56 protein-coding genes and 1 tRNA gene (2 of these 57 running past the window's edge) are annotated in these 56179 nt (G+C 69.1%); 38 read left to right on the top strand and 19 right to left on the bottom strand.

Annotation, left to right across the window (positions count from 1 at the left end; all coding sequences use genetic code 11):
• Both aceB and aceA read right to left on the bottom strand, forming a co-directional pair.
• On the bottom strand, positions 1-557 hold the start of the coding sequence (gene aceB, locus GV015_RS18515; protein WP_159879935.1) for a malate synthase A. Its footprint begins 1108 nt before the window's first position; only the first 557 of its 1665 coding nucleotides appear in the window; it begins with the start codon at positions 555-557; its stop codon lies off the left edge, out of view.
• Between the two features lie 85 nt (positions 558-642).
• The gene (aceA, locus tag GV015_RS18510) at positions 643-1989 is read right to left on the bottom strand and encodes an isocitrate lyase (RefSeq protein WP_159879933.1); all 1347 of its coding nucleotides are present in this window, start codon (positions 1987-1989) and stop codon (positions 643-645) included.
• A gap of 151 nt (positions 1990-2140) precedes the next feature.
• On the opposite strand from aceA, the gene GV015_RS18505 reads away from it, so the two are divergent.
• The gene (locus GV015_RS18505) at positions 2141-3634 is read left to right on the top strand and encodes a helix-turn-helix transcriptional regulator (protein WP_159879931.1); all 1494 of its coding nucleotides are present in this window, start codon (positions 2141-2143) and stop codon (positions 3632-3634) included.
• 60 nt (positions 3635-3694) lie between these two features.
• Here GV015_RS18505 and GV015_RS18500 read toward each other — a convergent pair whose 3' ends face one another.
• Positions 3695-4768, bottom strand: a complete 1074-nt coding sequence (locus GV015_RS18500; RefSeq protein WP_159879929.1) for an alkene reductase — start codon at positions 4766-4768, stop codon at positions 3695-3697.
• Positions 4769-5005: 237 nt separating this feature from the next.
• Between GV015_RS18500 and GV015_RS18495 the strand changes: the two genes are divergently transcribed.
• The gene (locus GV015_RS18495) at positions 5006-6274 is read left to right on the top strand and encodes a low temperature requirement protein A (RefSeq protein WP_159879927.1); all 1269 of its coding nucleotides are present in this window, start codon (positions 5006-5008) and stop codon (positions 6272-6274) included.
• Here GV015_RS18495 and GV015_RS18490 read toward each other — a convergent pair.
• Positions 6249-6809 carry a DUF805 domain-containing protein gene (locus tag GV015_RS18490; protein ID WP_079706699.1) on the bottom strand — a complete coding sequence of 187 codons (561 nt, stop codon included), beginning with the start codon at positions 6807-6809 and terminating at the stop codon, positions 6249-6251. The genes GV015_RS18495 and GV015_RS18490 overlap by 26 nt on opposite strands.
• Before the next feature lie 139 nt (positions 6810-6948).
• Here GV015_RS18490 and GV015_RS18485 point away from each other — a divergent pair, with 139 nt between their 5' ends.
• The 8 genes from GV015_RS18485 to GV015_RS18450 all read left to right on the top strand — a co-directional run bounded on the left by GV015_RS18485 (position 6949) and on the right by GV015_RS18450 (position 12613).
• Entirely contained in the window at positions 6949-7548 is a 600-nt protein-coding gene (locus GV015_RS18485) for a hypothetical protein (RefSeq protein WP_079706700.1), read from the top strand.
• An 81-nt stretch (positions 7549-7629) separates the two neighbouring features.
• Complete coding sequence (locus GV015_RS18480; RefSeq protein WP_159879925.1) at positions 7630-8985, top strand: signal peptidase I; 1356 nt, start codon at positions 7630-7632, stop codon at positions 8983-8985.
• A 173-nt stretch (positions 8986-9158) separates the two neighbouring features.
• Positions 9159-9231: transfer RNA gene (locus tag GV015_RS18475), tRNA-Trp, on the top strand.
• Positions 9232-9272: 41 nt separating this feature from the next.
• Positions 9273-9545, top strand: a complete 273-nt coding sequence (gene secE / locus GV015_RS18470) for a preprotein translocase subunit SecE (protein ID WP_079706702.1) — start codon at positions 9273-9275, stop codon at positions 9543-9545.
• Positions 9546-9684: 139 nt separating this feature from the next.
• On the top strand, positions 9685-10647 hold the full coding sequence (nusG, locus tag GV015_RS18465; protein WP_079706703.1) for a transcription termination/antitermination protein NusG: 963 nt from the start codon (positions 9685-9687) through the stop codon (positions 10645-10647).
• A gap of 93 nt (positions 10648-10740) precedes the next feature.
• On the top strand, positions 10741-11172 hold the full coding sequence (rplK, locus tag GV015_RS18460) for a 50S ribosomal protein L11 (RefSeq protein ID WP_056014074.1): 432 nt from the start codon (positions 10741-10743) through the stop codon (positions 11170-11172).
• A gap of 114 nt (positions 11173-11286) precedes the next feature.
• Positions 11287-11976 (top strand): 50S ribosomal protein L1, encoded by a 690-nt coding sequence (rplA, locus tag GV015_RS18455; RefSeq protein WP_079706704.1) that lies wholly within the window; start codon positions 11287-11289, stop codon positions 11974-11976.
• 79 nt (positions 11977-12055) lie between these two features.
• Positions 12056-12613 carry an N-acetyltransferase gene (locus tag GV015_RS18450; RefSeq protein WP_159879923.1) on the top strand — a complete coding sequence of 186 codons (558 nt, stop codon included), beginning with the start codon at positions 12056-12058 and terminating at the stop codon, positions 12611-12613.
• Positions 12614-12810: 197 nt separating this feature from the next.
• Here GV015_RS18450 and GV015_RS18445 read toward each other — a convergent pair whose 3' ends face one another.
• Positions 12811-13767 (bottom strand): NADP-dependent oxidoreductase, encoded by a 957-nt coding sequence (locus GV015_RS18445; protein ID WP_124770005.1) that lies wholly within the window; start codon positions 13765-13767, stop codon positions 12811-12813.
• Between the two features lie 301 nt (positions 13768-14068).
• On the opposite strand from GV015_RS18445, the gene GV015_RS18440 reads away from it, so the two are divergent.
• Both GV015_RS18440 and GV015_RS18435 read left to right on the top strand, forming a co-directional pair.
• Positions 14069-14698: a Pr6Pr family membrane protein gene (locus tag GV015_RS18440; RefSeq protein WP_159879921.1), complete on the top strand. Its 630-nt coding sequence runs from the start codon at positions 14069-14071 to the stop codon at positions 14696-14698.
• On the top strand, positions 14695-15468 hold the full coding sequence (locus GV015_RS18435) for a DUF998 domain-containing protein (RefSeq protein WP_159879919.1): 774 nt from the start codon (positions 14695-14697) through the stop codon (positions 15466-15468). Before GV015_RS18440 ends, GV015_RS18435 begins: the two co-directional genes overlap by 4 nt.
• On the opposite strand, the gene GV015_RS18430 is transcribed toward GV015_RS18435, so the two are convergent.
• Together GV015_RS18430 and GV015_RS18425 are read right to left on the bottom strand one after the other, a co-directional pair.
• Complete coding sequence (locus GV015_RS18430; protein ID WP_159879917.1) at positions 15435-16661, bottom strand: ROK family transcriptional regulator; 1227 nt, start codon at positions 16659-16661, stop codon at positions 15435-15437. The genes GV015_RS18435 and GV015_RS18430 overlap by 34 nt on opposite strands.
• A 42-nt stretch (positions 16662-16703) precedes the next feature.
• Positions 16704-17366: a YqaJ viral recombinase family protein gene (locus tag GV015_RS18425; protein ID WP_159879915.1), complete on the bottom strand. Its 663-nt coding sequence runs from the start codon at positions 17364-17366 to the stop codon at positions 16704-16706.
• Between the two features lie 154 nt (positions 17367-17520).
• Here GV015_RS18425 and GV015_RS18420 point away from each other — a divergent pair, with 154 nt between their 5' ends.
• The 4 genes from GV015_RS18420 to GV015_RS18405 are packed head-to-tail and all read left to right on the top strand — an operon-like array spanning position 17521 to position 21519.
• A complete protein-coding gene (locus tag GV015_RS18420) occupies positions 17521-18267 on the top strand; it encodes a sugar phosphate isomerase/epimerase (protein WP_079706711.1) in 747 nt (248 codons plus the stop codon).
• The gene (locus GV015_RS18415) at positions 18264-19373 is read left to right on the top strand and encodes a Gfo/Idh/MocA family protein (protein ID WP_159879913.1); all 1110 of its coding nucleotides are present in this window, start codon (positions 18264-18266) and stop codon (positions 19371-19373) included. The genes GV015_RS18420 and GV015_RS18415 overlap by 4 nt, the downstream gene beginning before the upstream one ends.
• Complete coding sequence (locus GV015_RS18410; RefSeq protein ID WP_159879911.1) at positions 19370-20488, top strand: Gfo/Idh/MocA family protein; 1119 nt, start codon at positions 19370-19372, stop codon at positions 20486-20488. Before GV015_RS18415 ends, GV015_RS18410 begins: the two co-directional genes overlap by 4 nt.
• Positions 20485-21519, top strand: a complete 1035-nt coding sequence (locus GV015_RS18405; RefSeq protein WP_191941759.1) for a sugar phosphate isomerase/epimerase — start codon at positions 20485-20487, stop codon at positions 21517-21519. The genes GV015_RS18410 and GV015_RS18405 overlap by 4 nt, the downstream gene beginning before the upstream one ends.
• 116 nt (positions 21520-21635) lie before the next feature.
• Here GV015_RS18405 and GV015_RS18400 read toward each other — a convergent pair whose 3' ends face one another.
• Positions 21636-21896 (bottom strand): thioredoxin, encoded by a 261-nt coding sequence (locus GV015_RS18400; protein ID WP_159879909.1) that lies wholly within the window; start codon positions 21894-21896, stop codon positions 21636-21638.
• A gap of 109 nt (positions 21897-22005) precedes the next feature.
• On the opposite strand from GV015_RS18400, the gene GV015_RS18395 reads away from it, so the two are divergent.
• Positions 22006-22845 carry an NAD(P)-dependent oxidoreductase gene (locus GV015_RS18395; RefSeq protein ID WP_159879907.1) on the top strand — a complete coding sequence of 280 codons (840 nt, stop codon included), beginning with the start codon at positions 22006-22008 and terminating at the stop codon, positions 22843-22845.
• A 75-nt stretch (positions 22846-22920) separates the two neighbouring features.
• On the opposite strand, the gene GV015_RS18390 is transcribed toward GV015_RS18395, so the two are convergent.
• From GV015_RS18390 to GV015_RS18375, 4 genes are all read right to left on the bottom strand, one after another.
• A complete protein-coding gene (locus GV015_RS18390) occupies positions 22921-23412 on the bottom strand; it encodes a MarR family winged helix-turn-helix transcriptional regulator (RefSeq protein ID WP_159879906.1) in 492 nt (163 codons plus the stop codon).
• 17 nt (positions 23413-23429) lie between these two features.
• Positions 23430-25187, bottom strand: coding sequence for an MDR family MFS transporter (locus tag GV015_RS18385; protein WP_159879904.1), 1758 nt, complete (start codon positions 25185-25187; stop codon positions 23430-23432).
• Positions 25188-25491: 304 nt separating this feature from the next.
• On the bottom strand, positions 25492-26172 hold the full coding sequence (locus tag GV015_RS18380; protein WP_137243891.1) for an ABC transporter ATP-binding protein: 681 nt from the start codon (positions 26170-26172) through the stop codon (positions 25492-25494).
• A 90-nt stretch (positions 26173-26262) separates the two neighbouring features.
• The gene (locus GV015_RS18375) at positions 26263-27786 is read right to left on the bottom strand and encodes an ABC transporter permease (RefSeq protein WP_159879902.1); all 1524 of its coding nucleotides are present in this window, start codon (positions 27784-27786) and stop codon (positions 26263-26265) included.
• 235 nt (positions 27787-28021) lie between these two features.
• Between GV015_RS18375 and GV015_RS18370 the strand changes: the two genes are divergently transcribed.
• From GV015_RS18370 to GV015_RS18355, 4 genes are all read left to right on the top strand, one after another.
• Positions 28022-28780 carry a response regulator transcription factor gene (locus GV015_RS18370; RefSeq protein ID WP_079003251.1) on the top strand — a complete coding sequence of 253 codons (759 nt, stop codon included), beginning with the start codon at positions 28022-28024 and terminating at the stop codon, positions 28778-28780.
• Positions 28777-30372 (top strand): cell wall metabolism sensor histidine kinase WalK, encoded by a 1596-nt coding sequence (locus tag GV015_RS18365; protein ID WP_159879900.1) that lies wholly within the window; start codon positions 28777-28779, stop codon positions 30370-30372. Before GV015_RS18370 ends, GV015_RS18365 begins: the two co-directional genes overlap by 4 nt.
• A gap of 27 nt (positions 30373-30399) precedes the next feature.
• Positions 30400-31020, top strand: coding sequence for a phosphoribosylanthranilate isomerase (locus tag GV015_RS18360; RefSeq protein ID WP_159879898.1), 621 nt, complete (start codon positions 30400-30402; stop codon positions 31018-31020).
• Between the two features lie 101 nt (positions 31021-31121).
• Positions 31122-31532 (top strand): DUF5684 domain-containing protein, encoded by a 411-nt coding sequence (locus tag GV015_RS18355; protein WP_079706722.1) that lies wholly within the window; start codon positions 31122-31124, stop codon positions 31530-31532.
• Positions 31533-31556: 24 nt separating this feature from the next.
• Here the strand turns inward: GV015_RS18355 and GV015_RS18350 are convergent, their stop codons facing one another.
• Entirely contained in the window at positions 31557-32714 is a 1158-nt protein-coding gene (locus GV015_RS18350; RefSeq protein WP_159879896.1) for an AAA family ATPase, read from the bottom strand.
• Positions 32715-33034: 320 nt separating this feature from the next.
• On the opposite strand from GV015_RS18350, the gene rplJ reads away from it, so the two are divergent.
• From rplJ to GV015_RS18325, 5 genes are all read left to right on the top strand, one after another.
• The gene (rplJ, locus tag GV015_RS18345; RefSeq protein ID WP_079706724.1) at positions 33035-33553 is read left to right on the top strand and encodes a 50S ribosomal protein L10; all 519 of its coding nucleotides are present in this window, start codon (positions 33035-33037) and stop codon (positions 33551-33553) included.
• Positions 33554-33631: 78 nt separating this feature from the next.
• Entirely contained in the window at positions 33632-34015 is a 384-nt protein-coding gene (gene rplL / locus GV015_RS18340; RefSeq protein ID WP_056014124.1) for a 50S ribosomal protein L7/L12, read from the top strand.
• A 329-nt stretch (positions 34016-34344) separates the two neighbouring features.
• Complete coding sequence (locus GV015_RS18335) at positions 34345-34488, top strand: hypothetical protein (protein ID WP_153303516.1); 144 nt, start codon at positions 34345-34347, stop codon at positions 34486-34488.
• 140 nt (positions 34489-34628) lie between these two features.
• Positions 34629-35090 carry a MarR family winged helix-turn-helix transcriptional regulator gene (locus GV015_RS18330; RefSeq protein ID WP_064294532.1) on the top strand — a complete coding sequence of 154 codons (462 nt, stop codon included), beginning with the start codon at positions 34629-34631 and terminating at the stop codon, positions 35088-35090.
• Positions 35087-36385 carry an MFS transporter gene (locus GV015_RS18325; RefSeq protein WP_159879894.1) on the top strand — a complete coding sequence of 433 codons (1299 nt, stop codon included), beginning with the start codon at positions 35087-35089 and terminating at the stop codon, positions 36383-36385. Before GV015_RS18330 ends, GV015_RS18325 begins: the two co-directional genes overlap by 4 nt.
• Positions 36386-36497: 112 nt before the next feature.
• Here the strand turns inward: GV015_RS18325 and GV015_RS18320 are convergent, their stop codons facing one another.
• Positions 36498-37547 carry a LacI family DNA-binding transcriptional regulator gene (locus GV015_RS18320; RefSeq protein WP_159879892.1) on the bottom strand — a complete coding sequence of 350 codons (1050 nt, stop codon included), beginning with the start codon at positions 37545-37547 and terminating at the stop codon, positions 36498-36500.
• A 298-nt stretch (positions 37548-37845) separates the two neighbouring features.
• On the opposite strand from GV015_RS18320, the gene GV015_RS18315 reads away from it, so the two are divergent.
• The 3 genes from GV015_RS18315 (at position 37846) to GV015_RS18305 (ending at position 41391) form a co-directional block, all read left to right on the top strand.
• Positions 37846-39159, top strand: coding sequence for an ABC transporter substrate-binding protein (locus GV015_RS18315; protein WP_159879891.1), 1314 nt, complete (start codon positions 37846-37848; stop codon positions 39157-39159).
• Positions 39160-39286: 127 nt separating this feature from the next.
• Positions 39287-40420, top strand: a complete 1134-nt coding sequence (locus tag GV015_RS18310; protein WP_079706729.1) for a carbohydrate ABC transporter permease — start codon at positions 39287-39289, stop codon at positions 40418-40420.
• Positions 40417-41391, top strand: a complete 975-nt coding sequence (locus tag GV015_RS18305; RefSeq protein ID WP_079706730.1) for a carbohydrate ABC transporter permease — start codon at positions 40417-40419, stop codon at positions 41389-41391. The genes GV015_RS18310 and GV015_RS18305 overlap by 4 nt, the downstream gene beginning before the upstream one ends.
• Before the next feature lie 341 nt (positions 41392-41732).
• On the opposite strand, the gene GV015_RS18300 is transcribed toward GV015_RS18305, so the two are convergent.
• Positions 41733-42629: a DUF559 domain-containing protein gene (locus tag GV015_RS18300; RefSeq protein ID WP_159879890.1), complete on the bottom strand. Its 897-nt coding sequence runs from the start codon at positions 42627-42629 to the stop codon at positions 41733-41735.
• Positions 42630-42879: 250 nt separating this feature from the next.
• On the opposite strand from GV015_RS18300, the gene GV015_RS18295 reads away from it, so the two are divergent.
• The 6 genes from GV015_RS18295 (at position 42880) to GV015_RS18270 (ending at position 50817) form a co-directional block, all read left to right on the top strand.
• The gene (locus tag GV015_RS18295) at positions 42880-44769 is read left to right on the top strand and encodes an ABC transporter ATP-binding protein (protein WP_159880401.1); all 1890 of its coding nucleotides are present in this window, start codon (positions 42880-42882) and stop codon (positions 44767-44769) included.
• A gap of 110 nt (positions 44770-44879) precedes the next feature.
• Positions 44880-47117 (top strand): adenylate/guanylate cyclase domain-containing protein, encoded by a 2238-nt coding sequence (locus tag GV015_RS18290; protein WP_201299410.1) that lies wholly within the window; start codon positions 44880-44882, stop codon positions 47115-47117.
• Positions 47114-48535 (top strand): mechanosensitive ion channel domain-containing protein, encoded by a 1422-nt coding sequence (locus GV015_RS18285; protein ID WP_159879889.1) that lies wholly within the window; start codon positions 47114-47116, stop codon positions 48533-48535. Before GV015_RS18290 ends, GV015_RS18285 begins: the two co-directional genes overlap by 4 nt.
• Positions 48536-48621: 86 nt before the next feature.
• A complete protein-coding gene (locus GV015_RS18280) occupies positions 48622-49236 on the top strand; it encodes a GntR family transcriptional regulator (protein WP_159879888.1) in 615 nt (204 codons plus the stop codon).
• Positions 49237-49358: 122 nt separating this feature from the next.
• Positions 49359-50150 (top strand): aquaporin, encoded by a 792-nt coding sequence (locus GV015_RS18275; protein WP_159879887.1) that lies wholly within the window; start codon positions 49359-49361, stop codon positions 50148-50150.
• A gap of 157 nt (positions 50151-50307) precedes the next feature.
• On the top strand, positions 50308-50817 hold the full coding sequence (locus tag GV015_RS18270) for a hypothetical protein (RefSeq protein ID WP_079706735.1): 510 nt from the start codon (positions 50308-50310) through the stop codon (positions 50815-50817).
• A 93-nt stretch (positions 50818-50910) separates the two neighbouring features.
• Here the strand turns inward: GV015_RS18270 and GV015_RS18265 are convergent, their stop codons facing one another.
• From GV015_RS18265 to GV015_RS18255, 3 genes are all read right to left on the bottom strand, one after another.
• Positions 50911-51120: an antitoxin gene (locus GV015_RS18265; RefSeq protein ID WP_079706736.1), complete on the bottom strand. Its 210-nt coding sequence runs from the start codon at positions 51118-51120 to the stop codon at positions 50911-50913.
• Positions 51121-51238: 118 nt separating this feature from the next.
• Entirely contained in the window at positions 51239-52027 is a 789-nt protein-coding gene (locus GV015_RS18260; RefSeq protein ID WP_236555538.1) for a DUF305 domain-containing protein, read from the bottom strand.
• Between the two features lie 4 nt (positions 52028-52031).
• On the bottom strand, positions 52032-52736 hold the full coding sequence (locus tag GV015_RS18255) for a DUF3105 domain-containing protein (protein WP_124767330.1): 705 nt from the start codon (positions 52734-52736) through the stop codon (positions 52032-52034).
• 166 nt (positions 52737-52902) lie between these two features.
• Between GV015_RS18255 and GV015_RS18250 the strand changes: the two genes are divergently transcribed.
• Entirely contained in the window at positions 52903-54156 is a 1254-nt protein-coding gene (locus GV015_RS18250; protein ID WP_159879886.1) for an Nramp family divalent metal transporter, read from the top strand.
• A 51-nt stretch (positions 54157-54207) separates the two neighbouring features.
• On the opposite strand, the gene GV015_RS18245 is transcribed toward GV015_RS18250, so the two are convergent.
• Positions 54208-54885: a metal-dependent transcriptional regulator gene (locus GV015_RS18245; protein WP_079706739.1), complete on the bottom strand. Its 678-nt coding sequence runs from the start codon at positions 54883-54885 to the stop codon at positions 54208-54210.
• A 174-nt stretch (positions 54886-55059) separates the two neighbouring features.
• Here GV015_RS18245 and GV015_RS18240 point away from each other — a divergent pair, with 174 nt between their 5' ends.
• The gene (locus GV015_RS18240) at positions 55060-55365 is read left to right on the top strand and encodes a hypothetical protein (protein ID WP_159879885.1); all 306 of its coding nucleotides are present in this window, start codon (positions 55060-55062) and stop codon (positions 55363-55365) included.
• Between the two features lie 195 nt (positions 55366-55560).
• Positions 55561-56179, top strand: partial view of a cystathionine beta-synthase gene (locus GV015_RS18235; RefSeq protein ID WP_064295706.1) — the beginning only. It continues 746 nt past the right edge of the window; only the first 619 of its 1365 coding nucleotides appear in the window; its start codon is at positions 55561-55563; its stop codon lies beyond the right edge, outside the window.

Genomic DNA, 56179 nt, shown 5'->3' with positions numbered 1-56179 from the left:
CAGCCGCGCGGTCGCATGACGATCGTCGGCGTCTCCGTCGCAGTGACGCGGTACACCTTCCCCGCCTTGTTCGTGAACGTCAGCTCACCGCGGACGGCGTCGCGCAGCGAGAGCTGACCACCGATGACGTTGGCCCACGTCGGGCTCGTCGCGTCCTCCTGGTCGGCGAGCCAGACGTTCGCACCGGAGTTGAGGGCGTTGATCGTCATCTTCGGATCGGTGGGGCCGGTGATCTCGACCCGGCGGTCCTCGAGACCGGGCCCGGCGCCGGCGACGCGCCAGGAGCGGTCCTCCCGGATCGCCGCGGTGTCGTCGCGGAACCGCGGGTCGCGGCCGTTCCCGATCTCGAAGCGTCGGCGCATGCGCTCGGCGAGGCGGTCGTGCCGCGCACCCGCGAACCGCTGGTGCAGTTCGGCGAGGAAGGCGAGGGCGTCGGGGGTGAGGATCTCCTCGTACCGGTCACCGAGACGACCGACGACCTCGATGGCGGGGCCGGTGCGCTGCGTGGGCACCGGCCCGGTGGTGGGTGTGGACGGGGAAGCGAGCAGGGTGTTCATGGGGTGACTCCGTTTCGGATGGTCGTGCGTCGGATGGGTCTTTCGAGCGGTCCCTGAGCTTGTCGAAGGGCGGGGCTGGTGTGGATCAGTGGAACTGTTGTTCCTCGGTCGATCCGGCGAGGGCGAGGGTGGCGCTGCCGGGGTTGAGGGCGGTCGCGACGAGGTCGAAGTAGCCGGTACCGACTTCCCGCTGGTGCTTGGTGGCGGTGTAGCCGCTGGCCTCTGCGGCGAACTCGGCTTCCTGGAGATCGACGTAGGCGCTCATCGCCCGCTCCTTGTAATCACTCGCCAGCGTGAACATCGAGTGGTTCAACGCGTGGAAGCCGGCGAGGGTGATGAACTGGAACGCGTATCCCATGGCGGCGAGCTCGCGCTGGAAGGACGCGATCTGCGCATCGTCGAGGTGCGACTTCCAGTTGAACGACGGCGAGCAGTTGTAGGCGAGCAGCTTGCCCGGGAACCGCTCGTGGACGGCCTCGGCGAACCGGCGGGCGAGGTCGAGGTCGGGTTGCGCCGACTCGACCCAGAGCAGGTCGGCGTACTCCGCGTAGGCGAGGCCGCGAGCGAGCACCGGACCGATGCCGTTCTCCACCTCGTAGAAGCCCTCCGGGGTCCGGTTCCCGTTCAGGAACGGCAGATCGCGCTCGTCGATGTCGCTCGTGAGGAGGGTGGCGGCCAGTGCATCGGTGCGCGCGATGACGATGGTCGGGACGCCGGCGACGTCCGCCGCCAGCCGGGCCGCATTGAGGGTCCGGATGTGCTGGCCCGTCGGCACCAGCACCTTGCCGCCCATGTGGCCGCACTTCTTCTCAGCCGCGAGCTGGTCCTCCCAGTGGACGCCCGCGGCGCCGGCCTGGATCATGCCGGCCATGAGTTCGTAGGCGTTGAGCGGTCCACCGAAGCCGGCTTCGGCGTCGGCGACGATCGGCGCGAGCCAGTCGATCGCCTCGCGTCCCGAGTCCTGCCCGACGGCTCGCTCGGCGAAGTCGATCTGCTCGGCCCGGAGCAGCGCGTTGTTGATCCGCCGGACGACCGCCGGAACCGAGTTCGCCGGGTAGAGGCTCTGATCGGGGTAGGTCTGCCCGGAGAGGTTCGCGTCGGCGGCGACCTGCCAGCCGGAGAGGTAGATCGCCTGCAGGCCAGCCCGGACCTGCTGCACGGCCTGGTTGCCGGTCAGCGCGCCGAGGGCAGGCACCCACTCCTCGGTGTGGAGGAGGTTCCACAGGCGCTCCGCCCCTCGGCGGGCGAGCGTCGGCTCCTCCCGGACACCGCCGCGCAGGCGGACGACGTCCTCAGCGGTGTAGTCGCGGCGGACCCCGTCCCAGCGCGGGTCGGTGTCCCACTCGCGCTGCAGTTCCTCGGCCGTCTGCGTCTGGTCGCCGGCGCGGAGGGGCGTGCGGTGGTCGGTCGGTCGGGTGGCTTCGTTGCTCACGATGACTCCTGTGGTGTCGAGGTCGGTGGGGCGGGTCGTGCTGTGGGAACGATCCTGCGCTCGCCGCAACCCCGACGGACGTCATCCGTGGACAGAAGAACGGCCGACCTTCTGTTTGCCGGAACAACCGGCGCGTGTGAGCATGATCACCATGACCAGCACCGCCGCTGCTCCACCCGTCTCCGCCACCTCTGGTGACGGACCTGCTCCGCACGCGGACGCCCTCGTCCTCGGTCGCCGGATCCGCGATGCCCGATCCCGTGCGGGCCTCACCCTCGACGAGCTCGCGCAGGCGATCGACCGCGCACCGTCGCAGGCGTCGGCGATCGAGAACGGGCATCGGGAGCCGAGCCTGTCGATGCTCCGCGTCATCGCCGCGGCCCTCGGCACCACCGTCGACGACCTCCTCCGTGACGAACCGCCGAGCGACCGGGCCGCGCTCGAGATCGCCGTCGAGCGTGCCCAGCGGGGGCCCGTCTTCTCCGCCCTCGGGATCGCGCCCATCCGCGTCTCGAAAGGGACAGCGGACGAGACGCTGCGCACCGTGCTGGCGCTGCACGACGAGGTCGCCCGCCTGCATCGGGAGCGAGCGGCGACACCCGAGGAGGCGCGCCGGGCCAACGCGGTCCTCCGGGCGGACATGCGCGCGGCCGACAACCACTTCCCCGAGCTCGAGGCCGTCGCGAAAGGACTGCTCGACGCCGTCGGCTACACCGGAGGGCCGGTCTCGCACCAGACGGTCGCGGAGATGGCACAGCACCTCGGGTTCTCGCTCCACTACGTCGGCGACCTGCCGCACTCGACGCGCTCGGTCACCGACCGGCGCAACGGTCGGATCTACCTGCCGACCGAACCCTCGATGTCCCGTGATTCGCGTTCCCCCATCCTCCAGGCGTTCGCCAGTCACCTGTGCGGGCACGAGGAGCCGGGAAACTACGCGGACTTTCTGCGGCAGCGCGTCGAGACCAACTACCTGACGGCGGCCATCCTGCTGCCCGAGCGTGACGCCGTGCGCGTCCTCGGTGAGGCGAAACAGCTCCGGCGCATCTCGATGGAGGACCTGCGCGACGCGTTCGCGGTGTCGTACGAGACCGCCGCGCACCGCTTCACCAACCTCGCGACGAGGCACCTCGGGCTCCCGGTGCACTTCATGAAGGTGCACGAGTCGGGGACGATCATCAAGGCGTACGAGAACGACGGGGTCACGTTCCCGTCCGACGTCCTCGGAGCAGTGGAGGGCTCGCTCGTCTGCCGCAACTGGACGGCCAGGACCGTCTTCGACGTCGAGGACCGCTTCAGCCCCTGGTATCAGTACACCGACATGGACACCGGCACCTTCTGGTGCACCTCGCGGATCGAGAAGGCCAAGGAGGGCGAGTACTCGGTCAGCGTCGGCGTCCCGTTCGCGCACGTGAAGTGGTTCCGCGGACGCGAGACGCCGCATCGGTCGACCTCGAACTGCCCCGACGAGCGATGCTGTCGTCGGGCGTCGCCGGCGCTCGCCGAACGGTGGGAGGGGAAGGCCTGGCCGGCGGCGCGGACGCCGACGAGTCTGCTGGCTGCGCTGCCGACCGGATCCTTCCCGGGGGTCGACTCCGTCGAGGTGTACGAGTTCCTCGAGTCGCACGCGCCGCGGGCGGACTGAGGTGAGGCACCTCGTCGCCCGACGTGGTGTCGAGCGACGAGGTGCCTCACCTCAGCGTGATCAGCTCGCGAGGCGCGGGTAGTCCGTGTAGCCCTCGGCGCCCGGGCCGTAGAAGGTGGCCGGGTTCGGGGTGTTCTCCTCGTGCTCGCCCGCCCAACGCTCGACGAGGTCGGGGTTCGCGATGGCGAGACGCCCGACGGCGACGGCGTCGGCATGCGCGTGCTCGACGAGGGCGATCGCCTCGTCGCGCGTCGTGACGGTGCCGAAGCCGCTGTTGACGATGAGCTTGCCGCCGAAGTGACCGCGCAGGTCCTGGACGAGCGCGCCGGCCGGGTCCTCGTGGAGGATGCTGACGTAGGCGAGGCCGAGCGGTGCCAGGGCGTCGAGCAGTGCCTCGTAGGTCGCGCGGACGTCGGCCTCGTCGGTCTCCGCCGTGTCACCGGCGCCGTTCATCGGGGAGATGCGGATGCCGACGCGCGCTGCACCGACCGCCTCGGCGACGGCGCTGACGACCTCGGCGACGTACGACGCGCGGGCCTCCGGGCTGCCTCCGGCGCGGTCGTCGCGCACGTTGGAGACGGGGGAGAGGAACTGGTGCAGCAGGTAGCCGTTCGCGGCGTGGAGCTCGACGCCGTCGAGCCCTGCCTCGATCGCGTTGCGAGCCGCCTGGACGAACTCCTCGCGGACCGTGTCGAGCTCCTCGGTGCTCAGCGCGTGCGGGACGGGGTACGGCTGGGCGCCCGCCGGCGTCCGGACCTCGCCGGCGATGGCGATCGCGCTCGGCGCGACGATGCGGTCGGTGCCCGTGATGTCGGTGTGCGAGACGCGGCCGCCGTTCATGAGCTGCATGACGATGAGCCCGCCCGCTCCGTGCACGGCCTTCGCGACGCGACGCCAACCCTCGACCTGCTCGGGGGTGACGATGCCGGGCTGGCCCGGGTAGGAGCGCGACTCGGCGCTCGGGTAGGTGCCCTCCGTGATGATGAGCCCGAGTCCTGCGCGCTGGCTGTAGTGCTCGGCGACGAGGTCGCCGGGGACGCCGTCGGCTCCTGACCGCATGCGGGTGAGCGGGGCCATGACGACGCGGTTGGCGAGTTCGAGGTCGCCGAGTCGAACGGGCGCGAAGAGATCCATACGGGTGATGCCTTTCGTGGGGGTGCGGCACGCGGAGGACGCGGCCTCCGGACGCAACCCGGCTGCGGCCGTCGATATTCCGGTGATGCTTCTGGACCTTGTGCATCTGGAATACTTCTTGCTAGGCTCACGGTGTGGTCGTCGGGCTCTGTCCCCGCAGCTCGCGACGAGCACGACCCGGTGTCGACGAATCCGAGGGGGAGGCGTCGGCACCGGGAACCCTGCCAGGATACGAAGATGCCCGCCCCCAGATTCGGCCTCGTCTCCGACCTCCGCCGTCCGGAGTCCGGTGAACGCGCCGAGCGCGTCACCTTCGTCGAGTTGTTCTTCGACCTCGTCTTCGTCTTCGCGCTCACCCAGCTGAGCAAGCTCATCGCCGACGACCAGAGCGTCACTGCCGCGCTCGAGTCGATCGTCCTCATCCTGGCGCTCTGGTGGTCCTGGGTGTCCACGAGCTGGGTGACGAACTGGCTCGACCCGGAACGGCTCGCGGTGCGACTCGCGCTCATCGGCTTCGGCCTGTTGGCGTTCGTCGCGGCGGTGTCGGTGTCGGCGTCGTTCACCGACCGCGCGCTGGCGTTCGCCGTCGCCTACGTCGTGCTCCAGCTCATCCGGACGCTGTTCATGGTCGTGGCGACCTGGCGGCACGACCGCGACGTGGCCCTGAGCTTCGCACGCGTCCTCGTCTGGACCGCGTTCGCCGCGGTCTTCTGGATCGCCGGGGCGCTGGTGCCGGCCGACTGGCAACTGGCGTTCTGGATCTGCGCCGTCGCCATCGAGTACGGCGGCGGGGCCCTCGGATTCCGGCTGCCGGGTGTGCGGACCTCGGAGGTCGAGAGCTGGGAGCTCTCCGGTGCGCACCTCTCGGAGCGGGCGTCGCTCTTCATCATCATCGCGATCGGCGAGTCACTGCTCGTCACCGGGTTCGCGTTCGTCGAGCTCGAGACGTCGGTCGCCGCCGTCGTCGGGATGCTGAGCGCCTTCGTCTCCGCGGTCGCGCTGTGGTGGTTGTACTTCCACCGCACGGAGACGGCGGGACGCCGAGCGGTCGAGGCCGCCGAGGAGGAGGCCGACCGCGCCGACGGTGACGAGGGTCGTCCCGGTCGACGGGGGCCGGGACGTCTCGGACGCATCGCGCGCGACGGATACAGCTACGCCCACGTCGTGATCGTCGCCGGGATCGTGCTCGTCTCGGTGGGGGACAAGGAGATCCTCGACCGACCGGCCGACGCCGTGGAACTCGCCGGGGGCGTCGTGATCCTCGGCGGACCGGCCCTCTACCTGCTCGGGCTGTCGCTGTTCCGGTTCGTCGTCGACCGCGCCGTTCCACTCGCGCCGGTCATCGGCCTCGCGATGCTCGCTGGCTGCGCGGTCGCCGCGTTCCTCGTGCCGCAGCTCGGGGAACTCGTCCTCGGGTGTCTCTGCACGCTGGTGCTCGTCCTCGCCGCGATCGCCGACACGGTCCTCCCGGACCGGCGGGTCACTGCGGAGCGTCGCCAGGCTTGATCTGGGCGCCCTCGCGGTGCGGCCCCGTGTCGTAGCGGGCACCGCCGCGGTCGCTCGGCTGCGCCGCGAGCCAGATGAAGAAGAACCAGCCGAAGATCGGGACCAGGTTGATGAGCTGCCACCAGCCGCTGTGGTCCGTGTCATGCATGCGACGGGCGTTCAGCGACAGCCCCGGGATGATCGTCGCGAGGCCCCAGATCCCGGACAGGATGCTCTGGACGCCCCAGGCGGGTCCTTCGGTGACCTGACCCTCCCAGAAACCGGCCGTCACCCCGGTCGCGACGTCGACACCACGTCCGATCACCAGGAGCGCGGTGACGATGACGGCGTGGACGACCACCCACCACCAGAACTCGCTCCGGCTGGCCCGCCCGGTGAAGATCGGATACCGCTTCCAGAAGCGGAGGAACGCCTGGATCGGGCCGGCGCCCGGGAGCGGGCTGTCATCCGCGAACCGGGCCGGGATCCGGCGATCGTCCTTGCGGTCCGTCTCCGCCGCGTTCGCGGTCACTGCGTGTTCGTCTGCGCTGCTCATCGGTCCCCTGGGTCGAGTCGTCGTGCATTCGTGCGTCCACCCTACCGACATCGCCAGCACATGTTGTATTTCAGAGCAACATATGGAATATTAGTTGTACAACACGTGCCGATTTCGGCCCCGACCCTGGAGAATCACCATGACCACCGCACTGTCCCCTCGATCCCGCCGCCTCGTCCGCTGGGCCGCGCTGCCCGTCGCCGTCCTGGCGAGCGGCGTCATCGTCTCGACCGCCTCCTACGCCGCCTTCACCTCGTCGACCGACAACGCCGGCAACGCCTGGAGCGCCGGAGCGATCGCGCTGAGCGATGACGACTCCGGCGCCGCCATGTTCGCCGCGGACGACCTGCAGCCCGGCTCGACCGGCGTGAACTGTATCGCCGTCACCTCGGACGGTTCGCTGTCGTCCGACATCCGTCTCTATGCGGACAACGCGGCGCAGACGCAGGACCTCGACCAGCACCTGCAGCTCGACATCGTCCAGGGCGCCGGCGGCGGCTACGGGTCCTGCGAGGACTTCGTCCCCGCGACCACGGGCGCGTCCGTCTACAGCGGCACCCTCGCCGGCCTCGCGAACACTGCGGTCGACCACGCGTCCGGACTCGGCTCGTGGGCCTCCGTCGGCGGCGGCGAGGAGCGCGTCTTCAAGGTCACGTACACGCTGTCCCCGGATGCGCCGAACACCGTCCAGGGCGGCACGGCGGCGGTCGACCTCGTCTGGGAGGGTCGCACCTCCTAGGCGATCCCGGTGCTCTCGTCCCGCTGACGGGAGCACCGCGGCCCGCCTGTCCCCGTCCACCTCGTCCCTCCGGGAGCTCTCATGGAACCGTCATCAGCCCGCCGGTGCATCGTGTCGTCCGGCATCGTGGTCGTCGCCCTCGGTGCGCGCGTCCTCGCGTTGCTCGCGCTGTGTCTCCTCGCCTGGGCGGCGGTGCCGAAGCTCATCGGGTGGGTTCCGACCACCGTGGCGTCAGGTTCCATGGAGCCGCGCATCATGACCGGCGACGTCGTCGTCTCGATGCCGATCGACGGCTCCGACGCCGCGGCAGGACAGGTGGTCCTCGTCGACGGACCGGGCGAGGACGACGCGCTGCTCCTGCACCGCGTCGTCGAGCGGGAGGCGGAGGGACTCCGCCTGAAGGGTGACGCGAACCGGCAACCGGATCGACAGCTCGTCCAGGACGACGCCGTTCGTGGCGTCGGCGTCCTCCGAGTCCCGTACATCGGTCTCCCCGTCGTCTGGGCGAACGAGGGTGCCTGGGGTCCCCTGGCACTCTCCGCGGCGTTCGCGGCGGCGATCCTCGGGGCGATCGCGGCCACGCGGCGGTACCTCGTCGAGGACCGCGAAGCCACCGCGCCGATCGGTCGGGTGCGTCGGGCCGCCCCGATCGGTGGTGCCGCCCTGGCTGGGGTCCTGGCCGTCGTGTCGGTACTGCCGACCGCTGGCGCGAACTGGCAGAGCTTCGCCGGCGCTTCCGACAACCGACTCGGCGCGGGGCCCTTCTCGTGCCTCGGGCAGCCGTTGGGCTCGCCCGAGTTCCGACTGGACTTCAGTGAGGCCGACGGGGCCGAGGTCGTGAACAGCGGAACCGGCAGTGGCACGGCACAGCTGGGCGGCACGGCGGAGCGCGTCGGCGGTAGCTGCGGCGACAGTCCGTTCGTCCGACTCGACGGCCAGGCCGGTCAGGTGGTCACCATGCCGCAGCTTCCGCAGCAGACCACCTTCACGCTGGAGACCTGGTTCCGGACCGCGGAGTCGCAGGGCAAGCTGATCGGCTTCGGGAACGCGCAGACCGTCCCGTCCAGCGCCCATGACCGCCACCTGTACATCGACCGGGACGGCCGCCTCGTCTTCGGGACGTGGAGCGGTTCGCCGCAGACGATCGTGACGCCGGACGCGGTCACGGACGGACGGTGGCACCACGTCATGGCGACCATGTCGACCACGGACGGCATGCGCCTCTACCTCGACGGCGCCCTGGTCGGAACGAATTCGAACACGGTGCTGCAGAGCTACCGTGGCTATTGGCGCATCGGCCACGACACGATCGCGTCCACCTGGCCTGGTGCGCCCTCCTCCGCTTGGTTCGCCGGAGATATCGACGGCGTCGGGATCCACTCGCGGGTGCTGTCGGCCGAGGAGGCTGCCGAGCACGCAGCGCTCGGGCGCCCGTGAGGCGTCCGTCCGCGCGCAGGTCGACGCTGGTTTTACAGCCGGGCGACCGTGCCGTACACTGGATGGAGGTAGTTGAAATCTGCCATGATTTTCTGCGCCTGTTTTCACCCGTGCGGTGAGGCAACGCTCAGGAGCTCAGGGTAGCTTCGACCCCTCCGGTGCGTCAGCACTGAAGGGCGGTGGCTCAATTGGTAGAGCAGCGGTCTCCAAAACCGCAGGTTGCAGGTTCAAGTCCTGTCCGCCCTGCGAGTCGGTGCGTATGCACCGGCACACGAAAGGTGTAACGAGTGGCCCCGAAGAGTACCGACACGCCCGGCGAGGACGTCGTCGTCAAGGCGAAGGCGGACCGAGCCGAACGGCGCGGCTTCTTCTCGGGCATCGTCCTGTTCCTGAAGCAGGTCTTCGCGGAACTCAAGAAGGTCGTCACGCCGACGCGGAAGGAACTCCTCAGCTACACGGCTGTGGTGCTCGTCTTCGTCTGCATCATGATGGCGCTCGTCTACGGCATTGACTTCGTCTTCGCCTGGGTCGTCACGCTGGTGTTCGGTACCGCGAGCTAGTTCCGCTCAGGTTCCGGTGCTCCGGTCCGGCACCCGGGTTCCACAATCACAGACGGCGACGCAGTCGTCACGCGCCAGGATCTGGCGCCGCGGTCGGGGATCACCCACGATCCGCACAACAGAAACGGAATGGAAATCAGTGTCTGAGCGAAACTCGAACGACGTCGACTGGGCAACCGCTGCCGAGCAGTCCTCGGAGGACGACGAGGCCCAGGAGGGCAACGTGCTCTCGGCCGACGAGCACTCCGTCGACCCCGCTGAGCACAACGCCGTCCACGTCGAGGAGACCGGCGACACCGAGGTCGACCTCGACGCCGTGCTCGACGCGATGGCCGAGGCCGTCGACCCCGAGGCCGACGCCGTCGTCGACGACGCCCTCGAACTCGACGAGGCAGCCGAGGTCGAAGCCGCAGCAGAGGCCATCGCCGAAGAAGAGGCAGACCCCACCGACGCCGACGCCGAGCCCGCCGAGGAGTCCGAAGAAGACCCTTACGACGCGTTCCGCAAGGAACTCCGCTTCCTGCCCGGCAAGTGGTACGTCATCCACTCCTACGCCGGTTTCGAGCGCAAGGTGAAGGCCAACATCGAGCAGCGCAAGTCGACGCTCGAGGTCGCGGACTACATCTACCAGGTCGAGGTCCCCATGGAAGACGTGGTCGAGATCAAGAACGGCCAGCGCAAGATGGTCACCCGCGTCCGCATCCCCGGCTACGTGCTCGTCCGCATGGACCTCAACGAGGACAGCTGGTCGGTCGTCCGCCACACGCCTGGCGTCACCGGCTTCGTCGGCAACGCGCACAACCCCACGCCGCTCCGCTTCGAAGAGTCCTTCAACATGTTGAAGTCGCTCGTCGAGGTCAAGGAGACCGCGCCCGTCAAGGGCTCCGGCACCAAGGGCAGCGCCACGCAGCAGCGTGTCATCCCCGCCGAGGTCGACTTCGAGATCGGCGAGACCATCACGATCAAGGAAGGCTCGTTCGCGGGCCTCCCCGGCTCCATCAGCGAGATCAAGCCCGAGAGCGGCAAGCTCACGGTGCTCGTCTCCCTCTTCGAGCGCGAGACGCCGGTCGAGCTCAGCTTCGACCAGGTCACCAAGCTCTAAGCCACACGGCTCCACAGTCCACCGCCGCCCGACGGGCGCGCGGGAGAGCGCACATCATCCGATGGCGTTCGAACCCCAGAAGAAGGAAGAAACATGGCACCGAAGAAGAAGGTCACGGGTCTCATCAAGCTGCAGATCCAGGCCGGCGCCGCAAACCCTGCTCCCCCCATCGGCCCCGCCCTTGGTCAGCACGGCGTCAACATCATGGAGTTCTGCAAGGCGTACAACGCGGCCACCGAGTCGCAGCGCGGCAACGTCATCCCCGTCGAGATCACCGTCTACGAGGACCGTTCGTTCACCTTCATCCTGAAGACCCCGCCCGCAGCGGAGCTCATCAAGAAGGCCGCCGGCGTCGCCAAGGGCTCCGGTACCCCGCACACCGTCAAGGTCGCGAAGCTCACCAAGGAGCAGGTCCGTCAGATCGCCGAGCAGAAGGCTCCCGACCTGAACTCGAACGACATCGACGCAGCCGCGAAGATCATCGCCGGCACCGCCCGCTCCATGGGCATCACGGTCGAGGGCTAGTCCTTCCGACCCGCACGGGGTGAGCCGTCCAGGCCACACCCTCGCACCTTTCTTTTTCACTCGTGGCAGCGCCGGCCAGGCGCAGATGACCACATTTCTCATAGGAGAACACACATGGCACAGAAGTCGAAGGCCTACCGGGCCGCAGCCGAGAAGATCGAGGCTGACAAGTTCTACACCCCGAACGAGGCCGTCGCCCTCGCCAAGGAGACCGGTTCCGCCAAGTTCAACAGCACCGTCGAGGTCGCCCTCAAGCTCGGTGTCGACCCGCGCAAGGCGGACCAGATGGTCCGCGGCACGGTCATCCTCCCGCACGGCACGGGCAAGACCGCCCGCGTCATCGTCTTCGCGACGGGCCCGGCAGCAGAGGCCGCGATCGCGGCCGGTGCTGACGAGGTCGGCGGCGACGAGCTCATCGCGAAGGTCGCCGAGGGCTACACCTCGTTCGACTCCGCGGTCTCCACCCCGGAGCTCATGGGCAAGGTCGGTCGTCTCGGTAAGGTCCTCGGTCCCCGTGGCCTCATGCCGAACCCCAAGACCGGCACCGTGACGCCGGACGTGGCCAAGGCCGTGTCCGACATCAAGGGCGGCAAGATCGAGTTCCGCGTCGACAAGCACTCCAACGTGCACTTCGTCGTCGGCAAGGCCTCGTTCGACGCATCGCAGCTCGAGGAGAACATCAACACCGCGCTCGAGGAGATCCTCCGCCTCAAGCCGTCCTCCTCGAAGGGCCGTTACATCCAGAAGGGTGCCGTGTCGACCACGTTCGGCCCCGGCATCCCGCTGGACGTCAACTCCATCTAGTCTCACCAGTACGAAGGCCCGGTCGCGTCACGCGACCGGGCCTTCGTCGTTCTCCGGGGTGGCGTCGTACGATGCAGGGATGGTCTCCACCCGCACCGCCACGGCAGACGACGCCGCCACGCTCGCCACGCTGGCCGCAGCGACCTTCGCCCTCGCCTGCCCACCCGGCACCGCGCAGGAGCACATCGACGCGTTCATCGCCGAGCACTTCACCCTCGACCGGTTCACCGGCTACCTGACAGATCCCGGACGCGCGCTCCGGCTCCTGATCGACGACGATGACCGCACGGCCATCGGCTACACGATGCTCGTCTTCGGTGATCTGATCGACCCCGACGTGCTCGCCGCAGTCACGCACCGCCCGACAGCGGAACTCAGCAAGCTGTACGTGCTCCCCGAGAGCCACGGTGCCGGCGGAGCGCGCACGCTCATGGAGGTGACCCTCGACGACGCCCGGTCCCGAGGGGTCACGTCGGTGTGGCTCGGGGTGAACCAGCAGAACGCCAGGGCGATCCGGTTCTACGGCAAGAGCGGGTTCGCGGTCGTGGGGACGAAGACGTTCCTGGTCGGGCCCGAACGGCACGACGACTTCGTGATGGAGCAGGTCTTCGGGGACGCACTTCGACAGGCTCAGTGACCGGTCCTTTGGTCCCTGAGCCTGTCGAAGGGCGGTCCACCGGTCCCTGAGCCTGTCGAAGGGCGGTCCACCGGTCCCTGAGCTTGTCGAAGGGCGGTCCACCGGTCCCTGAGCTTGTCGAAGGGCGGTCCACCGGTCCCTGAGCTTGTCGAAGGGCGGTCCGCCGGCCTTTGAGCCGGTCGACGGGCGGGATGGACTCAGCCGTCGGCGACCTTGAGGACGATCTTGCCGCGTGAGTGACCGCCCTCGAGGAGCACGTGGGCCTGCCGGACGGCGTCGAGGTCGAACACCTGGTCGACGAACACCCGGACGTCCCCGGACTCCAGCAGCCGACTGATGGTGTCGAGTGTGGCGCCGTCGGGGGCCACGGTGAACCGCGTCGCGCGGACGCCTGCGGCCCGGGCCTCCTCCTCGAGCGTCGGCCAGGAACCGGTCGGCGCGTTGATGATGAGCCCGCCAGGGCGGAGGACCCGCAGGGAACGCGACCCCGTGTCGTCCACGGTGTTGCCCACGAGGTCGATCACGACGTCGACCTGGTCGACGACGTCCTCGAACCGGTGCAACTCGTGGTCGACCGCCTGATGGGCGCCGAGTTCGCGCAGCCAACCGACGTTGCGACCGGAGCCGGTGGCGATCACCCGCGCGCCGAAGTACGTGGCGAACTGCACGGCGAAGTGCCCGACACCGCCGCTCCCGGCGTGGATGAGGATGCGCTGTCCCTCGTGCGCCTTCGCGACGTCGACGACCATGCCCCACGCGGTCAGCGCGGCGAGAGGGACCCCGGCGGCCTCGACGTGTGACAGCGTCGTCGGCTTCCGCGTCAGGCTCAGGGAGGACACCGCGACGTACTCGGCGTAGCTGCCGCCCGTCCGCGGGAAGCTCGTCATGCCGTAGACCTCGTCACCGGGCAGGAGGCCGGCGGCAGCGAAGGGCGACTCGACGACGATGCCGCTGAAGTCGTACCCGAGGACGGCCGGCATCGCCGTGATGGCAGAGGAGACGCCCCGGCCCGCGCGGGTCTTGGCGTCGACCGGGTTCACGCCGGCCGCGACGACCTTCACGAGGAACTCCGCCATGACCGGACGCGGTGTCGGTACGGTCTCCATCCGGAGGACCTCAGGACTGCCGACGGCGTCGATCACCGCGGCTCGCATGGTCTCCGGTGCCGGCTTCACCGCGTCCGCGGTTGTCGCCAGAGACCAGGAGTGTCCGACTCCTTGACGCATCGAGTACTCCTTCGTCGTTCATCCCCCGAAAGCTCCACCCGGCGGAGGTCGGCTCGGCGACGAGTCTCGCTCCGGTGCGTGGTCCGGCTCTGTTCTCATCAAAGCCGTCGAATGAGTCGGCGCTGTTACGGGGGTGTCAATTGGCTGGAAACGATTCCCTCTCTTCGGGGGACACGGCGGCCCGGCTGTCGCCCGATCCTCGGACGCGTGCTTCCGATACAGTGGCGCAATGCGCGCACTGTTCGGAGTCATCAGGATCATCGCGGGTGGGGTGATCATCGCCGCCATCGTCGGCCAGTTCGTCTACACCCTGTCCTTCGGTGACGCGCCCGACGACTTCTTCGTCAACTTCTTCAGCTACTTCACGATCCTGTCGAACGCGCTGAGTGCGATCGTCCTGTTGGTCGGCGCCGGGTTCTGCTTCCGGCTGCGACGCGATCCGGCCTGGTACAACCTGGTCCTCGGCTGCGTCGTGACCTACATGGCGACCACCGGCGTCGTCTACAACCTGTTGCTGCGCGGCATCGCTCTCGACCAGGGGCACACCCTCGGCTGGTCGAACGAGGTGTTGCACCTCATCGCACCGATCTACCTGGTGCTCGTCTGGATCGTGACGCCCGGCAAGTCCCGCCTGGAATGGCGTCAGGTGTGGGCGATCATCGCGTTCCCCCTCGTCTGGACCGTCTACACGATGATCCGCGGATCGATCGTCGGCTGGTACCCGTACCCGTTCCTCAACCCGGCGCAGCCCGGCGGCTGGGGAGCCGTCGTCGTCTACATGATCGCCATCGCCGGGTTCATCGGCCTGATGGGCTGCGCCGTCATCGCGTTGAGCCGGACGAGGCTCATCCGCGGATGACGGGGGCCACCTCAGACCAGCGGGTCTCTCGCACGTCGGCCGTCCGTCGGCGCCGATCCGTCGCCCTCGGGTTCGCGACCATCGGTGGCCTGCTCGTCGTGGTCGCCACGATCATGATCTGGGCCGCACGACTCAGCCTCGGCAAGAACAGCTACGTGAGCGGCCTCGGTGCCACCGGCGAGGTGACGGCGCCGGTCTTCAACGCGGCACTGCTCATGGTCGCGGTCGGTGGTCTCAGCATCGCTGTGGCGCTGCAGCGAGTCGTCCCGTCCCGCGAGCCCGGTCAGCGCCGCACGAGGGTTGGACTGCTGCTCGTCCCCTGGCTGCTCGTGGGACTGTCGAGCCTGTGCTTCCTTGTGGCGTCCCGGGTGACGTGCACCTACGAGTGCCCGATCCCGTCGAATCCGCTGTTCACGCTCCAGGACGCGGTGCACATCTCCTTCGCCGTGCTGGGCTTCGCCCTCGCCTGCCTGGCGATGATCGGGTCGGCCCTCGGGTCCCGGCTGCGCGCCATCCGGCGGCTGTCCTGGTTCGCCGGGTCCGCCGTCGCGGTGGTCGCGGGGCTCGGTGGCCTGCTCTCGCTCGCCGAGATCGGGCAGCAGGTGGGCAGTTGGTTGGAGTTCGCGGCGATGACCATCGCCCTGTTCTGGCTCGTCGGGTACGGCCTGGCGGAGGTCCTCGCCGTCGCGAAGACGGATGACGTCGGACGGCCTGGTTCCGCAGCGGAGGACGCGCGTCAGGTCGACGCGGCGTCGAGCGCCCGGGGCTGAGTCATCGCGTCGATCGCCGGTGCGGACAGGGCGTCGCGCAGCACCATGATCGCCGCTCCCAACACCCCGGCCTCCTCGCCGGCCGTCGAGGTGACGATGCCGAGGTGTCCGGTGGCGAGCGGCATCGACCGGCGGTAGACCACCTCGCGGACGCCGGTGAGGAGATGTTCACCCGCCCGGGTCATCGTCCCGCCGAGCACGATCACCGAGGGGTTCAGGAGGTTCACCACGACACTGAGCACCTCACCGATCTCCCGGCCGGCCTGCCGCGTGGTCTCGATGGCCATACGGTCGCCCGCGCGGATGAGTGCTGCGACGTCGCGACTGCTGACGGCGTCGATCCCGCGGGCGCGGAGCTCGGTCGCGATCGCCGGCCCGCTCGCGAGGGCCTCGAGGTCGCGCTCGTCGTCCGCAGCGCGTGGTGAGTCTCGGCCGACGGGGACCTGGACGTGCCCGATGTCGCCGGCCGCACCGAGTGCCCCGCGCTGCAGCTCGCCACCCGCGATGATGCCGGCACCGATACCCGTGGACACCTTCACGTAGACGAGGTCGTCGGTGTCCGGCCAGGAGATCGCGTGCTCGCCGAGCGCGAGGACGTTGACGTCGTTGTCGACGAGGACCGGGACGTCGATGGTCCGGCGGATGTAGGCGGGGACGTCGAAACGGTCCCAGCCCGGCATGATCGGCGGGTTCGTCGGCCGTCCGGTCGAGTGCTCGACCGGCCCCGGAAGCCCGATCCCGATCCCGATGACCGGGGGCGCGACCGGCTGTGGTGTGGCCCAGGTCTGCGGAGCGGCCAGCAGGGCCGACGCCGCGTCGACCACCCAGTCGAGGACGGGCTCGGGTCCCGCGGCGATCTGCAGCTCCGCGCGGCTCGTCGCGAGGATCGCGCCAGCCAGGTCAGTGACGGCCACCGTCCCGTGCGTCGCCCCCAGATCGACGGCGACGACGACGCGCGCGAGCGGGTTGAATGCGATCCGTGCGGGCGGGCGACCACCCGAGGAGGCTGCCTCTCCAGCGGGACGGAGCAGGTCTGCGGTCACGAGGGCGTCGATCCGGAGGGAGACGGTGGAGCGGGCCAGGCCGGTGAGGGCGCACAACTCCGACTTCGTGCGTGCCTCACCGCCGCGGAAGAGTTGGAAGAGGTCGCCGGCGCCCGGTGCTCCGGGGGAGGGGCGTAGCGGCTCGGTCATGGCGACAGTCAACCACCTCGGCCGACTTCTGTCGACTTGTCGTCAGAAGTCGGCGCTCAGCAGGGGTTCCCGGAGCGGCCCAGCGACGGGCGCGGGCTCCGGAAGGGTCGGGCGCCGAGCGGCTGGATTGGTGCGGTGGTACAGCTCGTCGATGAGCGCGTTCGCGAGGCCGACCAGCTTCGCGATCTCGGCGTCGTCGCGCTCGACCCACCGACAGAGGGGTTCGTCATCGATGGGGACGAAGTCCTTGTGCTCCTCCCAGACCACGAGCGTCCGCTCCGCGCCGATCACGTACTGCTGCCACCACACCTGGCGGAGGTAGTTGCGGGGGATCGAGCGCCAGGACTTCGTCGTGGTCTTGATCTCCGCGAGCACGACGGCCCCGCGCTCGGTCACGGCGATGCCGTCGGGGGTGGCGAGGTGGCGATGTTCGACCTCAGCCCGGAAGAGCGCCGACGAGGGGTTGATCCCGTGCGTCGCGGCGACCCACCGGGCGATCTCCGGCTCGCGGGCGCGACCGTGGTCGGTGAAGGCGTTGCCGGAGAAGCCCGTCCCGCCGAGCTTCGCATCGGCCGCCCGCTGGATCGAGGCCGGGGTCGAGAGGGTGGCGACGTCGGTCGCGGTGATCCCGCGCGAACGAGCCCGCAACCACGAGATGCGGTCGCTGGAGTCAGCGACGATCCGGGAGAGCAGAGCTGAGTTCACCTCTCCATTGTCCCCCACGCTTCCGACTCCTGCGGTATTCGTCGCCGGGGGAGCGGTGACCGGTGGGAGACTTTTGTTTGACCACCGACAGAAGTGTGGTTAGCCTGGATCTCGCAGCAGCGGCTGCCTGACACCATCATCATTGAGGAGCATCGTGTCGACTTCCCAACTCTCTGTCCAGCTCTACTCGGTACGGGAGCCGCTCACCGCGGATCGTGCCGCAGCGCTGCAGCGCCTGACCGAGATCGGTTTCCGCCAGGCCGAGCCGTTCGGCTTCGGTCCCGGCGTCAGTCTGCAGGACATCCACGATGCCGGCCTCGCCACCCCGAGCGCGCACGGCAAGGTCATCGCCGACGACATCGACCTGTCGGCGGCCTTCGGCGCGGCGGCGGAGCAGGGCGTGCAGGTCCTCATCGACCCCGCCATCGCCGAAGAGCGCTTCGCCACGGCGGAGACGGTCGCTTCGATCGCCGACGAGCTGAACGCCGCGGCAGCGGTCGCCGCCGGTCACGGAGTCCAGGTGGGCTACCACAACCACTGGTGGGAGCTCGAGGGCGACGTCGCGGGCACCAGCCCGCTCGAGCACCTCGCCGCACTCACCGACCCGGCCGTCGTGTTCGAGGTCGACACCTACTGGGTCGAGGTCGGCGGACGCCGCGCGGTCGACGTCCTCGGTGCGATCGGCGATCGTGTGCGCTTCATCCACGTCAAGGACGGCGACGCCTCGCGCGACACGCTGAAGCAGCTGCCCGCGGGTGCCGGGGTCGTCCCGGTGCTCGACATCCTCGCCGCGGCACCGCAGGCCTTGCGCGTCGTCGAGTTCGACGCGTTCGACGGCGACATCTTCCAGGGGCTCGAGCAGAGCTTCACGTACCTCACCACGAACGGAGTCCAGGCATGAGCAACAGCACCGGAACGGTCGGTGTCGGCCTCATCGGCGCCGGCGTCATCAGCGACCAGTACCTCAGCAATATGGTCACCTTCCCCGACCTCGACGTCCGGTTCGTCGCGGACCTCGACCTCGAGCGGGCGAAGACGCAGGCCGAGAAGTACGGGGTGCCCGGCCACGGCTCGGTCGCCGAACTCCTGGCCGACCCCGAGATCGAGATCGTCGTCAACCTGACGATCCCGAAGGTCCACGTCGAGGTCGCCATGCAGATCCTCGACGCCGGTAAGCACGTGTGGAGCGAGAAGCCCTTCGCGCTCGACCGTGAGAGCGGGCAGGCCCTGCTGGCCGCCGCGAAGGAGAAGGGGCTCCGCGTCGCCACGGCTCCGGACACCTTCCTCGGCGCCGGCATCCAGTCAGCCCGCCGGCTCGTCGAGGCCGGTGGCATCGGCCAGCCCCTCACCGCGCTGACCCTCATGCAGAGCCCCGGCCCGGAGTCGTGGCACCCGAACCCCGACTTCCTGTTCCAGGACGGCGCCGGTCCGCTCTTCGACATCGGCCCGTACTACATCACGGCGCTCGTGCAGCTGTTCGGTCCGATCGCCCGCGTCACCGCGCTGGCTTCGCAGGCCTTCCCGCAGCGGACGATCGGATCCGGCCCGCGCGCCGGTCAGTCGTTCGATGTGACGGTGCCGACGCACGTGAGCGCCCTCTTCGAGTTCGAGAGCGGCCAGCTCGCGCAGAGCGTCTTCAGCTTCGACTCCAAGCTCGGCCGCACGCAGTTCGAGGTCGCCGGCTCGACCGGCACGCTCGTCGTCCCCGACCCGAACACCTTCGAGGGCGACCTGCTCGTCTACGGCGGTGGCGAGGAGCCCGAGTCGATCCCGTCGACCGGTCCGACGCAGGGTCGCGGAACCGGGGTGGTCGAGCTCGCCCAGGCGATCCGCGCCGGTCGTCCCGAGCGCGCCTCCGGTGAGCTCGCCTACCACGTGCTCGACGTCATGGTCTCGACGGCCGAGTCGGGCCTGAGCCGTACCTCGGTGGACGTCGTCAGCACCGTGGAGCTCGCTCCCGCACTGCCGGAGTCGTGGACCCCGGCGGACGGCACCTTCGGAGCATGACCGTGGCCGGTCCCGGTATCGCGGTGGTGGGCGGTGGCTTCATGGCCACCGTCCACAGCCGGGCGGCCCGCGCTGCGGGTGCCCGGCTGGTCGGTGTCGTCGCCTCGACGCCCGAGCGCTCGCGGGAGGTCGCCGCGAACCTCGGGTTCGAGCGCGGGTACGGCTCGCTCGACGAGCTGCTGGCCGACCCCTCGGTCGACGTGGTGCACGTCTGCACACCGAACGCGCTCCACGCCGAGCAGGCACTCGCGGCCATCGCGGCCGGCAAGCACGTCGTCTGTGAGAAACCCCTCGCGACCGACGCCGCGACCGCCGAGCGTCTCGTCGCCGCCGCCGCCGAGGCCGGTGTCGTCGGCACGGTGCCGTTCGTGTACCGCTTCCACCCGCTCGTCCGGGAGGCCCGGGCGCGTGTCGCCGCCGGTGACCTCGGGACCCTGCTCACGATCAGCGGGTCGTACCTCCAGGACTGGTTGCTCGCGCAGGCCGACGACAACTGGCGGGTCGACTCGGCGGCCGGTGGCCGTTCGCGCGCCTTCGCCGACATCGGTTCGCACCTCGTAGACCTCTTGGAGTTCATCACGGGCGCGCGCATCACCGAGCTGAGTTCGACGGTCCGCACCTTCTTCGCCGAGCGCGCGAACACTCCGGAGGTCACGACCGAGGACGCGGCCGCGGTCGTGATCCGGCTCGAGGGCGGCGCCATCGGCACGCTGCTCGTCTCGCAGGTCGCGCCCGGTCGGAAGAACCGGCTGCACCTCGAGGTCGCCGGGACGGAGCTCAGCATCGGCTTCGATCAGGAAGCGCCGGAGACGCTCTGGCTCGGCCGTCGGTCGGGGACGCAGGTGCTGCCGCGCGACGCCGACCAGCTGCACCCGGACGCCGCACGCCTGTCCATCGTCCCCTCGGGGCACCCGATGGGCTACCAGGACGCCTTCAACGCGTTCGTGGCCGACAGCTACGCGGCGATGGCCGGGCAGTCGCCGGACGGCTTGCCCGTCTTCACCGACGGCCTCCGCACCGCGCGCATCACCGAGGCCGTCCTCGACGCGGCCGAAACCGGCCGCTGGGAAGCGATCGCCACCTCCACCGACGACGAGCAGAGGATCACCGCATGACCGACACCACCGACAAGCAGTACGCCAGCCGCCTCCCGGTGACCCTGTTCACCGGACAGTGGGCGGATCTCCCCTTCGAAGAGGTCGCCCGCCTCGCCGCCTCCTGGGGCTACGACGGCCTCGAGATCGCGGCCTCGGGCGACCACCTCGACCTGAAGCGCGCGGATGAGGACGACGCCTACCTGCAGTCCCGCCTCGACATCCTCGACCGGCACGGCCTCGAGGTCTTCGCGATCTCGAACCACCTCACCGGCCAGGCCGTGTGCGACGACCCGATCGACTTCCGCCACCAGGCGATCGTGCGCGACTACACCTGGGGCGACGGCGAAGCGGAGGGGGTGCGCCAGCGGGCGGCCGAGGACATGAAGCGGTCCGCACGGGTCGCGCGCAAGCTCGGCGTCGACACGGTCGTCGGCTTCACGGGGTCGAAGATCTGGCAGTACTCCGCGATGTTCCCGCCGGTGCCGGCCTCCGTCATCGACGCCGGGTACGAGGACTTCGCGACCCGCTGGAACCCCATCCTCGACGTCTTCGACGCCGAAGGTGTCCGCTTCGCCCACGAGGTGCACCCGTCCGAGATCGCCTACGACTACTGGACGAGTGTCCGGACCCTCGAGGCGATCGACCACCGCCCGGCGTTCGGTTTCAACTGGGACCCGTCGCACATGATGTGGCAGGGCGTCGACCCGGTGGGGTTCATCGTCGAGTTCGCGAACCGGATCTACCACGTCGACTGCAAGGACACCCGGATCCGGCCGGCCACCGGTCACGCCGGCATCGTCGGCTCGCACCTGCCCTGGGGCGACCCGCGACGCGGTTGGGACTTCGTGTCGACCGGTCACGGCGACGTGCCGTGGGAGGACGCCTTCCGCGCCCTCTCGAGCATCGGCTACGCCGGGCCGATCTCGATCGAGTGGGAGGACGCCGGGATGGACCGCCTGCACGGAGCCGAGGAGGCCGTCGGATACATCCGGAACCTGCTCTGGAAGCTGCCCGAGCAGTCCTTCGACGCGGCGTTCAGCACGCAGTAGCCCCGGACCCTGAACTGCTTCTCCGGTCCCTGAGCTGCTTCTCCGGTCCCTGCGCTGCCTCTCCGGTCCCTGCGCTGCCTCTTCGGTCCCTGAGCTTGTCGAAGGGCGGTCGCCGGTTACAACGCCTTCGCCGCCGCGACGAGCACCTGGTTGAGCGTCGGTGCGCCGGTCGCACGGAACACCTCGGTGCCGTCGTCGGCCGTGATGATGACCGTGGGGGTGGAGCGGATGCCGTCGGCCTCCGCCTCCGCCGCACGGAAGGCGACGTCGCGCTCCTCGACGACGGCACCGGCCACGAGCGCCGGGACCTCGGCCAGGACGGCGCGGGCCTGCATGCAGGGGGCGCAGAACGCGGAGGTGTACAGGGTGAGCTTCACGTCTCGTCCAACGCGAGCCGGCGGTCGACCATTCCGCTTCGGTCGCCCGATCCTGGGGGAGTTGTCAATCGTCCACGCGATCGCGGGTTGATGGACCAGGATGGGCGTCATGAGAATCGCAGTGACGGGAGGCTCGGGCAAGCTCGGGCGAACAGTGGTCGGCCATCTTCGGGAGCACGGTCACCTGGTGATCAACCTCGACCAGGCGGGAGAGCGCGGTGACGGTTTCGTCCGCATCGACCTGCGTGACGCTGGCCAGGTGTTCGACGCCTTCACCGGCGTCGACGAGCAGGCGCCGGACGGGTTCGACGCGGTCGTCCACCTGAGCGCCATCCCCGCGCCGGGGCTCTCGACGAACACGGCGACCTTCCAGAACAACATCCTCAGCACCTACAACGTGTTCAATGCCGCCATCAAGGCCGGCATCACGAACATCGTCACGGCGTCGAGCGAGACCGTCCTCGGGCTGCCGTTCGACACCCCGCCGCCCTACATCCCCGTCGACGAGGCCTACGCGGCGCGACCCGAGTCGACGTACTCGCTCTCGAAGCACCTCGAGGAGCAGCTGGCGATCGAACTCACGCGGTGGCACCCCGAGCTCAAGATCATCGCCCTCCGCTTCTCCAACGTGATGGACGAGGCCGACTACGCGGCGTTCCCGTCGTTCGACGCCGACGCCACCCTCCGCAAGTGGAACCTCTGGGGCTACATCGACGGCCGTGACGGCGCGCAGGCCGTGCGGCTCGCGCTCGAGCACCAGGCCACCGGGTTCGACCGGTTCATCATCGCAGCGGCCGACACGGTCATGTCGCGCGACAACGTCGAGCTCGTCGCGGAGGTCTTCCCGGACGTGCCCGTCACCGGCGACATCGCCGGCAACGGCACGCTGCTCTCGATCGACCACGCCCGCCAGGTCCTCGGGTACGACCCGAAGCACAGCTGGCGCTGACCCGTTCTCAGGAGTTCCTCGGCGCGTCGCTCGCTCGCGAGCCCGGCGCTCCAGAGGACTCCTGAGAAAGGGACTTCAGAGGGTGTCGTTGAGCTTCGCGAGCAGTTCGGCGAGCCGCCGCACCTCGGCCTCGTCCCAGGACGAGAGCTGCTGGTAGAGCATCGCCTGGTCGCTCGCCTTCGTCGACTCCATCCGGCGTTTGCCCTCGGCCGTCGCGACGACGAGGCTGGCTCGACCATCCTCGGGGTCCGGGGTCCTCGTGACGAGGCCGAGCTCCTCCAGCTGGTGGATGAGGCGGCTCACCGCGCTCTTGTCCGTCGCGAGCATCTCGGCCAGGGCACCGGCGCGGATCGCTCCAGAGCGCGAGACCATGCTGAGCAGCTTGTAGCCGGCCGGCTGGAGTCCGGGGGAGATCCGCTCGGCCCGGTCGCGGATGCCGTTGCGGATGCGGTTGATGAGCAGCGCGAACTGCTCCTCCACGGCACCGATCGCGAGGTCGTGCGCGGTGCCGGCCGCTGCGTCGTCGGCAGCGGCCGGCCCGGCCTGGGCGTCGTGATCGATGGACATCGTTCGCATTGTACGGACTAGCGGCCGTGGCGGGGGCTGTGTGCCTCGGCCTCCGAGCCGCTGTCGGCGTCGGCGGTCTCGTCCCGTCCTCGCTCGAGTCGGGTGTCCGCCTCGCCACCGATCATGGCCTCGGCCACGTCGAGCGCACCGGTCGCGAACGACTGGGTCGACGTGGACGCGGTGGCCGTCGTGACGGAACCGGTGGCCGCGCCGACGAGGGCCGGCTCTCCGGTGCCCTGCTCGGCCATGCGCTGCACGGCGTTCTTCGAACCGAGCTTCTTGTTCGGCAGGAAGATCACGGCGATGATCGTCAGGATCGCGAGTGGTGCGGCGACGAGGAAGATGTCGGCGACCGCGTCACCGTAGACGGATTCGATGATGGTCCGCACCGACTCGGGCAGCGTGCTCACCTTGGGGATCGTGCCGCTCGAGAGCGTCTCGGCGATCTTGGCACCGGGAGCACCGAGGGCGACGATGGCCGCCTGCAGGTCGTCCTGTCGGTCGGAGAGCATGTCGGTGACCTTCGTCGCGAGCACCGAGCCCATGACCGACACGCCGATCGTGCCGCCGAGGCTGCGGAAGAACGCGACACCCGCGCTCGCCGTCCCCAGCTGCTGCGGCAGGACGTCGTTCTGGACCACGAGCACGAGGTTCTGCATGACCATGCCGACACCGGCGCCGAGGACGAACATGTACACGGAGACGAGCAGGTAGTTCGAGTCGTAGTGGATCGTGCTCATGAGGAACAGGCCGACGGTGAGGAGGATCGAGCCGACGATGAGGTACGGCTTCCAGTGGCCGAAGCGGGAGATGAACTGCCCGACCACGATGGAGGCGATCAGGAGGCCGCCGATCATCGGGAGCGTCAGCAGGCCCGACTCCGTCGGTGTCGCTCCACGCGCCAGCTGCATGTACTGGCTGAGGAACACCGAGGTGCCGAACATCGCCACACCCACCGAGATGCTCGCGACGACCGCGAGGGTGAAGGTCCGGTTCTTGAACAGCGACATCGGGATGATCGGCTCGTCGACCTTGATCTCGACGATGACCGCTGCGGCGAGCAGGAGGACGGAGATGCCCACCATGACGAGCGTCGTGAAGCTCGCCCACTCGAACTGCGTCCCGGCCAGGGTGACCCAGATGAGCAGCAGCGAGACCCCGCCGGCGATCAGGGCTGCGCCCAGGTAGTCGATCTTGACCTTGCCGACGTTCCGCTTCGGGAGGTGGAGCGTGCGCTGCAGGAGGAAGATCGCGGCGATCGCGAAGGGGACACCGACGAAGAAGTTCCAGCGCCAGCCGAGCGAGTCGGTGAGGAGGCCGCCGAAGAGCGGGCCGCCGACCGTGCCGACCGCCATCACCGCGCCGAAGAGGCCCATGTAGCGGCCACGCTCACGCGGGCTGATGATGTCGGCCATGATGATCTGGCTGAGCGCCGTGAGACCACCGGCGCCGAGGCCCTGCAGGACGCGGAAGCCGATGAGCGTGCCGGTGTCCTGCGAGAAGCCCGCGAGCGCCGAGCCGAGTACGAAGATCCCGAGCGCCAGCTGGATGAGCAGCTTGCGGTTGAAGAGGTCGGCGAACTTGCCCCAGATGGGCGTCGAGACGGTGGTGGCGAGCAACGTGGCCGTGACGACCCAGGTGAACGCCGTCTGGTCGCCGTTCAGGTCGGAGATGATCCGGGGGAGGGAGGTCGAGACGACGGTTCCGGCGAGGATCGACACGAACATGCCGAGGAGGAGGCCGGAGAGGGCCTCGAGCACCTGGCGATGCGTCATGCCGTTGTCCGCGCGAGCGGGCGTGACTGGTGAAGAAGTGGTGTGTGACATGGGCTCCGCGATCGTGATGACGTCAGCTAGTTGATATGCGTCAACTATATGAGAAGTAGTTGATCAGTGTCAACCAATCACGACGGCGGGGTATTCCCGTGGCCCTTCGCCAGGCTCAGGGACCGGGGACCGGGGACCGGCGGCGCGGGACCGGGGAGGGGCGCGTCGGGGAGCGGACGAGTGGCTCGCGGACCGGGCAGGGGTGGCTCGGGGAGCGGATGTGCGCCGCTCCCCGAGCCTGCCGAGTGGCCGATCAGCGCCGAATCGTGACGTCCTTGAGCTTCCCGTTCGCGATGTGGAGACGACGCTCGGCGCGCTTGGCGACCGCGGTGTCGTGCGTCACCACGACGACCGTGAGCCCGCGGTCGCGCCACAGACCCTCGAGGAGGTCCATGATCTCGTCGCGGGTCTCCTCGTCGAGGTTGCCGGTCGGTTCGTCGGCGAGCAGCACCTCGGGCTCTTTGACGAGCGCACGGGCGATCGCGACCCGCTGCTGCTGCCCGCCGGACAACTCGGCGGGGAGGTGCGAACCCCGCTCCGCGAGTCCGACGGACGCGAGCGCCGCCCGAGCCCTGGTCTCGCGTTCGGCCCGAGGGGTCCCGATCGGGACCAGGGCCATCTCGACGTTCTCCTGTGCCGTCAGCGTCGGGATGAGGTTGAACCCCTGGAACACGAAGCCGATCTCCGTGGCGCGTATCCTGCCGAGCTTCGTCTCGCTGAGCGTCGAGAGGTCGTCGCCGGCGAGGGAGATGCTGCCGGCGGTCGGTCGGTCCAGCGCGCCGAGCATCTGGAGGAGCGTCGACTTGCCGCCGCCGGTCGGACCTTGGATGGCGACGAGCTGTCCGTCGGGGATGTCGAGGTCGACGCCGTCGAGCGCCGTGACCGAGCGCTTCGCCTGGCGGTACTGCTTGGTGAGGCCGGTGATCGTGTACATGGGGTCCTTCGTTCTGCTGGTCGGAGTGAGAAGTGGGACCGCCGGGTGGTCGCGGGGGAGACGACCACCCGGCGGCGTCTGGTGCGTCGCCTAGGCGACGGAGCGGAGCGCCTCGGCCGGACGCAGCCGTGAGGCGCGCCACCCGCCGATGGCACCCGCGAGCAGCCCGCCGATGACGGCGATCCCGACGGCGATGACGATGATCCACGCGGTCACGGGAGCCTGGAGGACGATGTCGGTGGTGGTCGCGGCCGCAGCGCCCGGGGCGCCACCGAACCCACCGGCCGTTCCCGCCACCGCGTCCGCCGGCACGCCCGCGGCGCCGCCGGGTCCGCCGAGTCCGCCACCGGCCGAGGTCGTCGCCGCCGCGCTGAGCGTCGGGGCGACGAGGTTCACGACGAGGATGCCGAGGAGGCCGACCGCGACACCGACGGCGCCGCCGATGAGTGACTGCACGACGGACTCACCCGCGACCTGGCCGACGATGCGCCGGTCGCTCCAGCCGATCGCCTTGAGCGTGCCGAACTCGCGCGTGCGGCGCGTGACGCCGGAGATCGTGAACAGGATAGCTATGAGGAACGCGGCGGCGAGCACGATGAGCGACAGCCAGGTGCCGAGGTTGGACACGAGCGTCGACGCCGAGGCGAGCGAGCCGGACACGGTGGACGCGAGGTCCTCCTGGGTGCTCACGGTCGCGTCGGGCAGTGCCGTCTCGATGTCCGTCTGCACCTGCGTGATGTCGGTCGACGAGGCGGCCTGCACGTACACGTCGCTGACCTGGTCGTCGAGTCCGGCGAGCGTCTGCGCGACGTCGAGGGGGATGTAGACGTTCGAAGCGGTCGTGGCGTCGGCTCCGGAGGCGGTCACCGTGCCGACCACGCTGAACGTGGTGCCCGCGATGTCGATCGTGTCGCCGGTGGCGATCCCCGCCTCGGTCGCGTAGGAGGCGTCGAGGACGGCGACGTCCGTGCCCGCGTCGTCGACTGCGAGCGAGCGTCCGTCGCTGAGGGTGACGGCCGAGAGCGGACCGACGGCGTCGCCCGAGGGGTCGAGACCGAGGACCGTGAAGGAGTCGACGCCGAAGGAACTCCCGCCTGCGCCGTCAGGACCGCCCTGCGGCGGGGTCGCGCCGGTCGCGTCATCGCCGGGCGCGCCTGCCGTCCCGTCGGATCCCTGCGCCTGCGAGAAGTCGGGCAGCTCGCCCGTGAAGGTCGTGTTCGTGAGCGACAGGGTGGCTGCGGCGGCCTCGACGTTGGCGACGTCGGTGATCGTGCCGAGCGCCGTCGCGTCGAAGGTCGACGTGCCGCGCGCCGCCTCCAACCGCGACTGGTTGACGGTCGTCGTGCCGTCGCTCGTCGACCCGTCGCCCGAGCCGAAGTCGAAGTTCTGGCCGGGGCCGCCGCCCTCCGTCGGCGCTTCGGCGGCTTGACTCACCGTGATGTCCGTTCCGACCCCGTAGACGGATTCCAGCACCGACGCCTGCGCCGTCTTCACACCGGCTGCGACCGAGTTGACGATGATCACGAGGGCGATGGCGAGCGCCATCCCGATGGCGATGATGATCGTCTGTTTCCGACGACCGACGAGTTCCCGCCGGAGATACGTTCCGAACATGTCTGTGTTTCCTTCTACTCTGGTGCACGTGCCGGCGTCCCCGTTGCGCGACGCCGACGATCCGCACGTCGCGGATGACTTGGACCGGACGCTACGGAGGCCCGCTTGGCCTGCGCCTCGGCGACGCTATGAATCGGCCCAGGTCGATGTGGGCGCCTCGCTGGCTCGGGGAGGGCACAGCATCCGTCTGGTCGGTTCATAGACAGCTCATAGGGCGGAGGCGAATACTGAACGCGTGAACATCCCGACCCAGGCGCCCGGTGCCGCGCGAAGCGCACTCAAACGGGCCGACGGCACCGCCGTCCGTGTGCTCGTCGTCGACGACGAGGCGACGCTCACGGACCTCCTGCAGATGGCCCTGCGCTACGAAGGCTGGGAGATCCGGACCGCCGCCGACGGCCGCGAGGCCCTCACGATCGCCCGCGACTTCCGCCCGGACGCCATCGTGCTCGACATCATGCTGCCGGACCTGGACGGCTTGCAGGTGCTGAACCGCCTGCGGACCTCGGGGAGCGACGTCCCCGTCCTGTTCCTCACCGCCAAGGACTCGCTCGACGACCGCATCGCGGGCCTCACCGCCGGCGGCGACGACTACGTGACCAAGCCCTTCAGCCTCGAGGAGGTCGTCGCCCGGCTGCGCGGGCTCATCCGCCGCTCGACCCTGCTGGCCGCCGACGAGTCCGGCCCGGACATCGTGGTCGGCGACCTCGTGCTGAACGAGGACAGCCACGAGGTGACGCGCGACGGCGAGCCCATCGAACTCACCGCGACCGAGTTCGAGTTGCTGCGGTTCCTCATGCGGAACCCGCGCCGGGTGCTGAGCAAGGCCCAGATCCTCGACCGGGTGTGGAGCTACGACTTCGGCGGTCGTGCGAGCGTCGTCGAGATCTACATCTCCTACCTGCGGAAGAAGATCGACGCCGGGCGCGAGCCCATGATCCACACCGTGCGCGGCGCCGGCTACATGTTGAAGATCCCGACGGTCGGTTCGTGACCACGAGCGCCCCCGTCACCGACCCGGCAGCGACGACCACCGAATCCACCCACCCCAAGCGTGCTCCGTGGACGCTCCGTCGACGCCTCATGGTCGTCGTCGTCGGGCTCCTCGCCCTCGGCAGCGCCGTCGTCGGAGTCGCGAGCGCGGTGGCGGTGAGCGGCCTCCTCACCGAGGGCGTCGACACCCAGCTCACGAAGGCCGCCGAGCGGATCGTCGACTACGGCCGCAACGGTCAACTCCCCACGCCGGAGTCCATCCCCGACGCCGCGATCCCGGACGGCTACGGCGGTGGCTCGGGCACGCGCGAGCCGCCCGCCTTCATCGGCGCTCCGGGCCTCGGCCCCGGCGCACTCGGGGCGATCGTCGTCGACGGCACCATCGTCAGCGCCGGATACCTCAACGCCGACGGCAGCACGGTCCCGTGCACCGAGAGTCAGGACGCCATGATCCTCACGGTGTCGGCCGGTGACCGACCGTCGACCATCAACCTCGGGGAGCACCTCGGCGACTACCGCGTCGTCGCCGTCACCGACGCGAGCGGCGCGACGAGGATCATCGGGCTGCCGCTCGCCGAGGTCGCGTCGACGGTCATGCAGCTCGTCACCCTCATCGCGATCATGAGCGTCGTGGTCCTGCTGCTCGCCGGGCTGGCCGCGTTCGCGATCGTGCGGTACTCGCTCCGCCCGCTCGACCGGGTCGTCGCGACGGCCGCGGTCGTCGCCGAACTGCCCCTCGACCGCGGTGAGGTGGCGCTCGCCGTCCGGGTACCGGAGTCGGACACCGACCCGCGCACCGAGGTCGGACGCGTCGGATCGGCGATCAACCGCATGCTCGGGCACGTCTCGTCCGCGCTGAACGCCCGGCAGGCGAGCGAGAACAAGGTGCGCCGGTTCGTCTCGGACGCGAGCCACGAGCTCCGGACCCCGCTGGCGTCCATCGCCGGATACTCGGAACTCGCCGCCCGGAAGTCGGACGCGCTGCCGGAGGACGTCACCCACTCCCTCGGCCGGATCCGCTCCGAGGCCGGTCGCATGACCACGATCGTCGAGGACCTGCTGCTGCTGGCGCGGTTGGACGAGGGACGCGAACTCGCGAAGCGCCCCGTCGACCTCACCGAACTCGTCATCCACACCGTCGGCGACGCCCATGTCGCCGGGCCGGACCACGTGTTCGAACTGGACTTCCCCGAGGAGCCCGTCCTCGTCACGGGTGATGCGTCCCGACTGCAACAGGTGATCGTCAACCTACTCGCCAACGCGCGGACCCACACGCCCGCCGGGACGACCGTGCGGACGGGGCTGGCGGTCGAGAGCGGTCCTGCGGGCGAGATCGCCGTGCTGACCGTTTCGGACGACGGCCCCGGCATCGACCCCGCGCTGCAGCCCAACCTCTTCGAGCGCTTCGTCCGTGGCGACGACTCCCGCTCACGGGCCACCGGGAGCACCGGCCTCGGGCTCGCGATCGTGCACGCCGTCGTGGCCGCGCACCACGGCACGGTCAGGTGCGAGAGCACACCAGGACGGACGGTGTTCCGCGTCGAGCTGCCGGCCGTCGCCACCCCGGACGTCCTCGTCCCGACGGCGGAGTGATCGGTGCGGCCGGGTAGCGTGGTCCCCATGTGGGTCAAGGTGTGCGGTCTGTCCGAGGCGTCCGACGTCGCTGCGGCGGTGGACGCCGGAGTCGACGCGATCGGATTCGTCTTCGCGCCGGGGTCGCCCCGGACCATCGAGCCCGAACGCGTCGCCTCGCTGCTCGCCGACGTCCCCGAGTCGGTGCTGACGGTCGGCGTCTTCCGCCGCCAGTCGGTCGAGGAGGTCTCGCGGATCGCCGGTGCTGCCGGGGTGCAGGCCGTCCAGCTCCACGGTGACGAACCACCCGAGGCGTTCCAGGAGCTGCAGGCGATGGGATGGCGGACGCTCCGGGCGACCTCGGCGGTGCACTACGCCTCCGAGAACGCCGCCGAGCGCGCCGCCTACGCCGAGGAGCTGTTGCTCCTCGATGCACCTGACCCGGGAGCCGGGAAGACCTTCGACACGATCGCCCTGGTGGCGAACCCACCCACCCGCACGTGGATCCTCGCCGGCGGTCTCACGCCGGAGAACGTCCAGGGCCTCATCGCGGAACTCCGGCCCTGGGGGGTCGACGTGTCCAGCGGGGTCGAGTCCTCGCGCGGGGTGAAGTCGCCGGAGCTCATCCGTTCGTTCGTGCAGGCCGCCCGCACCGCCCGGGCCGTCTGAGCGTCTGCGGGACACCCGCTGGTCCGGGGTGTGACCCGCACGCTACATTCGTCGGATGAGGCGGTCGGTCGACCGCGATGACGACAAGGAGCGCCACCACCGTGATCGACACCATCCTGCTCGCCGCGGACGACAACGGTCGTGCCGCCATCGAGTTCATGAACGCACCCGCCAACGTCTTCGGCGGCATCATCGGCTACGCCCTGTTCGTCGCCTCCGTCTGGGGGATGTTCGAGAAGTCGGGCCGCTCCGGCTGGACCGCGATCATCCCGATCTACAACTGGTACGTCGTCGTGAAGCTCGCCGGCTTCACGGGCGCGGCGACCATCCTCTACTTCATCCCGCTCGTGAACATCGTGTTCGGGTGGATCGTCGGATGGCACATCGGCAAGCAGTTCGACAAGAGCACGGTGTTCCGGATCTTCGGACTCGTCCTGTTCCAGCTGATCGGGTTCTTCATCCTCAGCTACGGTTCGGACCGCTACCTGGGCAAGCAGGCCGACCGCGCCTAGCCGGCGGTCACCTGGGCCGGACGCTCACCGGGACGGCCACGCCCACGGCGGCGTCGACAGCAGGCCCTGATCCTCGACGGTCGTCTCGCCGAGTCGCTTCACCAGCCGGTGCTCATGCACCTCGCCGGCCCCGAGCATGGCCTCGATGAGTGGGCGGGCGTGGGAGACGACCACGAGCTGTGTGTCGGCGCTCGCCGCGGTGATGAGCCGAGCGAGCTGGGGGAGGAGGTCGCCGTGCAGGCTCGTCTCGGGCTCGTTCAGCACCATGAGCTCGGGCGGGCGCGGAGTGAGGAGCGCCGCGACGAGCAGCAGGTAGCGGAGCGTGCCGTCGGACAGCTCGCCGGCCGAGAGCGGACGGAGCATCCCGGGCTGTTCGAGCTCCAGTCGGAACACCCCGTCGTCGGCGCGCACGCGCAGCACGCTGCCGGGGAACGCGTCGTCGACGGCGACGTCGAGCCGGTCCCGACCGCCGGACTCGATGATCGTCTGCACCGCGGCGGCGAGGTCCGCGCCGTCGTGGCCGAGGACCGGCGTCCTCGTGCCGACCTGTGGCGCACGTGCGGGGGCGTCGCGGTCGGTCCGGAACTGGTCGTAGAACCGCCAGCCGCGCACCTGGCCGCGCACGCGGAGGACCTCGGGCGTCGCGTCGGCGTCCGAGAACTCGGTGAGGATGCTCTCCGAGGTGCCGAGCGTTCGACCGATCGGACGCCACGACCCGTCGCGGACCCGGACCGCCGGACCGTGCCGGTCGACGAGCAGGCTGCTCGGTTTGGCCAGTGCGCCGGCGAAGATCTGCTCCCGCTTGATCTCGGGGTCGCGGCCGAACAGCGTCGTGGACGGCTGCGGGATCCCGAGGTCGACGAGATACCCCAGCGTGTCCGTCGCGAACCCGAGTCGCAGGCTGATCGGACCCGTGCGGCGCGTGCCCTGGACCGGGACGGAACCGTCGACCATGGCTCGACTCACGTGCTCGGGGCCGGCCCAGAGCGTCGAGGAGAGCCCGCCGTCGCGCGCGAGGGATCCGACGACATCGCCGTCGCCCGCACTCGCGAGGAGTCGGAGTGCCCGGTAGAGGTTGGACTTGCCGGTGCCGTTCGCGCCGGTCACGACGTCGAGGCCGTGCAGCGGCAGCACGGTGTCTCGGATGGAACGGTAGCCGGAGATGGCGAGCGTCTGGATCATGGCTCCATGGTGCCGGTCGCCTCGGACATCCGGACGGGCGGTCGTGAGCGCCCGGTGCACGCCTGTCGGAACGGGGCCGGGGGTGTGTTATGGTTGTCGAAACCAAAGACCGCCGGTCACTGTCGCGTGCAAACGAGACAGTCGAAGGTTCTCATGACGAGACGTCCAGCGCAGGTGTATGAAGATCTGATCGAGGCTCGCCTCTCCCCAGCTCCGTGCGCTTGCGCCGGAGCTTTTTTCATGCCCGAACCCTTCGCCGGCCCGGCGGTTGGTGTGTGCGGCCTCCGCTGCATGCATTCAAGATTCGAAAAGGAGTGGCCATGGCGAACAAGGAAGCCTCGGTTGCCGAACTCACGGAGAAGTTCCAGAGCTCGACTGCCGTTCTGCTGACCGAGTACCGCGGCCTCACTGTTGCTCAGCTCAAGAACCTGCGCAAGAGCATCAGTGCGGACGCAACCTACGCCGTGGTGAAGAACACGCTGACCAAGATCGCGGCGAACAACGCCGGCATCTCGTCGTTCGACGACGAGCTCGCCGGTCCGTCCGCGATCGCATTCGTGCACGGTGACCCGGTCACCGTCGCGAAGGCTCTTCGTGACTTCGCCAAGGCAAACCCTCTCCTCGTGGTCAAGGGCGGTTACTTCGACGGTAACCCGCTGACCGCTGAAGAAGTCGGCAAGCTCGCCGACCTCGAGTCCCGTGAAGTGCTGCTGGCAAAGCTTGCCGGCGCCGTCAAGGCCTCGCTGTTCGGAGCTGCCTACCTCTTCAACGCACCGCTCTCGAAGGCCGTTCGCACGGTCGAGGCGCTGCGCGAGAAGCAGGAGTCCGCGGCCGAGTAATTCGGTTCCGCGAACAATCAACCCCGTACCTGTCCGCCGCGTGATGCGGTTGCAGGGCATGAAACAAGGAGAACAATCATGGCAAAGCTGTCAAACGAAGAACTGATCAACGCGTTCAAGGAGCTCACGCTCATCGAGCTCAGCGAGTTCGTCAAGCTGTTCGAGGAGACCTTCGAGGTCACCGCTGCTGCTCCCGTCGCCGTCGCCGGCCCGGCTGCTGCTGGCGCTGCTGTTGAAGAGGTCGAAGAGAAGACCGACTTCGACGTCATCCTCGAGGCTGCTGGCGACAAGAAGATCCAGGTCATCAAGACGGTCCGCGAGCTCACCTCGCTCGGCCTCGGCGAGGCCAAGGCTCTCGTTGACGGCGCTCCGGCTGCCGTCCTCGAAGGCGCCAACAAGGAAGCCGCTGACAAGGCGAAGGAAGCCCTCGAGGCTGCCGGCGCCACCGTCACGCTCAAGTAGTCGGTCCCCTGCGGGGGACAACCACTGGGCTGGCGACCGACTCCGGTCGGTCGCCGCTGACGATCGCGGATCTTCCTGAGACGAGTGCTGTACGCACTCGGCAGAGACATGCGTGATCGGAGGGCATCGCCCCCGATTCGTTCGGGAGCGGTGCCCTCCGTCAGTTAATCGGAGGGCTTGCGATTCGTCGCGTCACTCCACACGGACGCGGATGCTCTGCACCCGTCGACGACGTTCGTCGACGGTTCGCGCAGGTATCCGCGTCGTCGTCCAGCTCCGTGTGAGCGTGGGCTGTCGGTGCGGTGCCCGAATCGGGAGAACCCACCACCATGAACACCCACGCACGCTGGCGTGCAACCATCACCTGGATCCGAGCCCAGCTCGCATCCGCCTTCACCGAGTCGGAACGGGCGAGCGACGCCCACCCGCCCGATCCACGGGTCAGCCAGTCCTTCACCACCTGGATGCGCTGACCGGTTCACACTTCAGGTCCGCCTGGGCGAGTCCCGCCCTGCGGGAGGCTCCTGGTGCCGACGCGCCGGGAGCCTCCTGAATGGTGATCACCGGACTGCATGTGCGAATGCATAGCCTGGCTATGTATACTGGATGGATCATGACCGAGAACCGTACGCATTCACCCCTGCACACCATCCTCGGCGACCTCATCACGGCATCGCACCGGCTCACCCGCCTTGCCGCCCAGGCCACCGGATCCTCCGAATCGCCCGCCGTCTGGCGCACGCTGTCCGTGCTCACCACGGTCGGCCCCGTCCGGGTCGGCGAACTGGCCCGCCAGAGCCGGGTGTCCCAACCCACGATGACGAAGCTCGTGCAGAGCCTCGACGAGCGCGACTGGATCAAGCGGATCGCCGACGTCGACGACCACCGCGCGTGGCTCATCGCCATCGCCCCGAAGGGGACGGCCGCCCTCCTCGCCTGGCGCGACGAGCTCACCGACGCCCTGGAGCCGGCCTTCACCGACCTCGAGGACGACGACCTCGCTGCGATCGCCAGGACCGTCGAGATCATCCAGGCCCGCGTGGCCGTCGAGGTCGCCTCGGAGCTGACGGCATGAGCGCCGACACCAGCGCACGCACGTCCTCCGTGCCCACGCCCACGGCGTCGAGCCACGGCCACGGCACCGGCCACAGCGCCGGTCTCGGTGGCATCCTGCACCAGCCGAAGGCCGTCTGGGCGGTCGCCTTCGCGAGTGTCATCGCCTTCATGGGCATCGGCCTCGTCGACCCGATCCTCCCCGCGATCGCCGAAGACCTCCAGGCGACGCCGACGCAGGCCGAGATGCTCTTCACGAGCTACCTGCTCGTCACCGGCGTGGCCATGCTCTTCACGAGCTGGCTGTCGAGCCGGATCGGTGCCAAACGCACGCTCCTCATCGGACTCGCACTCGTCGTCCTGTTCGCCCTCCTCGCGGGCCTGTCCGACTCCGTCGGAGCCGTCATCGGCTTCCGGGCTGGCTGGGGCCTCGGCAACGCGCTCTTCATCTCGACGGCACTCGCCACCATCGTCGGTGCTGCAGCGGGCGGCCGCGCCAACGCGATCATCCTGTACGAGGCGGCACTCGGGCTCGGCATCGCGATCGGTCCACTCCTCGGTGGTCTCCTCGGCGGCATCGGCTGGAAGTGGCCGTTCTTCGGCACCGCGACGCTCATGGCCGTCGGGTTCATCGCGATCGTGACCCTGCTGAAGACCGAGGGGCCGAAGCCTGCGCCGCTCAAGCTGTCCGCGCCGTTCAAGGCGCTGGCGATCCCGTCGCTCGGCATCCTCGCGGCAGCCGCCCTGTTCTACAACATCGGCTTCTTCACCCTGCTCGCCTACTCGCCGTTCCCGCTCGGCCTCGATGCGATGGGTCTCGGGTTCACCTTCTTCGGCTGGGGTGTCGCGCTGGCGATCACGAGCGTGTTCGTCGCACCGCTGCTCACGGCTCGGATGCGTCGCATCTCCGTGATCAAGCTGGTCCTGCCGTTGCTGGCGCTGGACCTCGTCGCGGCCGGACTCCTCGTGCAGTCCACCACCGGCCTCATCGTCTGCATCGTCGTCGGCGGACTCCTGCTCGGCGTCATGAACACGGTGCTGACCGAGTCGGTCATGGAGGCGACGGACCTGCCGAGCAACGTCGCATCCTCGGCGTACTCGTCCGTACGGTTCCTCGGTGGGGCCATCGCGCCGCCGGCCGCCGCGGAGATCGCGAAGCTCCTCTCGCCTGCCGCACCGTACTACGTGGCCGCCGGCTCGCTCATCGTCGCGGTCCTCATCGTCGTCCTCGGACGCAAGCACCTCGCCCGCGTCGACGGTCCGGTGGAGAGCGAACTCGACGAGGCCATCGCGATCACCGCAGCCGACGCGAGCTGATCCGACCGGTCACCGCGCCCCACTGACGCGAGCGCTCCCCTCCGGGGGCCCGCGCTCACGTCAGTGGGGCGCGCTCGCGTCCGCGCACCGCGCTGGGGGCGCAGCCGGGTGTCTACTCGGCGGACTCGCGGCGCGTCGTGGTCTGTCGGATCACCAGACGGGTCGGCCAGCGCACCTCGGAGACGGTGCTGCCCGGCTCCCCGGAGTCCGGGGCCTGTGTGCGTTGCTCGTCCTCCAGGTCTTGGAGGAGGATCTCGACGGCATGCCGCCCCTGCGCGCGGGGCTCCTGCTCGAAGGTGGTGAGCGCGAACATCTCCGCGTAGGAGTGCCCGTCGATCCCGATGACCGACAGCTCCGCCGGAACGGTGATCCCGAGGCGTCGTGCGGCGATGATGATGCCGATCGCCACCTCGTCCGTCGAGGCGAACACCGCCGTCGGGCGGATCCTCGCGTCCCGCAGCAACTGCGCCGCGGCCTCGTACCCGCCCGGCAACGAGTGGACCGCGGGCAGGACGTGCACGGCCGAGGTGAGCCCTGCATCCTCCATCGCCGCGAGGTAGCCGGCCAGGCGCCTGCCGTGCACGGTGTCCGTCTGCAGTTCGGCGTCGTGACCGGTGATGTGGGCGATGCGCGTGTGCCCGAGCGTCATGAGGTGCTCCGTCGCCTCGCGGCCGAGCGCCTGGTCGTCGATGTTGATGGAGTGGGCCCCGCGGATGTTGCCGCCGATCGACACGAGTGGACGGGGGTTGGCGAGCAGGCGCGCGATCTCGTCCTGCGAGGCCTCGATCCCGATCGAGATCATGCCGTCGAAGCGCTTGTTCGTGAGGTACGAGTCGAAGATGCGGTCGCGTTCCGGGGAGTCGGGCGGCAGATGGTGGAGCGTCAGGTCGTAGCCCCGCGCACGGAGTGCCCCCTCGGCGCCCTCGAGGACCTCCCCGAAGTACCAGCGGTTGAGGAACGAGGTGAGGACGCCGATGGCCAACGTGCGTCCGGTGGACAGGCTCGCGGCGATGGGCGAGGCGACGTACCCGATCGTGGCCGCGGCCTGTACGACCCGTTCCCGGGTCTCGGCCGACACGTATCCACGCCCGGTGAGCGCTCGCGAGGCCGTCGCTTTCGAGACGCCGGCGAGGGCCGCGACATCGCTGATGGCACCACTCATGCCGACTCCCTCCGTTGGGTAGCACCACCATAGCGAATCTGGAACAGACCTGGAACTGCAGACTGGAACTGATCCATAACATCTGGAACACGAATGGACCGCCCGGCCGCTTGATTTCGGTGGGAGCGCTCTCACTGTCTATTTCGTTATGTTCTCGTGCTTGCATCCTGTCGCCGGGTGAAGTACTTTGACGCATGGAAACGGTTCCGCATCCGGGCCGATTCCGCACCAGTGCATCATCGGAACGGCTCGACCCTGGAGACGTTCGAACCTGCAGCACTCAATGAGGAGGACACAGATGAGTTTCATTCGGACCCGCCGGACGGCCCTGCCGCTGGCCGTCCTGGCCGTCGCGGGCGTCGCGCTCACCGCTTGTTCAGGCGGATCGGGCAGCAGCGGCGGTGGCGACGACGACAAGACCGTCACCATCTACGGGACGATCGCCGACACCGAGGCGAAACTGCTCGAGGAGAGCTGGGCCGACTTCGAGAAGGACAGCGGCATCACGATCAAGTACGAGTCCTCCAAGGAGTTCGAGTCGCAGATCGGTATCCGCGCCCAGGGCGGTAACCCGCCCGACCTCGCGATCTTCCCGCAGCCCGGCCTCCTGGCCGACCTCGCCAAGCGCGACTACCTGAAGCCCGCGCCCGACAGCGTCAAGGCGAACATCGAGAAGTACTGGTCGAAGGACTGGGCCGCCTACGGCACCGTCAACGACACCGTCTACGGCGCGCCGCTCATGGCGAGCGTCAAGGGCCTCGTCTGGTACCAGCCGGCCAAGTTCAAGGAATGGGGCGTCGAGGTCCCGAAGACCTGGGACGAGCTGCTCACGCTGACCAAGACGATCCAGGAGAAGACGGGTTCCGCACCCTGGTGCGCCGGCTTCGGCTCCGGCGACGCCTCGGGCTGGCCCGGCACCGACTGGATCGAAGACCTCGTCCTGCGCCAGCAGGGCCCGGACGTCTACGACGACTGGGTGGCCAACAAGGTCAAGTTCACCGACCCGAAGATCAAGGAAGCGTTCGACTCGGTCGGCGAGATCCTCAAGAACCCGGAGTACGTGAACGCGAGCTTCGGCGACGTGTCGTCGATCAACTCGACCGAGTTCGGTGACGTCGCTCCGGCGCTCGCCTCCGGCGCCTGCGCACTGCACCACCAGGCATCGTTCTTCTCCGGCTTCCTCGAGGACGCCGGCGCGACCGTCGCACCCGACGGTGACGTGTGGGCCTTCGTGACCCCCGGCATCAAGGAGGGCGAGACCGCTGTCACCGGTGGTGGCGAGATCGTCGGCGCGTTCAGCGACGACGAGAGCACCGTCAAGGTCCAGGAGTACCTCTCGAGCCCTGAGTGGGCGAACAAGCGGGTCAAGCTCGGCGGCGTCATCTCGGCCAACAACGGCCTCGACCCGGCGAACGCCTCGACCCCGATCCTCAGCCAGGCGATCGAGATCCTGCAGGACGAGAAGACCACGTTCCGCTTCGACGCCTCCGACCTGATGCCCGGTGCCGTCGGCGCCGGAACCTTCTGGAAGGGCCTCGTGAACTGGATCAACGGCGACGAGACCGACCAGGTCCTCAAGGACATCGAAGCCGGCTGGCCCTCCAGCGAGTAATCGATATCCGGAACTGCTGCTCATGAGCGGAAGCGCCGGAGGGTGATCACCCTCCGGCGCTTCCGCCTCGGCAGTGGAACCCCCTAGGGTTCACTCAGGGTCCAACGCCGTACTCGAAAGGCCAGCTATGTCAGGTTTCCTCAACTGGTTGGGCGGACTCCCACCGCTCGCCCAGATCCCGATCGTCGTCATCGCCTTCGGCGCGGTGGTGGCCCTCCTCCTCTTCTTCGTGGACATCGCGCCACGCAAGGGCACCCTCTACACGGTCATCCGTCTGGCGTTCTGCGTCCTGGTGCCCGTCATCGTCGTCCTCTTCTTCGGCTCGTTCCTGTGGGCCGCGGCCGTCGCAGCCGTCCTGGGTGGCGTGCTCTTCCTCCTCGACTACCGCTCCAAGAAGGGCGTCGGGTACCTCGTCCAGCTCGTCGGCTTCCTCGCACCGGCCTTCCTGCTGCTGCTGATCGGCCTGATCCTGCCGTCGATCAACACGACGATCGCCGCGTTCATGTCGGCGTCCGGCAAGAACTTCGTCGGGCTGAACAACTTCATCTGGCTGTTCACGCAGCCGAGCGCGATCCGCACCGTGATCAACACGATCATCTGGGTGCTCCTCGTCCCGGCGCTGTCGACGGCCTTCGGCCTCGCCTATGCGGTGTTCATCGACAAGTCCCGCGGTGAGAAGTACTTCAAGATCCTCGTCTTCATGCCGATGGCGATCTCCTTCGTCGGCGCATCCATCATCTGGCGCTTCATCTACGCCTACCGTGAGGCCGGCGCGACCCAGATCGGTCTGCTCAACCAGATCGTCGTGTGGTTCGGCGGCACCCCGGTGCAGTGGTTGCAGAACGAGCCGTGGAACACGCTGTTCCTCATCGTCGTGCTCATCTGGGTGCAGACCGGGTTCGCGATGGTCGTCCTGTCCGCCGCGATCAAGGGTGTCCCCACCGAGCAGATCGAGGCCGCCGAGCTCGACGGCACGAACGGCTGGCAGCGCTTCACCAACGTCATCGTCCCTGGCATCCGCTCCTCGCTGGTCGTCGTCGTCACGACGATCTCCATCGCGTCGCTGAAGGTCTTCGACATCGTCCGCACCATGACCGCCGGCAACAACGGCACCTCGGTCATCGCGAACGAGATGTACACCCAGTTCAAGAACTTCGAGAACGGCCGGAGTGCGGCGTTCGCCGTGATCCTGTTCATCCTCGTGCTGCCGATCGTCATCTACAACGCACGGCAGATCAAGAAGCAGAGGGAGATCCGATGAGTGCTGTGCAGCCGATCGAACTACCGATCGACGAGTCCACCAAGGACCAGCTCGCGAAGGGTGAGCGCGGCATCGAGGCTGCGAGCCGACGGACGAAGAAGCGGCTCACGAGCCGTGGCGCGACCATCGCGGCCGTCGTCATCGCCGTGCTGTGGACGATCCCGACCTTCGGTCTCTTCGTCTCCTCGTTCCGGCCTGAGCAGCAGGTGAAGACCACCGGTTGGTGGACGATCTTCTCCGACTTCCAGGTCACCATCGACAACTACGTGCAGGTGCTGCAGGCCGGCAACTCGACGCTGAACCTCGCGGGCTCGTGGGTCAACTCGATCGCCATCGCGGTCCCGGCGACCCTGATCCCGCTGGTGGTGGCGAGCCTCGCGGCGTACGCGTTCGCGTGGATCGACTTCCGCGGCAAGAACTTCCTGTTCATCCTCGTGTTCGCGCTGCAGGTGGTGCCGATCCAGATGGCGCTCGTCCCGCTGCTGTCGACGTTCTCCCGTGGCCTGAACATCTTCGGTCTGCAGGTCGGCGAGGGACTGGACGCGAGCGGCACCTTCGCCCAGGTGTGGATCGCGCACACCATGTTCGCGCTGCCGCTGGCGATCTTCCTGCTGCACAACTTCGTCGCGGAGATCCCCGGTGAGGTCATCGAAGCGGCACGCGTCGACGGCGCGGGTCACGGTCAGATCTTCTTCCGGATCGTGCTGCCCCTGACCATGCCCGCCATCGCGTCGTTCGCGATCTTCCAGTTCCTGTGGGTGTGGAACGACCTGCTGGTCGCGCTCATCTTCGCGGACGGCGAGGTCGCACCGATCACGAAGCTGCTGGCGGAGATCACGGGTACGCGTGGCAACGAGTGGCACCTGCTCACGGCCGGCGCGTTCATCTCGATCCTCGTCCCGCTCGTCGTGTTCTTCGCGCTGCAGCGGTACTTCGTCCGCGGGCTCCTGGCCGGTTCGACGAAGGGCTGACCCGACGCCGCGGTTCGATCCTCCGATCGACAGCGTCGTCGGTGCGCGAACGCCCCGGGAGCTCACGCCCCCGGGGCGTCCGTGCGTCTGCGGGTCGTTCGTTCTCCTGGTCCCGATGGTCCTTTCTCAGGAGAGTTGTGGTGCGTCGTGCCCGAGTACACCCGGCGTGCCGGGGGAGTCCTGAGAAAGGGACGGAGGCGAATTCCGGCGGACGAATGACGGGGATGGTCCTTTCTCAGGAGAGTTGTGGTGCGTCGTGCCCGAGTACACCCGGCGTGCCGGGGGAGTCCTGAGAAAGGGACGGAGTGCAGGCTGGCAGGTGCGAGGGTGATCGGATCCGCTCAGCGGGGCCTTGGGCGGCCCCGCGCGAGCGCTGCGCGGACCGCTCCGATGACCGCGTACCAGTCGTCCATCACCATGCGATACGTGAAGCGGAGAGAGCGATAGCCGAGGATCGCCAACTGGGCGTCGCGCCAGCGATCCTGTTCATGGGCGTCCGGGGTGTCGTGGAACGCACGTCCATCCCACTCCACCACCAACCAATCGTCGATCAGCTCGTCGACGCGTCCGACGCCCGGGATCTCGACCTGATGTCGACCGACGATCCCAGCGCGTTCGAGCCGGATGCGACCGATGCTCTCGAGGAAACTCTCGCATCCCGACTCCAGCCGAGGGAGTCTGCGCCTGCGTGCGTGCGGGAGCTCGTCCAGCCACGCGTGGAGCGCCCGCCCGCGGTGGGGTTCTCGGCGCAGGACGGAGTCCAAGATCGCGCCGGCGACGTCAGGGTGCTGGCAGGTGACGATCTGACGAACGGCCGACTCGCGGCTCACCACGAGGAGCGGCGCGATCGAATCGCCCCGAGGGACCACTGGTTGATCGTCGTCCCAGTGCAGGACCGCGTCGTCCCGGTCCTGCGCGGGCGGATGGCACCGGCGGTCGCCAGCATCGCGGAGGCGCCCCGCGTTCGACGGGACAGCGACGTGTATGCGCTGGTCTTCCGGTGTGGCCCAGCCGAACCAGGCGGCCGCCGAGATGCACGCGAGTCTCCCGCCGACCCGAACGGCTTGGACGATCTCCGGGGGCGCACCGGGGTCCGCGTACCAGCCTCGTTTCACCCTGATCAGCTCGGCCATCTCGACCGCGAGTCGGAGCGACCGTTTGGAATGACCGCGAGCCCGAAGCTGGTGCACCGTGGCGACACCGTACGCCGGGCGGAAGGCGTAGGTTCCTCCTGTCATCGGTCGATCGTCCACCCGGTGTCGCCGGACCGCCGAGCCACGCTGCTGATTTGGGGATGATCCGCCCCGCAGTGGACCTGGGGAGCGGACTCGCGGCGGTGACCCTTTCTCAGGACAGTTGCGGCGGGTCGGAGAGCGGGCGAGGTGACGCGCCAGCGGACTCCTGAGAAAGGACACGGAGCGGGAAGCAGACGGGGACGGGGACAAGGGCGGGGAGGACGGTGGGCGGGGATAGGGTGGCGGGATGAGCATGCACGGCGGACGGGGCGGGCCACGCGGCGGTGCACCCGGGGGCGGCGGGCCTCGAGCGGGCAGCCGCGTCAGCGGTGGCGACATGGCGGCGCAGAAGGCGCTCAACGCCGAGGCGCCGAGGATCCCGAACCTCGGCAAGCGCATCGTCGCACTGTTCGTGCCGTTCCGCGCGAAGATCATCCTCACGATGGTGCTCGTCGTCATCGGTGCCGCCCTCGCGGTGCTCCCTCCGCTGCTGGTCAAGCAGGCGTTCGACGTCGGCCTGTTCCCGACCGACGGTGGCCGCCCGAACCTCGTCGCCCTCGCGGAGATCGTCGGCGTGATGGTGGCGCTGTTCATCATCGCCGCCCTGCTCGGCGTCTGGCAGACCTATCTCACGGCGACCGTCGGCAACAGTGTCATGGGTGCCCTGCGCATCAAGCTGTTCTCGCAATTGCAGGCGATGGAACTGAGCTTCTTCACCCGCACGAAGACGGGCATCATCCAGTCGCGCCTCCAGAACGACGTCGGCGGCGTCGCGAACGTCCTCACCAACACCGTGTCGAGTGTGCTCGGCAACACCGTGACGGTCATCTCGGCGCTCGTCGCGATGCTCATCCTCAACTGGCAACTGACGATCGTCGCCCTCATCCTCATGCCGATCCTCGTGATCGCGCAGCGCCGCGTCGGTCAGGTCCGGGCACGGATCGCGACGAAGACCCAGGAGTCGCTGTCGGAGATGACCGCGATCACCCAGGAGGCCCTGAGCGTCTCCGGTGTGCTCCTCGCGAAGAGCTTCAACCGCCAGGACACCGAGGTCGAGCGCTACAGTGCCGAGAACCGCACCCAGATCCGCCTCCAGGTCAGCCAGGCGATGAGCGGCCAGTGGTTCTTCGCGATGGTGAACATCTTCCTGTCGTCCATCCCCGCGATCGTCTACCTGGTGGCCGGCTGGCTCATCACCGGTGGGGCGGTGGACGTCACCGCCGGCTCGATCGTGGCCTTCACCACCATCCAGGCCCGCCTGCTGTTCCCGCTCATGGGCGTCATGCGCGTCGCCCTCGACCTGCAGACCTCCGGCGCCCTCTTCGCGCGGATCTTCGAGTACCTCGACCTCAAGCCCGCGATCGCCGACCGCCCCGGCGCCACACCGCTGCCGAGCATCGCACCGCAGATCCGCTTCGACGACGTCACCTTCCGCTACGCCGACGCCCAGGACGACTCGACCCCCACCCTCGACGGCGTCTCCTTCACGATCGAACCCGGACAGTTCGCCGCGTTCGTCGGGCCCTCGGGAGCGGGCAAGACGACCATCTCCTACCTCATCCCGCGCTTCCAGGAGGTGTCGGGCGGCCGGGTCATGGTGGCGGGCGCCGACGTCCGCGACGTCACGCAGGAGTCCCTCGTCTCCCGCATCGGGATCGTCAGCCAGGAGACCTACCTCTTCCATGCGACGATCGCGGAGAACCTCCGCTACGCGAAGCCCGACGCGACCCTCGCCGAGCTCGAGACGGCCTGCCGCGCGGCGAACATCCACGAGACGATCGCTCGGTTCGAGGACGGCTACGACACGCTCGTCGGGGAACGCGGCTACCGCTTGTCCGGCGGCGAGAAGCAGCGCATCGCCATCGCGCGCGTACTGCTGAAGGACCCGGAGGTGCTCATCCTCGACGAGGCGACGAGCGCCCTCGACACGATCTCCGAACGGGTCGTCCAGGTCGCCCTCGATGACGCGACCCGCGGACGCACCACGGTGTCGATCGCCCACCGCCTGTCGACCATCGTGCATGCCGACGTCATCTTCGTCCTCGACCGCGGGCGCATCGTGGAGCGCGGCACCCACCAGGAACTGCTCGCCGCCGGCGGCGTGTACGCGACCCTCTACGCCCAGCAGGCCGTCACCGTCTGAGCGGTCCAGCCCATTGTGCGCGTGTGGCACGGGTGGCTAGAGTGAGCGCCATCGTGACCCCCGAAGGAGGGGGTGACCGTGCACCGCCGGATCGAGTAGGGGACTCGTCGATGACCGCAGCTGTGGACGCACCATCCGGACCCTCGCCAGACGGCGCCGCGCCGACGGGCCCGACAGACCCACTGATTCCACCGGCACCCTCCTCGGCCGCCAGGTCCCGAGGGCTCGGCCGCGGACGGTTCGGTCGCCCCGGCTTCAGCATCCAGTCGAAGCTGCTCGTCATGCTGCTGCTCGTCAGCGTAGGGGCGTCGATCGTCACCGGGATCGTCGGCTATCTGTCCGGCAGTGACTCGCTGCGCCAGGCGTCGTTCGAGCGGCTGACCGAGGTCCGGGAGTCCCGCGCCCGTGAGATCACGAACTACTACGACCAGACGCGCGACTCGCTCGTCGTCTACACCCGCGGCACCACGGTGGTCGACGCGATGAACGGCTTCCACGACGCCTTCCACGAGTTGGAGGAGCAGCCGGTGGACCCGGCGCGCGCGTCGACGGTGACGTCGTTCTACGAGGACACGTTCGCTCCGGAGCTCGCCGAACGCACCGGTGACGAGGCGGACCCGGCTGCGTTCATCCCGACGAACCCGGCCGAGACCTACCTGCAGTCGGTGTACACGCCGGGCGACCTCGACTACGACACCGCCATCACCGTCGACGATGCCGGTGACGGGAGCGCCTGGTCGTCCGTGCACGCGCAGTACCACGACTACTTCCGCGAGATCATCGACCGTTTCGGGTACGAGGACGCCCTGCTCATCGATGACGAGGGCGACGTCGTCTACAGCGCCTACAAGGGTCCGGACCTCGGTACGAACGTCCTCACCGGCCCCTACAAGGGCGGCGTGCTCGAGGACGGCTTCACCGCGGCGCTCCGGTCGAACGCGATCGACTACGTGGGCATCACCGACTTCGAGCGCTACCAGCCGTCGCTCAACGTCCCGACGCAGTGGATCTTCTCACCGGTCGGCGAGAACGGTCGGGTCGACGGGGTGATGGCGCTGCAGGTCCCGATCGAGGCGATCAACGACATCATGACCGGCTCCGGCCAGTGGGAGCAGGACGGCCTGGGGGAGACCGGTGAGACGTACCTGGCCGGGCCCGATCAACTCATGCGCTCGACCTCCCGTCTGCTGATCGAGGATCCGAAGGCGTACGAGCGGGCCGCGGTCGCCGCCGGCACACCGCCGGAGACCGCCGCGCGTGCCGTTGCCGTCGCGGGGACGATCCAGATCCAACCGACCCGCACCGTCTCGGTCGAGCGTGCGCTCGCGGGCGAGACCGGCACCACCATCGGGCGCGGCTACCTCGGTGAGGAGAACCTCACGGCGTACACCCCGGTCGACATCGACGGGCTCCAGTGGGTGCTCGTCGCCCGGGTCGACGCCGCCGAGGCCTTCGCGCCGGTGACCGACTTCACCCGCAACCTCGTCATCTCGGTGCTCGCGATCGTGGTCGTGGTGTCGTTGCTCTCCCTGCTCCTGGCGCAGGTGTTCGCCCGGCCGGTGCGGGCACTCGTCGGCGCGGTGCGGCGGGTGGCCGGTGGCGACTACAGCGTCGAGGTGCCGAACACCCGACGCGACGAGTTCGGTGACCTGGGCACGGCCTTCAACGACATGAGTCGCAGCCTGAGACTCAAGCAGGAGCTCATCGAGGAGCAGCGAGCGGAGAACGAGAAGCTGCTGCTCACCCTCATGCCGGCGTCGGTCGCCAAGCGCTACAAGGACGGTGAGGAGACGATCTCCGAGGTCCACCAGGACGTGTCCGTCATCTTCGCCGACCTCGTCGGGTTCGACGACCTGACCCGCGGCCTCGATCCGGAGCGGGAGCTGTCGATGCTCAACGCGCTGGTCCGCAGCTTCGACGAGGCGGCCGAGCGGCTCGGGATCGAGCAGGTGCGGACGCTGCGTGAGGGGTATCTCGCGAGCTGCGGACTGATCGTCCCACGCGTCGACAACGTGCGTCGGACCCTCGACTTCGCGCTCGAGATGCGCACGATCGTCGAACGCTTCAACGCGCAGCACCAGGCGAACCTCACCCTGCGGGTCGGCGTGGACGCCGGTGTCGTGACGAGCGGCCTCGTCGGCCGGACGAGCCTCGCCTACGACATGTGGGGTGACGCGGTCAGTCTCGCCAACCAGGTGCAGTCGGTCTCCGGGACGGCCGGCATCTTCGTCAGTCAGCGGGTGCGTGACCGCATGCAGGACACCGTCGCGTTCGAGGCCGCCGGCACCGTGGAGACGCGCGGCGGTCCGCAGGCCGTCTGGCAGGTCGTCTCGGGGCCGAAGTCATGACGCAGGTGTGGCAGGAGGCGTGGTTCCCCTGGGCCGTCGCGCTGGCCGTCGGCGTCCCCGTGCTGCTCATCGTCCTGACCGAGGTGCTCGGTGCGCTCAACCGCCGGAAGCACGCTGCGGCGAAACCGATCCGTCTGCTGCGCAACTACGTGGTGCCGGTCGGCGCGGTGTTCGCGCTCCTCGTGTTCGCCACGGCGCGGGCGGACGACAGCACCTGGGTGCGGATCGTCGGCACCCTCCTCGGGTTCCTCGTGATCCTGCTCATCCTCTCCGCCTTCAACGTCGCCCTGTTCGCGAACGCCGAGGAGGGGTCGTGGCGCGACCGGATCCCGTCGATCTTCGTGGACCTCGCCCGGCTGGCCCTCATCCTCATCAGCCTCGCGATCCTGTTCTCCTGGGTGTGGGGAGCCGACATCGGTGGCCTCGTCACCGCGCTCGGCGTGACGTCGATCGTGATCGGCCTCGCCCTGCAGAACGCGGTCGGCGGGGTCATCTCGGGACTGCTGCTGCTGTTCGAGCAGCCGTTCCGTCTCGGCGACTGGCTCGACACGGGAAGCGTTCGCGGTCGCGTGGTCGAGGTGAACTGGCGTGCGGTCCACCTCGACACCGGCAACGGCATCCAGATCGTGCCGAACTCCTCGCTCGCGGGGGCGTCGTTCACGAACCTCAGCCAACCGGTCGGTGCGTACACCGCGAGCGTCGAGGTGACCTTCTCGACCGATGACCCGCCGGACGACGTGCTCCGGCTGCTCCGCGAGGTCGGATCGGGCCTGCCGATGCTCGAGCCGGGGGACGTGGTGTCCGCGTCCTACCTCGGCGCAGCGCGGTTCTCCGTCACCCTGCCCGTGTCCGGGCCTTCCACCGCCGACGCCGCCGTCGCCCTGTTCCGCGCCTGGCTCTGGTACGCCTCGCGGCGCCGCGGTCTCGCGCTCGACGGCGACGGCTCCGACCCGGTCGCGACGCCGGAGCGCTTGCGGAGTGCCATCGCCGAATTGGCGCCGACCCTCCACGCGCGGGAGGAGGACTACGACGAGCTCGCCCGGACGTGCACACTCGAGCGGTACGGGCCGGGGGAGACCATCCAGCAGGCGGGCACGATCCCCGGCGCGATGCGGTTCCTCGTCGAGGGTGGCGTCCATCTCGCCGTGCCGACGACGGACGGGCTCATCACCTTCCAACGACTCGGCGTCGGCGACTTCATCGGCCAGACGGCGCTGACGAGGGAGGTCGCCATGGCCGTCGCGATCGCCGACGGCACGACCCTGGTCCTGCGGATGCCGCTGTCCACCATCGACCAGCTCGTTCGCAGTAAGCCCCGCCTGGCTCAGGAGATCGGTGCCTCGATCGACAACAAGCACCGGCAGGCACAGGCGGCGCTCGCCGAGGCGGGGATCGTCCGCGGTACGATCGGCCGGTAGCCAGCAGCCGTCCCCAGCCGAGCGAGGAACCGATGCCGAACCCCGATGGACCGTCCGGGTCGCAGCCGTCGCCTGTCGGCGATTCCGTGACCGAGCGGATCCGCAACGCGATCTACGACGGGACGCTCGCCTCGGGCGAGCTGCTCATCGAGGAGGAGCTCCGGGAGTGGCTCGGCGCGCCGACGGACGCGATCGTCGGAGCACTCCGGGAACTCGAACGCGTCGGACTGGTCGAGACGGCACCGCAGCGGCACACCCGGGTCGCGCAGCCACGGGCCGAGGACCGGACAGCCGTGCTGCAGACCCTCGGAGCGCTCGTCAGCGGCGTCGTCCGGGTCACCGTCCCGACCTTGACCGCGGGGCAGCGGGCTGAGCTCATGGCGTTCGTCGAGCACACGATGACCACGGTGACGGCGGAGGACGCGGATGCGCACGGACGCTGCGTCTGGGGGCTCGTGGACCGGTTCCTGAAGCACTGCGAGAACCCGGTCCTCGTCTCCGCGACGAAGGACGTGATCGGCGCCCTGATCTACCGTGTCTCGGCCACGCGCTCCGCGGCGACGGTGGACTGGTCGGATCTGCGCGTCGGGTACCCGCACCTCCGCTCCGCGATCGCCTCGGGCGACGCCGTCGGCGCGGAGCTCGCGATCGAGCACGTCTTCCGGCTCCAGGTCCCGCTCCACGACCTGGAGGTGCACTGAGCGACGGCGACATGCTGACCTCGGGGCTGTCGCCGGTGGGACGCGGGGCAATAGTCTGCTGATGGCGCGGTGCTCGCCAGAGCTCCGCGTCCACGTCGTCACCTCGAGCGAGAAGAGCCCAGATGTCCTCCCCGGAAGTCCCACCCTCCGTCGAACCGACCACCGCGTCGCAACTCCTCGCAGAGCTGGCCGGCACCTTCCTGCTGGTCTTCGGTCTCGTCGGGACGGCGACCTTCTCCGCGTTCTTCGGCGAGGAGACCTCCAACCCCCTCGGCGTCGGTTTCCTCGGGGTGGCGATCGCCCTCGGCCTCTCGGTGACCATCGCCGCCTACGCGTTCGGCCCTATCTCCGGCGGGCACTTCAACCCGGCGGTGACGCTCGGGCTGGCCGCCGCCGGTCGGTTCCCCTGGCGTGCGACGTGGACGTTCATCCTCGCGCAGCTCGTCGGAGCGTTCCTCGGTGCGCTCGCGGTGTTCGGCCTCGCGGCCGGCGGCCCGGCAGGATTCCTCGACAAGGCCGTCGCGGGCGGCTTCGTCTCGAACGGGTTCGGCGAGCTCTCGCCCGGCGGATTCGGACTCGTCTCGGCGATCGTGATCGAGGTCGTCATCACCGCACTCTTCCTCTACGTCATCCTCGGCGTCACGCACACGCGGGCCGCCGCGGGCTTCGCGCCGATCGCCATCGGCGGCACGCTCACGCTGTTCCTGTTGATCGCGATCCCGATCGACAACGGCTCGATCAACCCGGCGCGCTCCATCGCGACCGCCATCTTCGGCGGGGGCGACTGGCTCGCGCAGGTCTGGGTGTTCATCGTGTTCCCGATCATCGGCGCACTGATCGCCGGATTCAGCTACCGGATCCTGTTCGAGGGGACCCGCCCGGTGGGTTCCCGGCCGGTCGCGAACCGCGGCTGAGTCGTACGAGCGTCGCCCGCACCCCGTCCGCCCTGGTGGACGGGGTGCGTCGTTTCGGGCCGGCACCCCGCGAACGCGGGCAACCCGCATTGGGGGACGCGCTTTCCACGGGCACCGAGCATGCTTGAGGTTCGAGCGCCGGAACCTTGGAGGGGCGATGACGATGACCGAACGCGACGCCCCCACGACCGCGTGGGTTGGTCCGCTGCAGGACGGCGGCAGCATGCCCGATGCGCCGCTCCCTCCGGACGTCGCCTGGGAGCTCCTCCGGGAGGCGCTCGTCGAGGACTTCATCGACGACCTCCCGCGTCCGGTCCGGACGGCGGAACTCGCCGCGCGGCTCCATGTGAGCCGAGCGTCCCTCATGACGAACATCCGTCGTGGCAATGTGGTCGCGAACCGTCGCGCCGGCCGCTGGGAGATCGACACCGTCGCGAGCCGCACCTATCTGCGGTCGGCCATCCTCAGCCTGGGTGAACGTCGTCGTGCGCTGAGCGGTGTCGATGAAGACCGCTCCGCGACCGTGCAACTGACGCTCAGCGGACGCGCGTCAGAAGTCCTCTCGGACCTCATGCAGGACACGCACCTGTCCGCTCCCGAACTCGTGGCCATCGCGCTCGACCGGTTCCGGAGCAATCCCGTGGACGCCGGCGTCGACGGGCACTGATCGACCCGGAATGACGATCGAGCGCTGACCGGCACAGACGTGAACGGCCGGGCGCCCATCGGGACCCGGCCGTCACGCGTGTCGAGCCGGGGACTACTCGTTGCCGACGGCCTTGTCCGCCGCGTCGCGGGCGCCGTCGATCTGCTCGTCGAACTTGCCGCCGGTGACCTTCTTGGCCGCGTCGGCCACGCTGCCGAGGAGCTTGTCGCTGATGTCCTCGGCCTGTTCGCTCTTCAGCGCGTCCTTGACCTTGTTGTCCTTCAGGAATTCCTGAGCCTTCTTGGTGATGTCGTCGAGTGCCATTCGTCGCTCCTGTTCATCGGGCCCGTTCGGGCGTCGGGATCATTCTTCGCCGTCAGCCGGTGTTCTGGCTAGCCCCTTGTCGGAGCCCGCCCGTCGCCCGGGCGGTCGACAGGAGGGGTCAGCCGGCGAGGTCGACCGGCCCGCCCCGGTCGTCGAGCATGCGGGTCATGAGCTCGATCTCCGCCTGCTGGCTGGCGATGACCGCGCGCGTGAAGGCCAGCGCGGTCGCGTTCGTGGTCCGCGGCTGCAGCGCCTCGGCCATCTCGACCGCGCCCTGGTGGTGGGCGATCATCAGCGTGAGGAAGACCCGCTCCGCCTGGAGTCCGGACGCCGCCGTCAGCTGGTCGATCTGGGCAGGGGTGGCGAGGCCCGGCATCGGGTCGCCCGGGGTGTGGGTGGACCCCGGGGTCGCCGTGTCACCGCCGTGCGCATGGCCGCTCGCGCCCGTGAGTGTGGGGAGTGTCATCCACGTCATGTCCGGCTGCCGTGAACCCTGCGGCAGGTTCCACTGGACGAGCCAGTCGTACAGCTGGCCCGACTGCTGCGCCTGGGTGGTGGCGATGTCGTAAGCGAGGGTGCGCACGTCGACCGCGTCCGTCCGGTCGCGGATGATCATGGCGAGCTCCACGCCCTGGTTGTGGTGCACCTGCATGTCGCGCGAGAAGCCCGCTTCGGCACTCGTCGTGGTGGGTGTCGGGTCGGCGAGCGTGCTGAGTCGACCGACCGAGAAGCCGATCGCCGCGGCGACCATGATCGCGATGACGGCCATCGCGGCGATGACGATGCGCGTCCGGCTGGAACCGTCGGGGGAGCCTTGCGCCTCCCAGGCGGCGAGTTCCTCGTCGGTCACGCCGCCGTCGGCCGGTTCACCGGTCGCCGGTGCGTCGGGTGTGCTCGCCGGGGTCAACGGATCAGACCTTGCCGGGACCGTCGATCGCGCCGGTGCAGGCCGCGCCGGGTTCCGGGACGTTGTTGCTCTTCCAGAACTCCTCGAAGAAGTCGGCGATGCGCGCGTCACTCGCGTTGTTGACCTGCAGCTGGGAGTTCCAGCCGCTCAGCACGATCGGCGAGGGGAGGTCGGACTTCGGCGACAGGACGACGTACGTGGTGGGGAGCAGCTCCTTGAGCTTCGTGAGCTCCGCGTCGCTGAGGGACGGGTCGTAGGTGACCCAGATCGCGCCGTGCTCGAGGGAGTGGACCGCGTTCTCGTTGGTCTGCTCCTCGGTGTAGATGCCGCAGTTCAGCCAGTACTGGTTGTGCGGGCCACCGGCCGGCGGGTTCTGCGGGTAGTCGACCGTGCCCTCGACGTGCTCCGAGGTGTTCTGGAACAGCTCCACGCCCGCGATGTCTTGGCCGGTGCCGGTGCCACCGCCGGGGTAGCTGGCGTTCTTCGGCAGGGTGAGGACGACGCTCGTGATGAGGACCGCGATGACGGCCACACCGCCCACGACACCGGCCCAGATCCCGATGCGGCGGTTGCGGTTCTTCCGCTTCTGCGCCTGCTTGAACGCGGCTACCTTGGCCTGACGCTGGGCTTCGCGCTCCTGCTTCACGCTCTGCTGCTTGACGGCGGGCGGGACGGGGGTGTTCTTGGGGCGATCTGCTGCAGGGGTCACGGGGGCCTCTCGAAAAAGTTGTATGCGTAACTATCGAACCAGATGTGCTTCCGAGGGCCGTTCCGGCGCCTGACGATGCGCAGTCGATTCTCAGGCTCATCCAAGCAGACAGCCGGTGAATCCAAGAGTTAGACTCGTCTAACAAATGTAGCTCGGTCTTGCTAACATGGCCGATGTGACCAGTGACCTCGCCGCTCCGACGACCCGCGCGCCCCGCGGACCACGACTCCTGTTCCTCCTCGGGCCCGCCTTCGTGGCGGCGATCGCCTACGTCGATCCCGGGAACGTCGCGGCCAACCTCACGGCGGGAGCCCAGTACGGCTACCTGCTCGTCTGGGTGCTCGTCGCCGCGAACGCGATGGCCGTGCTCGTTCAATACCTCTCCGCCAAGCTCGGCCTCGTCACCGGGCAGAGCCTGCCCGAGCTGCTCGGCTCGCGACTGCGCACCGGCCCGCGTCGGCTCTACTGGGTGCAGGCGGAGCTCGTCGCCGCCGCGACCGACCTCGCCGAGGTGATCGGCGGCGCCGTGGCGCTTTACCTGCTCTTCGGGATCCCACTCGTGCTCGGCGGCGTCATCGTCGGGGTCTTCTCGATCGTGCTCCTCGCCGTGCAGAACTGGTACGGCCAGCGGCACTTCGAGTTCGCGATCCTGACGCTCCTCGCCGTCATCGCCGTCGGCTTCCTCGCCGGCCTGTTCGTCAGTCCCGTCGACTGGGGTGCCGCGGCCGGTGGCCTGGTGCCGCGGTTCGAGGGCACGGCGACGGTCCTGCTCGCCGCGAGCATGCTCGGCGCGACGGTCATGCCGCACGCGATCTACCTCCACTCCTCGCTCAGTCGGGACCGGCACGGCGTCCAGACGAGCGACGGTGCCATCCGTCGGCTCATCGTGGCGACCCGCTGGGACGTCGCGGCGGCACTCGTCCTCGCCGGAGCGGTGAACATCGCGATGCTGCTGCTCGCGGCCGCGTCGCTCGGCGGTGTCGAGGGGACGGACTCGATCGAGGGGGCGCACGCGGCGATCACCGCTGCGCTCGGGTCGGTCATCGGCGTGATCTTCGCCATCGGCCTGCTGGCCTCGGGGCTCGCCTCGACCTCGGTGGGCGCCTACGCGGGAGCGGCGATCATGGGCGGGCTCCTCAAGGTGCGCATCCCGTTGCTCGCCCGACGCGTGATCACCCTGATCCCGGCACTCGTCATCCTGGCTGCGGGCATCGACCCGACCACCGCGCTCGTGCTCAGCCAGGTGTTCCTCAGCCTCGGCATCCCCTTCGCGCTCATCCCGCTCGTGCGCTACACGGGCGACCGGCGGATCATGGGTGTCCACGTCGACCGGCTCGCCACCCGCGTATTCGCCTGGATCGTGGTCGCGCTCATCGTCACGCTGAACGTCGCGCTCATCGTGCTGACGTTCTTCGGGTGATCAGCCCGGCGGTTCGCTCGCCGGAACATCGGCGGACGGAGATGCCGGCGATCAGGCGACGACCGTCACCCAGACGGCGTCGGCGGCGAGGCGACCGAGCGTGAGGCGGGTGCCGGTGGCGGTGAGCCGGAGTTCCAGTTCGCCCGCGAACGCCCGGTGGTCGTCCACGCTGAGTTCGGTGTCGAGGACGATGCCGAGGGTGCTCAGATGGCGGAGGGTCTCCGGGTCGGCGTCCGAGATGCGGCACACCGTCAGTGGGCTGTCCGACGGAGCCTCGTTCAACCGGACCGCGTCCGGGCGGTGCGGCGTGCCGTCGGCAGAGGGGATCGGGTCGCCGTGCGGATCGCGGATCGGGTGGCCGAGCGCGGCGTCGATGCGCTCGATCATCGTGTCGCTCGCCGCGTGCTCGAGGATCTCCGCCTCGTCGTGGACCTCGTCCCAGCCGTAGCCGAGCATCTCGACGAGGAAGGTCTCGATGAGCCGGTGCCGCCGCACCATCGCGACCGCGTGCGCCTGCCCGGCGGGGGTGAGCTCGATGCTGCCGTAGGGCTCGTGCACGACGAGTCCCTGGGCGGCGAGTCGCTTCACGGCGTCGGAGGCGGTCGCGGGACGGACACCCATGCGATCCGCGAGCAGCTTGACGGTGGCCGACTCGTCGGCCCACTCGGAGGTCGTCCAGATCGTCTTGAGGTAGTCCTGGGAGACGGCGGAGAGGCCGGAGACGGTCATGCCTCCAGTCTAGGGAGCGCGGTGCGCGTCCATCATGCGGCCGTCGGCAGGCCACCGGGTGTTCACGCCCGCCTGGCAGAATGGGCACCGGCACCCCCGAACAGGGCACCCGACTGCTACGGTCGAGTCCTCGCACCCGCGAACACCGATCCATCCGACGAGAAGGGCCACGCGATGTCCCAGGCGCTGCGCACCTCGACCACACGGCTCGGATCCGGCGCGCGTGCCACGCTCGAACTCGTCGCCGCGGCCATGGCGGGCGAAGGCCACCTGGAGGCACCCGAGGCGGACGGGACACCCCGTCGTCGCCCGGTCGAGCTCGCGCTGCGTCGGCTCCCGGCGCTCGTCGCGGTGCTGCTGCTCGCCGCGGTCGTGCTCACGGCCATCGGTGTCCTCATGGTGCTGACCCTCGCCGTCCGGCTGGTGTCCTCGGCTGTCTCGGCACTCGGTCCGCGGCAGCGACTCGTCGCGATCCACTGACGTCGGATCGGCCCCGTCATCCGGCTGCGTTCCCTGCACTCGCCGGGTAGGGTGGTCTGCATGCGTCTCCGCCTGTCGTGTTCCTGCTGTCCCCGCTGAACCGTCCCTGCCCGGGATGCCGCCTCAGCCGCCCCAGCCATCCGGTGACGCACGCGAGAGTCGTGCGGTGACGCACCACAGGAACAGATTGCAGACATGAACTACGCAGACTCCGTCCTCGATCTCATCGGGAACACGCCCCTCGTCAAGCTCAACCGGGTCACCGAGGGCATCGCGGCCACCGTGCTCGTCAAGGTCGAGTACCTCAACCCGGGCGGCTCCTCGAAGGACCGGATCGCGACGCGCATCATCGACGCCGCCGAGGCGTCGGGCGACCTCAAGCCGGGCGGCACGATCGTCGAGCCCACCTCCGGCAACACCGGTGTCGGCCTCGCCCTCGTCGCCCAGCAGCGCGGGTACCGCTGCGTGTTCGTCCTGCCCGACAAGGTCGGCGAGGACAAGCGGAACGTGCTCACCGCCTACGGTGCGGAGATCGTCGTCACGCCCACCTCCGTCGCTCCCGACAGCCCCGACTCCTACTACAGCGTGTCCGACCGCCTCACCGCCGAGATCCCGGGGGCGTTCAAGCCCAACCAGTACGCGAACCCGAACGGGCCGCGCAGTCACTACGAGTCGACCGGTCCCGAGATCTGGCGCGACACCGAGGGCGAGATCACCCACTTCGTCGCGGGCGTCGGCACCGGAGGAACCATCTCCGGGACGGGCAAGTACCTCAAGGAGGTCTCCGAGGGCGGCGTGCGCATCATCGGCGCAG

Source organism: Plantibacter sp. T3 (assembly GCF_902506515.1).
In the GTDB taxonomy this organism is placed as follows: Bacteria; Actinomycetota; Actinomycetes; order Actinomycetales; family Microbacteriaceae; genus Plantibacter; species Plantibacter auratus.
Note: the sequence above shows the minus strand (reverse complement) of the source record. Positions and strands in the feature narration are given on the sequence as shown.

Excerpts from the sequence above, each read along its gene's own strand:
- rplA (WP_079706704.1), top strand. The coding sequence starts at position 11,287 with ATGGCACAGAAGTCGAAGGCCTACCGGGCCGCAGCCGAGAAGATCGAG.
- GV015_RS18390 (WP_159879906.1), bottom strand. The coding sequence starts at position 23,412 with ATGTCCATCGATCACGACGCCCAGGCCGGGCCGGCCGCTGCCGACGAC.
- GV015_RS18480 (WP_159879925.1), top strand. The coding sequence starts at position 7,630 with ATGGAACCGTCATCAGCCCGCCGGTGCATCGTGTCGTCCGGCATCGTG.
- GV015_RS18500 (WP_159879929.1), bottom strand. The coding sequence starts at position 4,768 with ATGGATCTCTTCGCGCCCGTTCGACTCGGCGACCTCGAACTCGCCAAC.
- GV015_RS18415 (WP_159879913.1), top strand. The coding sequence starts at position 18,264 with ATGAGCAACAGCACCGGAACGGTCGGTGTCGGCCTCATCGGCGCCGGC.
- GV015_RS18275 (WP_159879887.1), top strand. The coding sequence starts at position 49,359 with ATGTCCTCCCCGGAAGTCCCACCCTCCGTCGAACCGACCACCGCGTCG.
- GV015_RS18430 (WP_159879917.1), bottom strand. The coding sequence starts at position 16,661 with ATGACCGAGCCGCTACGCCCCTCCCCCGGAGCACCGGGCGCCGGCGAC.
- GV015_RS18305 (WP_079706730.1), top strand. The coding sequence starts at position 40,417 with ATGAGTGCTGTGCAGCCGATCGAACTACCGATCGACGAGTCCACCAAG.
- GV015_RS18335 (WP_153303516.1), top strand. The coding sequence starts at position 34,345 with ATGAACACCCACGCACGCTGGCGTGCAACCATCACCTGGATCCGAGCC.
- GV015_RS18385 (WP_159879904.1), bottom strand. The coding sequence starts at position 25,187 with ATGACGCATCGCCAGGTGCTCGAGGCCCTCTCCGGCCTCCTCCTCGGC.
- GV015_RS18325 (WP_159879894.1), top strand. The coding sequence starts at position 35,087 with ATGAGCGCCGACACCAGCGCACGCACGTCCTCCGTGCCCACGCCCACG.
- GV015_RS18380 (WP_137243891.1), bottom strand. The coding sequence starts at position 26,172 with ATGTACACGATCACCGGCCTCACCAAGCAGTACCGCCAGGCGAAGCGC.
- GV015_RS18265 (WP_079706736.1), bottom strand. The coding sequence starts at position 51,120 with ATGGCACTCGACGACATCACCAAGAAGGCTCAGGAATTCCTGAAGGAC.
- GV015_RS18350 (WP_159879896.1), bottom strand. The coding sequence starts at position 32,714 with ATGATCCAGACGCTCGCCATCTCCGGCTACCGTTCCATCCGAGACACC.
- GV015_RS18240 (WP_159879885.1), top strand. The coding sequence starts at position 55,060 with ATGTCCCAGGCGCTGCGCACCTCGACCACACGGCTCGGATCCGGCGCG.
- GV015_RS18315 (WP_159879891.1), top strand. The coding sequence starts at position 37,846 with ATGAGTTTCATTCGGACCCGCCGGACGGCCCTGCCGCTGGCCGTCCTG.
- GV015_RS18300 (WP_159879890.1), bottom strand. The coding sequence starts at position 42,629 with ATGACAGGAGGAACCTACGCCTTCCGCCCGGCGTACGGTGTCGCCACG.
- GV015_RS18440 (WP_159879921.1), top strand. The coding sequence starts at position 14,069 with ATGCGCGCACTGTTCGGAGTCATCAGGATCATCGCGGGTGGGGTGATC.
- GV015_RS18450 (WP_159879923.1), top strand. The coding sequence starts at position 12,056 with ATGGTCTCCACCCGCACCGCCACGGCAGACGACGCCGCCACGCTCGCC.
- rplK (WP_056014074.1), top strand. The coding sequence starts at position 10,741 with ATGGCACCGAAGAAGAAGGTCACGGGTCTCATCAAGCTGCAGATCCAG.
- GV015_RS18395 (WP_159879907.1), top strand. The coding sequence starts at position 22,006 with ATGAGAATCGCAGTGACGGGAGGCTCGGGCAAGCTCGGGCGAACAGTG.
- GV015_RS18310 (WP_079706729.1), top strand. The coding sequence starts at position 39,287 with ATGTCAGGTTTCCTCAACTGGTTGGGCGGACTCCCACCGCTCGCCCAG.
- GV015_RS18290 (WP_201299410.1), top strand. The coding sequence starts at position 44,880 with ATGACCGCAGCTGTGGACGCACCATCCGGACCCTCGCCAGACGGCGCC.
- GV015_RS18485 (WP_079706700.1), top strand. The coding sequence starts at position 6,949 with ATGACCACCGCACTGTCCCCTCGATCCCGCCGCCTCGTCCGCTGGGCC.
- GV015_RS18320 (WP_159879892.1), bottom strand. The coding sequence starts at position 37,547 with ATGAGTGGTGCCATCAGCGATGTCGCGGCCCTCGCCGGCGTCTCGAAA.
- GV015_RS18250 (WP_159879886.1), top strand. The coding sequence starts at position 52,903 with ATGGCCGATGTGACCAGTGACCTCGCCGCTCCGACGACCCGCGCGCCC.
- rplL (WP_056014124.1), top strand. The coding sequence starts at position 33,632 with ATGGCAAAGCTGTCAAACGAAGAACTGATCAACGCGTTCAAGGAGCTC.
- GV015_RS18410 (WP_159879911.1), top strand. The coding sequence starts at position 19,370 with ATGACCGTGGCCGGTCCCGGTATCGCGGTGGTGGGCGGTGGCTTCATG.
- GV015_RS18375 (WP_159879902.1), bottom strand. The coding sequence starts at position 27,786 with ATGTTCGGAACGTATCTCCGGCGGGAACTCGTCGGTCGTCGGAAACAG.
- GV015_RS18445 (WP_124770005.1), bottom strand. The coding sequence starts at position 13,767 with ATGCGAGCCGCGGTGATCGACGCCGTCGGCAGTCCTGAGGTCCTCCGG.
- GV015_RS18505 (WP_159879931.1), top strand. The coding sequence starts at position 2,141 with ATGACCAGCACCGCCGCTGCTCCACCCGTCTCCGCCACCTCTGGTGAC.
- rplJ (WP_079706724.1), top strand. The coding sequence starts at position 33,035 with ATGGCGAACAAGGAAGCCTCGGTTGCCGAACTCACGGAGAAGTTCCAG.
- GV015_RS18330 (WP_064294532.1), top strand. The coding sequence starts at position 34,629 with ATGACCGAGAACCGTACGCATTCACCCCTGCACACCATCCTCGGCGAC.
- GV015_RS18495 (WP_159879927.1), top strand. The coding sequence starts at position 5,006 with ATGCCCGCCCCCAGATTCGGCCTCGTCTCCGACCTCCGCCGTCCGGAG.
- GV015_RS18490 (WP_079706699.1), bottom strand. The coding sequence starts at position 6,809 with ATGAGCAGCGCAGACGAACACGCAGTGACCGCGAACGCGGCGGAGACG.
- GV015_RS18435 (WP_159879919.1), top strand. The coding sequence starts at position 14,695 with ATGACGGGGGCCACCTCAGACCAGCGGGTCTCTCGCACGTCGGCCGTC.
- GV015_RS18270 (WP_079706735.1), top strand. The coding sequence starts at position 50,308 with ATGACGATGACCGAACGCGACGCCCCCACGACCGCGTGGGTTGGTCCG.
- GV015_RS18245 (WP_079706739.1), bottom strand. The coding sequence starts at position 54,885 with ATGACCGTCTCCGGCCTCTCCGCCGTCTCCCAGGACTACCTCAAGACG.
- GV015_RS18295 (WP_159880401.1), top strand. The coding sequence starts at position 42,880 with ATGCACGGCGGACGGGGCGGGCCACGCGGCGGTGCACCCGGGGGCGGC.
- GV015_RS18405 (WP_191941759.1), top strand. The coding sequence starts at position 20,485 with ATGACCGACACCACCGACAAGCAGTACGCCAGCCGCCTCCCGGTGACC.
- GV015_RS18360 (WP_159879898.1), top strand. The coding sequence starts at position 30,400 with ATGTGGGTCAAGGTGTGCGGTCTGTCCGAGGCGTCCGACGTCGCTGCG.
- GV015_RS18285 (WP_159879889.1), top strand. The coding sequence starts at position 47,114 with ATGACGCAGGTGTGGCAGGAGGCGTGGTTCCCCTGGGCCGTCGCGCTG.